General features: G+C 71.3%; 39 protein-coding genes. 20 read left to right on the top strand and 19 right to left on the bottom strand.

The window, feature by feature from the left end:
• The 6 genes from VFB40_RS16635 to VFB40_RS16610 all read left to right on the top strand — a co-directional run.
• Window positions 1–526: phospholipase domain-containing protein (locus VFB40_RS16635; protein WP_324851623.1), on the top strand; the 526-nt coding region annotated here is incomplete at its 5' end.
• Window positions 527–834: 308 nt separating this feature from the next.
• On the top strand, window positions 835–1,836 hold the full coding sequence (locus VFB40_RS16630; RefSeq protein ID WP_324851622.1) for a metal ABC transporter solute-binding protein, Zn/Mn family: 1,002 nt from the start codon (window positions 835–837) through the stop codon (window positions 1,834–1,836).
• A 109-nt stretch (window positions 1,837–1,945) separates the two neighbouring features.
• Window positions 1,946–2,854, top strand: a complete 909-nt coding sequence (locus VFB40_RS16625) for a metal ABC transporter ATP-binding protein (protein WP_324851621.1) — start codon at window positions 1,946–1,948, stop codon at window positions 2,852–2,854.
• On the top strand, window positions 2,844–3,770 hold the full coding sequence (locus VFB40_RS16620; RefSeq protein WP_324851620.1) for a metal ABC transporter permease: 927 nt from the start codon (window positions 2,844–2,846) through the stop codon (window positions 3,768–3,770). The genes VFB40_RS16625 and VFB40_RS16620 overlap by 11 nt, the downstream gene beginning before the upstream one ends.
• Window positions 3,767–4,615 carry a metal ABC transporter permease gene (locus VFB40_RS16615; RefSeq protein WP_324851619.1) on the top strand — a complete coding sequence of 283 codons (849 nt, stop codon included), beginning with the start codon at window positions 3,767–3,769 and terminating at the stop codon, window positions 4,613–4,615. The genes VFB40_RS16620 and VFB40_RS16615 overlap by 4 nt, the downstream gene beginning before the upstream one ends.
• A gap of 47 nt (window positions 4,616–4,662) precedes the next feature.
• Window positions 4,663–5,532, top strand: coding sequence for an esterase/lipase family protein (locus VFB40_RS16610; RefSeq protein ID WP_324851618.1), 870 nt, complete (start codon window positions 4,663–4,665; stop codon window positions 5,530–5,532).
• On the opposite strand, the gene VFB40_RS16605 is transcribed toward VFB40_RS16610, so the two are convergent.
• From VFB40_RS16605 to VFB40_RS16580, 6 genes are all read right to left on the bottom strand, one after another.
• The gene (locus VFB40_RS16605) at window positions 5,522–6,400 is read right to left on the bottom strand and encodes an ABC transporter permease (protein WP_324841662.1); all 879 of its coding nucleotides are present in this window, start codon (window positions 6,398–6,400) and stop codon (window positions 5,522–5,524) included. The two genes, VFB40_RS16610 and VFB40_RS16605, sit on opposite strands and share 11 nt — an antisense overlap.
• Window positions 6,397–7,344: an ABC transporter ATP-binding protein gene (locus tag VFB40_RS16600; protein WP_324851617.1), complete on the bottom strand. Its 948-nt coding sequence runs from the start codon at window positions 7,342–7,344 to the stop codon at window positions 6,397–6,399. Before VFB40_RS16600 ends, VFB40_RS16605 begins: the two co-directional genes overlap by 4 nt.
• Before the next feature lies 1 nt (window position 7,345).
• The gene (locus VFB40_RS16595; protein WP_324851616.1) at window positions 7,346–8,578 is read right to left on the bottom strand and encodes a hypothetical protein; all 1,233 of its coding nucleotides are present in this window, start codon (window positions 8,576–8,578) and stop codon (window positions 7,346–7,348) included.
• Between the two features lie 67 nt (window positions 8,579–8,645).
• Window positions 8,646–12,041, bottom strand: a complete 3,396-nt coding sequence (locus VFB40_RS16590) for a BTAD domain-containing putative transcriptional regulator (RefSeq protein ID WP_324851615.1) — start codon at window positions 12,039–12,041, stop codon at window positions 8,646–8,648.
• Between the two features lie 94 nt (window positions 12,042–12,135).
• Entirely contained in the window at window positions 12,136–12,993 is an 858-nt protein-coding gene (locus tag VFB40_RS16585) for a MurR/RpiR family transcriptional regulator (protein WP_324851614.1), read from the bottom strand.
• Window positions 12,994–13,003: 10 nt separating this feature from the next.
• Complete coding sequence (locus tag VFB40_RS16580) at window positions 13,004–14,401, bottom strand: glutamine synthetase family protein (protein ID WP_324851613.1); 1,398 nt, start codon at window positions 14,399–14,401, stop codon at window positions 13,004–13,006.
• Between the two features lie 203 nt (window positions 14,402–14,604).
• Here VFB40_RS16580 and VFB40_RS16575 point away from each other — a divergent pair, with 203 nt between their 5' ends.
• The 3 genes from VFB40_RS16575 to VFB40_RS16565 are packed head-to-tail and all read left to right on the top strand — an operon-like array spanning window position 14,605 to window position 17,737.
• Complete coding sequence (locus tag VFB40_RS16575; protein ID WP_324851612.1) at window positions 14,605–16,122, top strand: APC family permease; 1,518 nt, start codon at window positions 14,605–14,607, stop codon at window positions 16,120–16,122.
• Window positions 16,119–17,264 carry an amidohydrolase family protein gene (locus tag VFB40_RS16570; RefSeq protein WP_349261508.1) on the top strand — a complete coding sequence of 382 codons (1,146 nt, stop codon included), beginning with the start codon at window positions 16,119–16,121 and terminating at the stop codon, window positions 17,262–17,264. Before VFB40_RS16575 ends, VFB40_RS16570 begins: the two co-directional genes overlap by 4 nt.
• Window positions 17,261–17,737 (top strand): type II toxin-antitoxin system PemK/MazF family toxin, encoded by a 477-nt coding sequence (locus tag VFB40_RS16565; protein WP_324851610.1) that lies wholly within the window; start codon window positions 17,261–17,263, stop codon window positions 17,735–17,737. Before VFB40_RS16570 ends, VFB40_RS16565 begins: the two co-directional genes overlap by 4 nt.
• A gap of 5 nt (window positions 17,738–17,742) precedes the next feature.
• On the opposite strand, the gene VFB40_RS16560 is transcribed toward VFB40_RS16565, so the two are convergent.
• From VFB40_RS16560 to VFB40_RS16550, 3 genes are all read right to left on the bottom strand, one after another.
• The gene (locus VFB40_RS16560; RefSeq protein WP_324851609.1) at window positions 17,743–19,440 is read right to left on the bottom strand and encodes a protein kinase domain-containing protein; all 1,698 of its coding nucleotides are present in this window, start codon (window positions 19,438–19,440) and stop codon (window positions 17,743–17,745) included.
• 78 nt (window positions 19,441–19,518) lie between these two features.
• Window positions 19,519–20,442: a DUF8832 domain-containing protein gene (locus tag VFB40_RS16555; RefSeq protein WP_324851608.1), complete on the bottom strand. Its 924-nt coding sequence runs from the start codon at window positions 20,440–20,442 to the stop codon at window positions 19,519–19,521.
• A gap of 95 nt (window positions 20,443–20,537) precedes the next feature.
• On the bottom strand, window positions 20,538–21,539 hold the full coding sequence (locus VFB40_RS16550; RefSeq protein WP_324851607.1) for a lytic polysaccharide monooxygenase: 1,002 nt from the start codon (window positions 21,537–21,539) through the stop codon (window positions 20,538–20,540).
• 404 nt (window positions 21,540–21,943) lie between these two features.
• Here VFB40_RS16550 and VFB40_RS16545 point away from each other — a divergent pair, with 404 nt between their 5' ends.
• Both VFB40_RS16545 and VFB40_RS16540 read left to right on the top strand, forming a co-directional pair.
• Window positions 21,944–24,277 carry a terpene synthase family protein gene (locus VFB40_RS16545; RefSeq protein ID WP_324851606.1) on the top strand — a complete coding sequence of 778 codons (2,334 nt, stop codon included), beginning with the start codon at window positions 21,944–21,946 and terminating at the stop codon, window positions 24,275–24,277.
• Window positions 24,214–25,596: an AAA family ATPase gene (locus VFB40_RS16540; protein WP_324851605.1), complete on the top strand. Its 1,383-nt coding sequence runs from the start codon at window positions 24,214–24,216 to the stop codon at window positions 25,594–25,596. Before VFB40_RS16545 ends, VFB40_RS16540 begins: the two co-directional genes overlap by 64 nt.
• Before the next feature lie 31 nt (window positions 25,597–25,627).
• On the opposite strand, the gene VFB40_RS16535 is transcribed toward VFB40_RS16540, so the two are convergent.
• From VFB40_RS16535 to VFB40_RS16525, 3 genes are all read right to left on the bottom strand, one after another.
• Window positions 25,628–26,329: a hypothetical protein gene (locus VFB40_RS16535; protein WP_324851604.1), complete on the bottom strand. Its 702-nt coding sequence runs from the start codon at window positions 26,327–26,329 to the stop codon at window positions 25,628–25,630.
• Between the two features lie 378 nt (window positions 26,330–26,707).
• Window positions 26,708–27,886 (bottom strand): cytochrome P450, encoded by a 1,179-nt coding sequence (locus tag VFB40_RS16530; RefSeq protein ID WP_324851603.1) that lies wholly within the window; start codon window positions 27,884–27,886, stop codon window positions 26,708–26,710.
• Window positions 27,887–27,926: 40 nt separating this feature from the next.
• The gene (locus VFB40_RS16525; RefSeq protein WP_324851602.1) at window positions 27,927–29,198 is read right to left on the bottom strand and encodes a cellulose-binding domain-containing protein; all 1,272 of its coding nucleotides are present in this window, start codon (window positions 29,196–29,198) and stop codon (window positions 27,927–27,929) included.
• Window positions 29,199–29,496: 298 nt separating this feature from the next.
• Between VFB40_RS16525 and VFB40_RS16520 the strand changes: the two genes are divergently transcribed.
• On the top strand, window positions 29,497–30,108 hold the full coding sequence (locus VFB40_RS16520; protein WP_324851601.1) for a hypothetical protein: 612 nt from the start codon (window positions 29,497–29,499) through the stop codon (window positions 30,106–30,108).
• 108 nt (window positions 30,109–30,216) lie between these two features.
• Window positions 30,217–30,522 carry an adhesin gene (locus VFB40_RS16515; protein WP_324841681.1) on the top strand — a complete coding sequence of 102 codons (306 nt, stop codon included), beginning with the start codon at window positions 30,217–30,219 and terminating at the stop codon, window positions 30,520–30,522.
• A gap of 7 nt (window positions 30,523–30,529) precedes the next feature.
• On the opposite strand, the gene VFB40_RS16510 is transcribed toward VFB40_RS16515, so the two are convergent.
• Window positions 30,530–31,990: an SGNH/GDSL hydrolase family protein gene (locus VFB40_RS16510; protein WP_324851600.1), complete on the bottom strand. Its 1,461-nt coding sequence runs from the start codon at window positions 31,988–31,990 to the stop codon at window positions 30,530–30,532.
• 102 nt (window positions 31,991–32,092) lie between these two features.
• Here VFB40_RS16510 and coaA point away from each other — a divergent pair, with 102 nt between their 5' ends.
• Both coaA and VFB40_RS16500 read left to right on the top strand, forming a co-directional pair.
• Window positions 32,093–33,142 (top strand): type I pantothenate kinase, encoded by a 1,050-nt coding sequence (gene coaA / locus VFB40_RS16505; protein WP_324851599.1) that lies wholly within the window; start codon window positions 32,093–32,095, stop codon window positions 33,140–33,142.
• Window positions 33,143–33,219: 77 nt separating this feature from the next.
• Complete coding sequence (locus VFB40_RS16500; protein ID WP_324851598.1) at window positions 33,220–33,639, top strand: CBS domain-containing protein; 420 nt, start codon at window positions 33,220–33,222, stop codon at window positions 33,637–33,639.
• Window positions 33,640–33,710: 71 nt separating this feature from the next.
• On the opposite strand, the gene VFB40_RS16495 is transcribed toward VFB40_RS16500, so the two are convergent.
• Window positions 33,711–34,049, bottom strand: a complete 339-nt coding sequence (locus tag VFB40_RS16495) for an STAS domain-containing protein (protein WP_324851597.1) — start codon at window positions 34,047–34,049, stop codon at window positions 33,711–33,713.
• Between the two features lie 124 nt (window positions 34,050–34,173).
• Window positions 34,174–35,730: an MFS transporter gene (locus VFB40_RS16490; protein ID WP_324851596.1), complete on the bottom strand. Its 1,557-nt coding sequence runs from the start codon at window positions 35,728–35,730 to the stop codon at window positions 34,174–34,176.
• Between the two features lie 147 nt (window positions 35,731–35,877).
• Between VFB40_RS16490 and VFB40_RS16485 the strand changes: the two genes are divergently transcribed.
• The gene (locus VFB40_RS16485; RefSeq protein ID WP_324851595.1) at window positions 35,878–36,111 is read left to right on the top strand and encodes a hypothetical protein; all 234 of its coding nucleotides are present in this window, start codon (window positions 35,878–35,880) and stop codon (window positions 36,109–36,111) included.
• 117 nt (window positions 36,112–36,228) lie between these two features.
• Window positions 36,229–36,588: a hypothetical protein gene (locus VFB40_RS16480; protein ID WP_324851594.1), complete on the top strand. Its 360-nt coding sequence runs from the start codon at window positions 36,229–36,231 to the stop codon at window positions 36,586–36,588.
• A gap of 227 nt (window positions 36,589–36,815) precedes the next feature.
• Here VFB40_RS16480 and VFB40_RS16475 read toward each other — a convergent pair whose 3' ends face one another.
• The 3 genes from VFB40_RS16475 to VFB40_RS16465 all read right to left on the bottom strand — a co-directional run bounded on the left by VFB40_RS16475 (window position 36,816) and on the right by VFB40_RS16465 (window position 39,666).
• Window positions 36,816–38,477, bottom strand: a complete 1,662-nt coding sequence (locus VFB40_RS16475) for a serine/threonine-protein kinase (RefSeq protein ID WP_324851593.1) — start codon at window positions 38,475–38,477, stop codon at window positions 36,816–36,818.
• Between the two features lie 152 nt (window positions 38,478–38,629).
• Entirely contained in the window at window positions 38,630–38,824 is a 195-nt protein-coding gene (locus tag VFB40_RS16470; RefSeq protein WP_324851592.1) for a DUF397 domain-containing protein, read from the bottom strand.
• A complete protein-coding gene (locus tag VFB40_RS16465; protein ID WP_324851591.1) occupies window positions 38,824–39,666 on the bottom strand; it encodes a helix-turn-helix domain-containing protein in 843 nt (280 codons plus the stop codon). The genes VFB40_RS16470 and VFB40_RS16465 overlap by 1 nt, the downstream gene beginning before the upstream one ends.
• Window positions 39,667–39,908: 242 nt before the next feature.
• On the opposite strand from VFB40_RS16465, the gene VFB40_RS16460 reads away from it, so the two are divergent.
• The 3 genes from VFB40_RS16460 (at window position 39,909) to VFB40_RS16450 (ending at window position 41,801) form a co-directional block, all read left to right on the top strand.
• Window positions 39,909–40,340, top strand: coding sequence for an STAS domain-containing protein (locus tag VFB40_RS16460; RefSeq protein ID WP_324851590.1), 432 nt, complete (start codon window positions 39,909–39,911; stop codon window positions 40,338–40,340).
• Window positions 40,341–40,475: 135 nt separating this feature from the next.
• Window positions 40,476–41,093 (top strand): flavin reductase family protein, encoded by a 618-nt coding sequence (locus VFB40_RS16455; protein WP_324851589.1) that lies wholly within the window; start codon window positions 40,476–40,478, stop codon window positions 41,091–41,093.
• A gap of 225 nt (window positions 41,094–41,318) precedes the next feature.
• Entirely contained in the window at window positions 41,319–41,801 is a 483-nt protein-coding gene (locus VFB40_RS16450; protein WP_324851588.1) for a hypothetical protein, read from the top strand.
• Here VFB40_RS16450 and VFB40_RS16445 read toward each other — a convergent pair.
• On the bottom strand, window positions 41,768–43,619 hold a 1,852-nt coding region (locus VFB40_RS16445), incomplete at its 5' end, for a hypothetical protein (RefSeq protein ID WP_324851587.1). The two genes, VFB40_RS16450 and VFB40_RS16445, sit on opposite strands and share 34 nt — an antisense overlap.

Here is a 43,619-nt window from a genome sequence, read left to right as displayed (position 1 = left end):
CACGCGGCTGACGCTGGACCTCGCGAACGGCGGCGCGGGCTCGGTGCACCTGCAGGTCTACCAGGGAGAGGGATCGGGGGTCACGATGACCGGGTACGACGTGGCGCCGCGCGGCAGTGCGGGTCCGATCGATCTGGCTGTCGCGGGACCGTACGACGTGACGGTGCACGGCCCGAACGGCTTCCTGACCCGGTTCGCCGGCAATACGCTGACCAGCGGCGCGGGCGTCGAGGTGACCGCGGACGTGGCGCAGGACGGCGAGCTGCGGCTGACCGCGAGCAACGGGACCCGCACCGATGTCGAGCTGAGCGTGCGCGACCTGCTTCCGCGGGGCGCGGGGCACGGCGGCGCGGAGAAGTCCACGACGGTGTGGCTGGCCGCGGGCGAGCACGAGACGCTGCGCTTCGACCCGCTGCGGACGGCGCACGGCTGGTACGACCTGTCGGTGACCATCTCGGCCGACCCGGCGTACGTGCGGCGCTTCGCGGGGCACATCGAGAACGGCAAGGCGAGCGTCACCGGCTGACCTGCGGGCCGCGCTGGCAATCCCATCCGGAACCGAGCGAGCTGGCCTTAAGCCGGATGCGCCAGGCCGACGGCCGATGCGTCCGGACGGATTACCCCGAGCGGAGCCACCGGACGAGTCCTCGCCGCCTCCGTCTCACACTTTGAGCGTATCCCCTCGTAACAACCCGGCCTCGGACAGAACCAGAGGCCGGGTTGTTCCGTTAGTCCCTCATGCGTCAAGGGCCGGGCCACGGACCAGGGCCTCGTGATCACCCGCCTTGCCTAATCGGAATGGTTTTCATAAGCTAGGTTCAGCTATTGAAAACGATGTTCATCTTCATCGAGGGGGCTGTCATGGTCCGTGCCCACAGCGGGCGTTCGCACGGCGCCGCCGCCAAGTGCGCCGCGGTCGCGGCGACCGCGGCGGCGGCGCTGCTGCTGACGTCCGGCTGCGCGACCACGGCTCCGGGGGCATCCGCCGCCGACGTCTCCGGGGCGGGCTCGGGCCGCACGATCACGGTGGCGGCCGCCGAGAACTTCTGGGGGTCGATCGCGGCGCAGCTCGGCGGCTCACATGTGACCGAGACCTCGATCATCAGCAACCCCGCCACCGACCCGCACGACTACGAGGCCACCCCCGCCGACGCGCGCACGATCAGCGCCGCGCAGGTGTTCATCCAGAACGGCCTCGGCTACGACGCCTCGTGGGCGCCGAAGCTGGTCGCGGCCAACCCGAACGCGGACCGCACCGTGCTCACGGTCGGCGACATCGTGGGCCTCAAGGACGGCGACAACCCGCACCAGTGGTACGCGAAGTCCAGCGTGTACAAGGTGATCGACGCGATCACCGCCGCCTACCAGAAGGCCGACCCCGCGGACGCCGCCTACTTCGCCGCGCAGAAGAGCCGGTTCGAGCTGACCACGCTGGCCCCGTACAACCAGCTGATCAGCGACATCCGCAACCGGTACGCCGGCACGCCGATCGGCGCTTCGGAGTCGATCGTCTCAGGGCTCGCCGACACGCTCGGGCTCAAGATGCTGACGCCTGCCTCGTTCCTGCGCGACATAAGCGAGGGCAACGACCCGACCGCGGCCGACAAGAGCCTGATCGACCGGCAGATCAAGAGCAAGGCGATCAAGGTCTACGTGTACAACTCGCAGAATGCGACGCCTGACATCGCGGCGCAGGTCGCCGAGGCCAAGGCTGAGGGTATCCCGGTGACCACGGTGACCGAGACCCTCTTCCCCGCGGGCGACACCTTCCAGCAGTGGCAGGTGACCCAGCTTGAGGAGCTGGAGAGCGCGCTGGCCAGGGCGACCGGGCGGTGATGCGGCCTTGTTGACGAAGAGCGCAGTGACGAAGAGCGCAGTGACGAAGGGCGCGGCGATGAGGACCCTCATGACGAAGAGCCCGGCACCGGCTAAGGACGGGACTGCGATGAGTGTGGATCCGGTGGCAGTCGGCGCGGATGCGGACCCGGGCGCGGTGGTCGCACTGCGCGGAGCGGCGGCGACGGTCGGCGGGCGCACGCTGTGGAGCGGCGTGGACCTGACCGTGCGCAGCGGCGAGTTCGTGGCCGTACTCGGTCCGAACGGCGTCGGGAAGTCGACCCTTATCAAGGTGCTGCTGGGGACGCTGCCGTCCGCAGCCGGCACCGTCTCCGTCCTCGGCCGCCGGCCCGGCGCCGCGGGCGAGCGGATCGGATACCTGCCGCAGCGGCGCAACTTCGACGCCTCGCTGCGCATCCGCGGGATCGACATCGTGCGCCTCGGCCTGGACGGCGACCGCTGGGGCGTGCCGCTTCCCGGTGCCACGCGATTCAGCGCACAACGGCGTGCGGAACAGGCACGGGTGCGCGAGGTCATCGATCTGGTCGGCGCCTCCGCCTATGCGCATCGCCCGATCGGCGCGCTCTCCGGCGGTGAACAGCAGCGGCTGCTCATCGCGCAGGCCCTCGTGCGCCGCCCTGGGTTGCTGCTGCTGGACGAGCCGCTGGACTCGCTCGACCTGCCGAATCAGGCCTCTGTCGCGGCACTGATCCACCGCATCTGCCGCGAGGCGAACGTCGCGGTGGTCATGGTGGCGCACGACGTGAACCCGATCCTGCCCTACCTCGACCGGGTCGTATACATCGCGTCCGGCGGCGCGGCCTGCGGAACTCCGCAGGAGGTCATCACGACTGAGACACTGACCCGCCTGTACAGCACGCCGGTCGAGGTGCTGCGTACCTCCGACGGCCGCCTCGTCGTCGTCGGAGGGCCGGAGGCGCCCGCGCTGCACACCGACCGGCACGCGCACGCGGATCAGCGCCCTGAGAGGCAAGGAGCCGACCGCCATGCCGGGTAATCCCGCGTGGTCGCTCTCCTGGAACGTGGTGCGCGACATCCAGGAGATGTGGTCGCTGCCGTCGATGGTGAACGCGTACCGGGCCGGGACGATCATCGCGGTGACGGCCGGCGTGGTCGGCTGGTTCATGGTGCTGCGCCGCCAGAGCTTCGCCGGGCACACCATCTCCCTCGCCGGATTCCCGGGCGCGGCCGGGGCGGTGCTGCTCGGGGTCGCATCAGGGTACGGATACTTCGGGTTCTGCGTCGCGGCGGCGCTCGTCATCGCGTACGGCACGCGGCCGGGAAACCGTGAGCCCGCCAACGAATCCGCGCTGACCGGCGTCGTGCAGGCCTTCGCGCTCGCCTGCGGGATGCTGTTCGTCTCGCTCTACGGCGGATTCTTGAACCAGGTCGACAACCTGTTGTTCGGCACCATCCTCGGGATCACCGACGGCGACGTGATCGTGCTGGCGGCGGTGGCCGTGGCGGTTCTCGGTGCGATGGCGGCGATCGGGCGGCCGCTGCTGTTCGCCTCGGTGGACCCGGACGTCGCGCGGGCGCGCGGGGTGCCGGTGCGGCTGCTCGGCGCGCTCTTCCTGGTGCTGCTCGGCGCGGCGACGGCCGAGGTCTCGCAGATCACCGGCTCGCTGCTGGTCTTCGCGCTGCTGGTGATGCCCGCGGCCACCGCGCAGATCATCACCGCGCGCCCCGGTCTCAGCCTGCTGCTGACCGTGCTGATCGGCCTCGTGGTGACCTGGGTCGGGTTCGCGTTCGCGTACTTCACGATCTACCCGATCGGCTTCTACATCACGACCTTCGCGTTCGGGGCGTACGTCCTGGCGTATCTCGTGCGCGGCGCCGGGCCGGCGTTGGTGGCGCGGGTTTCGCGGCTGAGGTCGAGCCCTGACGCGGCAAGGGCGGTGGGCGCGGCATGAGCCTGTTCGATCACCCCTTCATGATCAGCGCCCTGCTGGCCGGGACCGGCATCGCGCTGGCCTGCGGCCTGGTCGGGTACTTCCTGGTGCTGCGGGCTCAGGTGTTCACCGGCGACGCGCTCTCGCACGTGGCCTTCACCGGCGCGCTGGCGGCTCTCGCCTTCGGCATCGAGCTGCGGCTCGGTCTGTTCGCGGCGACGATCCTCATCGCGCTGCTGCTGGGCGCCCTCGGCAAGCGCGGCCGCGCGGACGACGTGGTGATCGGCAGCGTGTTCGCGTGGGTGCTCGGCCTGGGCGTGTTCTTCCTGACCCTCTACACGACGAACCGTTCAGGCGGCGGCACCGGGAACGCGACGACGAGCGTGCTGTTCGGCTCGATCATCGGGATCTCCGACAGCCAGGCGCGCGTCGCGCTGTTGATCGGCCTGGGCGTGTTCGCCGCGATCGTGGCGATCGCCAGGCCGCTGCTGTTCGCCACCCTCGACGAGGCGGTCGCGGCCGCGCGCGGGGTGCCGGTGCGGCTGCTCGGTTTCGGCTTCCTGGCGCTGGTCGGGGTGACGACCGCGGAGGCGACGCAGGCGGTCGGCGCGCTGCTGCTGCTCGGGCTGCTGGCCGGTCCCGCGGGTGCGGCGCTCGCGCTGACGGATCGGCCGTATCACGGCATGGCGCTTTCGGTGGGGCTCGCGTTGGGCTCGGTGTGGGGCGGGCTGCTCGTGGCCTACTACGTGCCCAAGCTGCCGGCCAGCTTCGCGATCACTGCGGTGGTCACGGTGGTGTACGCGGCCGCCATCCTGTGCGGCCGAGTGCGTTCGGGCCGCGAGCGGGTAGCGGTAACCGCCGCGTAAGCACCGCCCGGCGCCGTAGCGGCCAACGGGCCCCTATCGTGAACACCGTGGCACGGATAAGACCGGCGCGCCGATTGACCAGCACCGCGCTGGGTCGGCGGCTCGGCGCGCTCAGCCCGCGGCGGCGCTGGTTCCTCGGGGTCTCGGTCGCGGCCGTCGTCGTCCTCGTCGGCGCGCTGGCCGGTCCGGCGGTGGTCTCCAGCCTCGACAGCCAGCCGACCGGGTATCCGGCGCAGGACCGGCCCGGGACCGTGCTGCTGGTGCCCGGCTACGGCGGCGGCACCGGCTCGCTCGACGTGCTGGCGGCGCGGATCCGCGCGGCCGGACGGCAGGCGGCGGTCGTGCAGTTGCCGGACGGCGGAGTCGGCGACCTGAACCAACAGGCCGCCGTCCTGGACGGCTATGTCGCGGACGCGCTCAAGAGCGGGCCCTCGGTGGACCTGATCGGGTACTCGGCCGGCGGCGTGGTGGTGCGGCTGTGGGTCGAGCAGCACGACGGCGCGGCGAAGGTACGGCGCGTCATCACGCTCGGCTCTCCCTTCCACGGCACGACGGTCGCCGCGGCCGGCGCCGCCGTGGGGGCGGGTACGGGCGCGTGCCCGTCCGCGTGCGAGCAGCTGATCCCCGGTAGCAGCCTGCTGACTCAGCTGGACGCGGGCGCTCCGGCCGCCGGGCATCCGCCGTGGCTTTCGGTGTGGACGCAACAGGACCAGACGGTCGTGCCGCCGACCTCGGCCGAGTTGCCGGACGCGGTGAACGTGTCGGTGCAATCCGTCTGCTCGGGCGAGCAGGTCTCGCACAGCCAGCTGCCGACCGACGCCGCCGTGGTCGGGATGGTGTTGCAAGCACTCGGCACGGCTCCGCTCGCCGCGCCCGATCCGTCGCAGTGCTCTGCGTTGCGGGCGCTCAGCCGGTGACGTCCTTGGTGGAGAAGTTGGCCCAGGCCAAGCCGAGGAAGACCACGGCGTATATGGCTTGTATGCCGAAACCGCGTACGACGTTGTGCCAGAGGATCGGGTCGCGGAACAGGTCGATCCAGGCGAGCCAGTAGTTCGTGGGCAGGTAGGGCTTGACCGAGCCGGCCGCGTCGAGGGTCGCCAGCACCTCGCTGGTGACCAGGACCGCGAGCGCGCCGAGGGCGGCGCCGAGCGCGGAGTCGGTGAGCGTGGACAGGAACAGTGCGATCGCCGCGACGCCGAGCATCGAGACCGAGATGTAGCCGATGCCGTAGGCGACGCGCAGGATCAGCTGCCCGGTGCCGAGCGGCGTGCCGGACAGCGAGGTGGAGACGGTGCCGATGGACACGCCGGTGGTCGCGGAGGAGACCGCTCCGGAGCTCGAGGAGGCGGAGACCGGCTTCAGGCCGTTGCTGCCGAACGCGAGCACTCCGGTGATGTACGAGGTGACGGCGACCAGGATCACGGCGGTCACCACGAAGGACATGGTGCCGACCAGCTTCGCGGTCAGCAGCCGGGTGCGCGCGACCGGCCGGGTGAGCAGATAGCGCAGCATGCCGGTGCCGGACTCGCCGGCCACCCCGTCGCCGGAGAGTACGGCCACCGAGACGGGCAGGAACACCGGCAGCACGATCGCGAGCCCGGCGGCGGGATAGAGCGAGCCGTCGGAGAGCACCGCGGAAAGGAACGCAGGACCCTGGCCTGGCGCGGGCACCAGATTGGTCACCGAGATGAAGATCGCGACGATGATCGGCAGCGCGCACAACAGGATCAGGTTCATCCAGGTGCGCGGGCGGCGAATCAGCCGCAGCAGCTCGACGTGGATCACCGCGCCTCCTCCTCAGCCGACGTCGTCTCGTCCGGGCGCGCTTGATCCACCCGATCCGAACCCGCGCTGGTCGCCTCGACGACCAGGTCCTCCAGTGACCGGCGCTCGCGTACGAGCTCTGCGACGCGTACGCCCGCGCCGACGAGCTGGGCGTTGAGCTGCGCCGGATCCGCGCCGCGCACGATCAGCCGGTCGCCGTCCCGGCCGAGCAGGGTGCCGTCGAGCAACGCGGTGGCGCGGTCGGCGTCGGGTGTGTGCAACAGGATGCGGTCGGTCGGGGCACGCAGCGCCGCCAGCTCGTCCTGGATCACCATGCGGCCGCGATCGAGCACGCCGATGCGGGTGCACAGCTGCTCGACCTCGCCGAGCAGGTGGCTGGAGAGCAGGATCGTGGTGCCGTTCTCGTTCAGCTCGATCAGCAGGTCCCTGATTTCGCGGATGCCGCGCGGGTCGAGCCCGTTGGTCGGCTCGTCGAGGATCAGCAGCGTGGGCTTGCGCAGCAGCGCGGCGGCCAGGCCGAGGCGCTGGCGCATGCCCAGGGAGTAGGCGCGGGCCGGGCGTCGGTCGACTCCGGCGAGACCGACGCGCTCGAGCGCCTCCTCGATCCTGGCCCGCCGGGTGCGCCGCTCGCCGCCGGGTCCCGCCGCGTCGATCAGGGCGAGGTTCGCGCGCCCGGACAGGTAGCTGTAGGACGCGGGGCCCTCGATCAGCGCCCCGATGCGCGGCAGCACCTGGGCGACGCGGCGCGGTACCGGGCAGCCGTCGATCTCGATCTGCCCGCTGGTCGCGAAGACCAGGCCGAGCAGCATCCGGATCAGCGTGGTCTTTCCGGAGCCGTTCGGGCCGAGCAGGCCGTAGCGGTCGCCTTCGCGCACGTCCAGGTCGACCCGGTCCACCGCGAGGACCGCGCCGTAGCGCTTGGTGAGCTGCCGGGTCTCGATCACGTCAGGGGTTTCCTCCGGGGGCGGGGACCGGGCGGCAGGCCGCGGGGATCTGGCTCGGCGGGAGCTGCCCGGGCGGGCGCCCTTGCAACAGCGCGCGGCACCGGTCGAACTGCGTGTCCACGTCGGTGAGCAGGTCGGTCGCCGCCTTGGTCAGCAGATCGGGGCCGGTGAGGCCGACCAGCAGGAAGATCCGGTCGAACCGGTCCGAGCGCACCAGCAACACGGACAGCAGCGGCGTGCGGATCAATCGCCCGGTGCCGTTCGGGAAAGTCACCGGGGCCGCGCCGGCCTGGGTGGCCGCGGACAGCGCGCTGTCGCCGATCCGGTCGCCGAGGAAGAGCACCGCGAAGGTGGCGAAGCCGGAGCCGTAGCCGGAGACGTCCGTGCCGTACCCGTCCAGCACCGGCTTGGCGGCCCGGCCGGCGAGCTCGGCGGGCAGCGGGAACCGGGCGCGGGTGTCGAGCAGCGAGTTGATGTCCGAGGAGTTGGCGGTCGCGATGGCGACGCCGTCGGGGACGGCGAACTGCGCGGCCGAGTCGGCGGGGCGGGCGGCGGAGAAGTCGAGGAAGCGGCTGGAGATCACCGGGGCGGAGGAGCCGCCGCCGTACACCTCCACGTCTACCGGTACGCCGGTGGCCGGGTCGGCCCACAGGTCGACGCGGGTGATGGTGGTGTCCGGGGAGACCGGCCGGATCTCCAGGCCGGGCGCGGAGATCCCGGCCACGTCGCGCGCGGGCAGCGGGACGAGCTTGTCGCCGGCCGCCGCGGTGTGCAGCAGGCGCAGGGCGAGATTGGGCGGGGTGAGGTCGTCGGCGCGCGGCAGTCGGACCGCGGGGTCGCCGAGGATCTGGGTGATCTGCCCGGTCTCGAAGTTCCAGGAGAGGGTGCCCACTTGGGTGCCGTAGGTGTCCTGCTCCCCGGTGTCGGTCAGGACGTCGGTGCGCCACTCGTCGGGGGCCGCGAACCAGGTGCGGATCTTGGTGGATCCGCTCAGCAGCGAGCTGATCGTGCCGAGCTGCGGCAGTTCGGGCAGGTTGAGCCGGCCGTCGGTCTCGACATAGCCCTGATATGGATGGTCGGCGGAGGCGAGCATGCGCGCTCGCAGCGCGTCGGGTGCGATGGCGGCGGTGTGCACCGGGAGCGCGGAGACGACGCTCGGCAGCGAGCACAGCACGGCGATCGCCACTCCGACGACGGCCCAGCGGCGGTACGTGTCGCGGCGGACAACGCTCACCCGGCCCACGATACGTCCGCAGTCTGAAGATGCGGCCGGTAACGTCATTACGGGGTGAGGACGGCGATCAAGCACCTGATCGGTGCCGCGCGGGAGCGGGCGCCGATGCGGAGACGGGGGCGGGGAGGGGGACCGACGGCACGAGATCGGGCCGGGCCTCGTGCACCAGATCCTGCACGCGGCGCGCTTGGCGTTCGAGGAGCCGTGATCCGCTTCGGTGCGCAAGGGCGAGCACGTCGTGCAGGTGCAGCAGCGCGTCGTCGGGCTGCCCTAGCCGCGCGTGGCTTTCCGCGAGGTCGAGCAGGATCTGGGTGCGCAACCGATCGTCGTCGAGTTCGGCCGCTGTGCGCAGGGCTTCCGCGTGATCATCGAACGCTGCTTGGGCGTCGCCGAGGCGGGTGTGCACGGTGGCGCGGGTGTTGCGCGCGGCGGCCGCGAACCGCAGGTCTCCGGCGCGGTCGGCGATCGCGAGGGCTTGTTCGCTCAGTTCGAGGGCGAGCGCGTGGTCGCCCAGGTCGCGGTGCGCCTCGGCCAGGATCCGCACCGTGTCGCCCTCGTTGCGCCGGTCGTCGGCGGCCTGATGCAGTTCCAGGGCCTCGTGCAGGAGCCGCAGCGGTTCGGCGCGCGCGTCCAGCCGCGCGGCTTCGGGGGCGCCGCTTCCGCTCTCCCGCGCGCGGTCGTGCTCGCGGTGCCGGGCGCGTTCCAGGTGTGCGACGGCCAGGTTCGCGATCGTGACCGCTTCGCCCACCTTGCGGCCGCTGCGCCGGTGCAGGGCGAGCGCGCGGGTGAGGCAGTCGACGGTCTCGTCGAGCCGGGCGGCGAGCCAGGAGGAGCGGGCGAGGTTGTTGAGCGCCACCGCTTCGCCGTCGATCCAGCCGGCCTGGCGGGCCAGTTCGGCGGCGCGGGCGTGGTGCGCCGCGGCGGCCGCTTGCGGAGTGCGCATGTTGTGCACCATGCCGAGGTTCAGCTCGGTCATCGCACTGGCCATCAAGTCGCCGGCGGCGGAGGCGGCGCGGCGTGCCGCCTCGGCGACGGCCTGCCAGTCGAGCGTGGCGCGGCCCATGACGAAGTAGCCGTTGAGCAGGGCGGCCAGCGTCCAGGTGTCGGCGTGATTCCCTTGCTGCTCAAGGTGGGTGATCAACGCGACGAGGTTGGCGCGTTCGTCGTCGAGCCATGAGAGCGCCGCGGTGCCGTCCCGGAACGGTTGCACGTGCTCGGTTTCGGGTGCGCCTGCGCGGTCCGGCACGCGCAGCAAGTGCGGGTACAGCAGGTCCGCCGCGGCGTTCAGGTGCGCCCGGTAGTGCGCTGATACGCGTGACAGCGCGGCCGAGCGCGTGGCCTCGTCCTCTTCCTCCTCGGCGAGTTCGACGGCCAGCAAGCGCAGCAGGTCGTGCAGCGTGAAGCGGCCGGGCCGGTGCTCGTCGAGCAGATGATGATTCGCCAGCCGGTCGAGCAGCAGCCGGGTCTGCACGAGGGGCAGGCCGGTGAGCGCGGCGGCGATCGATGCGGTGAAGTCGTTGCCGGGCAGCAGCCCGGCGAGCCGGAACAGCCTGCGCTCGGCGGCGGGCAGCGCGTCGCAGGAGAGCGCGAAGTTGGCTCGCACGGCCGTGGCCGCGTCGCCGTCGACGGCGAGCGCGCCGAGCCGGTCGCCCTCGGACAGCGCGAAGACCTGGTCCGCGATGCGCCGGTTCGGCCGGCCGGCGATGTTCGCGGCGGCGATGCGCAAGGCGAGCGGGAGGTGCGCGCACAGGCGGGCGAGTTCGACCGCCGCCTCAGGCTCGGCGGCGACGCGCCGGGAGCCGAGCATCCGCTCGAGCAGGGCGCCGGCCTCCTCGGGTTCGAGCACGTCGAGCGGAAGCAGGTGGGCGCCCTCGCGCGCCACCAGCCCCGCCATCCGCTCGCGGGCGGTGATCACGGCGAGCGAGCCGGCGCCGGTCGGCAGCAGCGGACGCACTTGGTCGGCGTCCGCGGCGTTGTCGAGCACCACGAGCAGTCGTTTGTTAGAGGTCTGACTGCGGTACAGGGCCGCGGCCTGCGCCTCGTCCTGCGGTATCCGATCGGCTGGGGTGCCGAAGGCGAGCAGGAACCCGGACAGGGCGTCGATCGGGCGCAGCGGTCCTTCAACGCCGTGCCCGCGCAGGTTCACGAAAAGCTGTCCGTCGGGGAAGCGATCACGCACCCGGTGCGCCCAGTGCACCGCGAGCGCGGTCTTGCCGACGCCGCCCATTCCGACCACTGCGGCGATCGTGACCGGCTGCTTCGATCCGGGGTCTGACTCGGCTTGCCCGGTCGTGCGCAGCAGGTGCTCCAGCTGCCGAAGGCATTCGGACCGTCCGGCGAATCCGGCCACGTCGACCGGAAGCTGCGCGGGGACCGGCGCCGGCGAAGCGCCGCCCTGCACGCTTCCGCTTGGCGTACCGTTCGAAGCGCCGGGAAGCTCTCCGCGCAGCACCCTGAGTTGCGCGGTCCTCAGTTCGGGGCCGGGGCTCACGCCGAGCTGTTCATCCAGCAGGCTTTTGACGTACTCGAACAGCGCGAGCGCCGCGGCCTGTTGTCCCGCGCCGGCCAGCACCAGCACCAGCCGCGCGGCCAAGCCCTCGTGTAAGGGCTCTTCCGCGTGCAGAACCCGCAGCGGACCGAGGACTTCGTCGTATCGCGCGACGCTCAACGCCGCGTCAGCCCACTGCTGGGCGGCGGCGATCCGCTGTTGGGCGGCCCGGATCGCCGCGGGGTGCTCGCGCAGTCGTGAGTCGCAGCCGGCCAAGACCGGGCCGCGCCAACGCGACCACGCCTCGCGATGCAGCTGCAGGGCTGACTCGGTCGCGCCGGCCTCCCACGCGTCGCCGGCCTGCCGCGCGAGCCCGGTGAACTGCACGAGGTCGCTCTGCTCGGGCAGCAGGTCGAGCCGATAGCCGCCGGCGACGCGTCGCAGCACGCTGGCTGACTCTCCCGCTCCGCGCGCGGGGTCGAGCAGGCGGCGCACCTGCGCGATATAGGTGTGCACGAGTTGAAGGCAGGTGCGGGGCGGATCGTCGGGCCAGAGCAGATCGACGATCTCGTCCGCGCCGACGGGCTGCCGTGGCTGAACCGCGAGCAGGCCGATCAAGCTGCGCTGCATCGCGGAGGTGACCTCCACCGTGCCCGCTCCTCGCCGCACAGTCAGCGGACCGAGCACGTCGACCCGCAGCGGGAGCCCGGTGCCGGGTTCGTCAGGAGCCGTATTCGGCGCGCTCCCCAGCAATCCGTCCAGCTCAACGCCGGACAGGCCGAGCGCGACCGCCAACCGGTGGATCGACGCGGCCTGCGGTCGGCTGAACGTACCGTTTTCGATGTTGCGCAGTGTCCGCACGCTGATTCCGGCGCGCGCGGCGAGCTCGCCCTGGCCGAGCCCGGCGCGAAGGCGCAGGCGGCGCAGCGACCCGCCGGCGGTGGCGGCGTCATGAGGGGTCCTCGACTCGCCCACCACCCCGCCCCTCCCACACTGATCCGAGCCGTGCTGTGATTCTCGCACCGTGCTCGGGCTCTGACACGCCCGGTCCGCAGTTCGTAACCTCCGGTCAGCCGTGCAGCGCCGCCGAGCCGAGCCGCTCGTATCCGGCCAGCCTCGCGCGCGCCGCCTTGCCGCCGCGCTCGGCCGCGCCGGCCACCAGGGTCTCGACGAGGGCGAAGGGCGCGGCGAGGCTGATGAAGGGCGCGAGGCCGTCGAGCGAGGTGGTCAGCAGCACGGTGGCCGCTGCAGCCGCCGGACTCAAGTACGGGTCCGTGCACACCACCAGGCGGGCGCCGCGGGCCGCCGCGTCCCGGCCGAACTCGACGGTGTCGCGCTGGTAGCGGCGATAGTCGAACAGGACCACGGTGGAGCGCGGCCCGATGTCGAGCAGGCCGCGATTGCGCTCGCCGGGCTCGGGCGGCAGATGGTGCACCCCGGGGCGCAGCAGCGCGAGGAAGCTGGAGAGGTGGGCGGCGAGCGTCCAGGAGAACCTGCCGCCGGTCACCACCACCTCGCGGCCCTGGTCGGTGAGCAGGTCCACCGCGTGGTCCAGCTCCACCGGGTCGAGCGCGTGCAGGCTCTCCTGCACCGCCCGGCCGATCGAGCGCTCGGCCCGGGCCGGGAGCGGATCGGCGTGCCGCGCGGCTTTCGCGCCGTCCGGGTAGGCGTGCAGCGGGCCGGCCGCGCGCGCGGACAGCTCGCCGCGCAGCGCGTCCTGCAGGTGCGGGTAGCCGGTGAATCCGAGCTTTGCGACGAGCCGGACCACGGTGGGCGGGCTGACCCCGGCCTCCTGCGCGAGCCGGGCCACTGATTGCAGCCCGGCGGCCGGATAGTCGCCGAGCAGGATCTGCACCACGCGCCGCTCGGCGGGGGTGAGCTCGGCCCGCCGGGCGCGCAGCAGGTCCGCCACGCTTCCCGCCTGCACGGCCGCGGCCTCAGTGTCGCCAGCGGGTCAGAGCCACGATCTGTTCCGGGTCGGCGCCCTCGAACAGCTTGATCTCGGCGCGGCGCACGGTGGCGATCGTGTCGACGAACTCGGGCCCGAACGCCTCGGCGAACACCTCGTCCGCCTCGAACGCCGCGACCGCGCCCGCCAGCTCGGACGGCAGCGGCCTGACGTCGCGCCGCTCGGCCTCGTCCGCCGGGAGCGTCGCCGGGTCGACCTCGACCGGCTCGGGCAGCTTCGCGCCGCAGGCCAAGCCGGCCCGGCCCGCCGCGAGCAGCCCGGCGATGAGCAGGTAGGGGTTGGCGGCCGCGTCGAAGCTCTTGATCTCCAGGTTCGCCGCGCCCGCGCCGTCGCCGGTCGAACCGGTCACGAAGCGCAGCGCGGCCTCCCGGTTCTCCAGCCCCCAGCAGGCGTACGCGCCGGCCCAGTGCGATGGGATCAGCCGCAGGTAGCTGGCCACGGCCGGGGTGCCGAGCGCGAGCAGCGCGGGCAGGCGGGCGAGCAGGCCCCCGGCGAAGGCCTCGCCCGGTTCGGTCAGCCCGTAGCGGCCGCCGCCGCCGGACATCAGGTTCTCGCCGTCGCCGTTCCACAGGCTCAGGTGCACGTGCCCGCCGTTGCCCACTCCCCCGGCCAGCACCTTCGGCGAGAAGGTCGCGCGCAGCCCGGCCCGGGCGCTGATCGCCCGGATCGTCTCGCGCACCAGGACCAGCGTGTCGGCGGCGCCGACCGGGTCCTCGGCCGCGACGGAGACCTCGTACTGGCCGGCCGCGTACTCGGGGTGGATCTGGTCGACGGTCAGGCCCTGCGCCGTCAGGGCGTTCATCACGTCCCTGACGTAGTCGGACTGCTCGGTGAGCCTGGCGAAGCCGTATGCGGGCCCGGCGCACGCGGGCACGAACTCGTCGCCGGGGCCGACCGAGACGCACCACTCGACCTCGAAGGCCGCGCGCACCGAGTACCCCTGCGCGGCGAGCCGCTCCACTTCGCGCTTGGCGAGGCTGCGCTGGTCGAGCGGATGCACGGTGCCGTCCTGCCGGAACCGGTCCGCGGGCGCCCAGGCCCAGCCCGGCTGGGCGACCAGCGGGGTGAGCCGGTCGAGGTCGAGCATCAGGCGCAGGTCGCCGACCGCGCCCCCGGCGTATTTGGCCACCGCCGCGGAGTCGTCGAGCAGGAACGTGTCAAAGCACGGCGATACGCCGATCCCCCAGGCGGCCGCGCGCTCAAGCTTCGACAGCGGCACGGCCTTGACCCGCGTGATGCCGCTGTTGTCGACCCAGGTGACGGCCACGCCGCTGACCCCGCGCTCGGCCAGGTCGGCGGCGATCCCGCGCGCCTCGGCCGCGCGCTCGTCGCGTTCCGCCTGCTCCACGATCCCCCACCGGCTCATCGCTCATCCCTTCGCCGAACGGTCATGCGGACGCCTAGTCTGCCCGATCGCGCGGCGACGGACAGGCCGCGAGAGCTGACGGAGTGATTACAGCCGCGCCTTCGCAAGAATTGTTTGTTACAGATGCCATTCCCTACTTACCAGTCGTTACATCACGCGTCACACTGACCGCAAGTGCACCCGACTGGAGTGAGGAGTCGCATATGCCGACCCAGATCCAGCAGCCCGCGCCCGCCGGCCTGCGCCGCACGCTCAACGTGTGGCAGGCGGTCGGGCTGTCGGTAGCGCTGATGGCGCCGAGCATGGCTTCTAATATCAACCCCCAGGCAAGCGTCCCGTCGGTCGGCCGGGCCGTGCCGCTGGCGTTCCTACTCGCCGCGGTCGGCGTACTGCTGGTCGCTTACGTGTTCGTACGGCTGTGCCAGTACTTCAACCATTCCGGATCGGTGTACGCCTTCGTCGGCGCGACCCTCGGCCCGCGCGCCGGAGTGGTGGCCGGCTGGGGCCTGATGGGCACCTACATCTTCTACGGCGTGACCACCTCGTCGGTGGTCGGCATCTTCGGCACGGACTTCCTGCAGAGCATCCACGTGTGGGACAACCCGCCGGTGCTCGCGCCCTACATCCTCACCGCCGTCGCGCTGGTGCTGTGCTGGCTGCTCACCGTCGTGCCGGTGCGGCGCGGCACGAACATCCTGCTCACCGTCGAGGGCGCGACGGTCGCGCTGATCCTGGTCGTCTCGGCGGTGGTGCTGGTCAAGCTGCTGTCGCACAAGACGCCGGCCGGGCAGCACTTCACCATGAGCGTGTTCACGGTCCCGCCGGGCACCGGGATCTCCGCGGTCTTCCTCGGCATCGTCTTCGGGTTCCTCTCCTTCGCCGGCTTCGAGGCGGCCGCGACGCTCGGCGAGGAGGCCGCGCACCCGCACCGGGACATCCCGCGGGCGATCCTCGGCACGGCGATCTTCGGCGGGATCTTCTTCACCGTGGTGACCGCGATCGAGTCGATGGGCTTCGGCACCGACGCCAAGGGCGTTTCCGCCTTCGGCACCTCCTCCTCGCTGATCGGCGACCTCGGCAAGACCTACGTCGGCTCCTGGGTCGGCAACACGATCACGCTCGGCGCCATGATCAGCGCCTTCGGCTGCTGCCTGGCCTGCACGGTCGGCGGCGCGCGGCTGCTGTTCGCACTCAACCGGGACGGCTTCGGCGACCGCGGCCTCGGCCGGGTCTCCCGCGTCGGCACGCCGGCGCGGGCGGGCAGCGTGGTGGCGGGCATCATGGCCCTGATCATCGGCGGCTCGATCGTGTTCTTCTCCGCGAACCCGGAGGACACCTTCGTCTGGGGCGGCACGATCGGCACGCTGATCCTCCTGGTGGCCTACATCCTGACCACGATCGGCGCAATCTATCTGTTCTTCGTACAGCGCAAGATGGCGGTACCGACCTGGCAGATCGTCATCCCGATTGCGGCGATCGTGCTGCTCGGCTACACGCTGTACCGCAACGTGAGCCCGTATCCGTCCGGGGCGGCCGGCTGGCTGCCCGTGGTCTCCGGTGCTTGGCTGGTGATCGGCATCATCGCGGTCATCGCGGCCCCGGGGACGGCGCGGCGGATGGGTTTCCTGCTCACCGAGATGGAGGGCATCGCCGCCGCCAAGGCCTCCGAGCCCGCGCGCGCACCGGCCGATAGTGTCGTGCTGGAAGGTGGTGCGGGCTGAACGAAACCGAGCCGTCCGGGCTGATCGACCATCACTGCCACGGCGTCATCCGCCGCGACCTCGACCGAACCGGCTTCGAGCTGCTGCTCACCGAGGCCGGTTCCGTCGGGGCGCTCGGCGGCAGCGCCCTCGACTCGCAGATCGGCTTCGCGGTGCGGCGCTGGTGCGCTCCCCTGCTGGACCTGCCGCCGCACGCGGAGGCCGAGGTCTACCTTGAGCGGCGCGCCGAGCTCGGCCACGCGGAGGTCACCGCGCGCTTCCTTCAGGCCGCCGGGCTCGACGCGCTGTGCGTGGACACCGGATTCGAGCCGGAGCCGCTGCTATCACCGCAACAGCTCGGCGAGGTGGCGGGCGCATCGTCATACGAAATCGTCCGCTTGGAGCAGGTCGCCGAGCAGACGGCGCCCACCACGACGGCCGCCGGATTCGCCGATGCGGTGCGGGACCGGCTGGCGCAGCGGGCACAAACGGCGGTCGGCTTCAAGTCGATCGCGGCGTATCGGCACGGGTTGCGGCTCGCGGGCGAACGGCCGAGCGACGCCGAGGTCAGGATCGCCGCGGACGACTGGCTGGCGAGCGCGAACGGCGACGCGCGAACGCCGCTGCGCCTGACGCACGAGACGCTGCACCGCTTCCTGGTCTGGTGCGCGGTGGAGCTCGGCCTTCCGGTCCAGTTCCACGTCGGCTACGGCGACGCCGACGTCAACCTCGACCGCTGCGACCCGCTGCTGCTCACCGACCTGCTGCGCGCGATCGAGCCGACCGGGGTTCCGGTGCTGCTGCTGCACAACTACCCCTTCCACCGGCAGGCCGGATTCCTGGCGCAGGTCTTCGCCAACGTCTTCCTGGACGTCGGCCTCGCCACGCACAACCTCGGCCGCGGCTCTCGCGCGCTGATCGCCGAGGCTCTCGAACTCGCCCCGTTCGGCAAGTTCCTGTACTCCTCCGACGCGTTCGGCCTGCCCGAGCTCTACTACCTCGGCGCGGTGCTGTTCCGGCGCGGGCTGGCCGAGTTCTTGGACGCGGGCGTCGCAGCGGACGAATGGACCGCCGCCGACGCCGCCCGGGTGGCGCGGCTGATCGGCTCGGAAAACGCGAAGCGCGTCTATCGGCTGACACCCGCCGCTAGAGTGACCGCGTGACTGAACTGAGAACCGCTTACGGGCACGATCCGGCCGATCCGTTCGCCGACTCCCCCGGCCGCTTCGGCGCCACGGCGACCGTCGAGATCGAGCCCACGCGCGTCGGCAAGGTGCACACCACGTACGCTCCGAACCACGACGGCGACCCGGACCCTGGCGAGATCGTGTGGACCTGGGTTCCGTTCGAGGAGCACGACGGGCGCGGCAAGGACCGGCCGGTGCTGATCGTCGCGCGGGAGCACACCGGCAGCCTGCTCGCGGTGCAGCTGACCAGCAAGCGGCACGACGGCACGACGGACTTCGTCGACGTCGGCACGGGCCCGTGGGACCGCGAGGGGCGCGAGTCCTGGGTCAACTTGGAGCGCGTGGTGCGGGTCTACGAGGAGGGCATGCGGCGCGAGTCCTGCGCGATGCACCGCCACTACTTCGACATGGTGGTCGAGCGGCTGCACGCCCGCTACGGCTGGAGCTGAGCGCACTACTGCACGGTGCGGATGATGTTGCCCTTGAAATCGGTGAACATGTACCCGCCCTTGTTGTAGTCGTTCGAGATGTACACGCCGATGCCCGGGCCCTCACCGAAGAAGTTGCCTTCGATGATCAGGTACTCGCTCGTGGGGTTGGCGACCTTCAACCGCTGCTTGGCTTCGGTCAGCAGCGTCGGCAGGACGTTCCAGTCGATCGCCCCGGGATCGAACGGCTTCTCGTCGGAGATCGTTCCTCCCGGGGAGTGATCGAACTGCCCGTCGCGGTAGGTGTACTCGTCGTATTCGGTCGGATCGGCCGCGGTGAGCACCTGCGCGATGGCGTAGCCGGGGTACACGTCGAGCTGGACTATCTTGCGGCTGCCGACCTGGTTCTTCAGGGCGCTGACGGCGGCGCGGGCGCCGGGCGGAGTCAGCAGGTTGGCTTGAGTGCCCTGATCCCCGGAGCCGGTTCCCTGGTCCGTCGGCGACGGGGAGGCCGTCGCCGAGCTCGCGGCTGCGTTGCCACCAACCGACGGCGTGCCCGTGGCGTGCGAGCCCCCGCCGCCGGTAGACGCCGACGCGGACGAGTCGCGCAGCGTCCAGACCAAGGCCGCCGACAGGCCGATCACGGCCACACCGGTCACCGACGCGGCGAAGGTGCGATTGCGGCGTCGGCGCTGACCTTGAACCTGTCCTTGTGGCTGCCAGTGCTGCGCTGGGGCGTCGTTCGGCGACCACGACGGCTGAGCCGACAGGATCGAACCCGACGGGTATGAACGCGGCGGGTAGGAAGGCGGCGGGTAGGAAAGTGGCGGGAACTGTCGGCCGTATCGCGGATCGGCGCCACTTGAGTTTCCGTTGCCCGCGTCTCGCTGCACCGCGGCGAGAAGCTGGTCGAGCCGCGCGGCGTCGATCCGGGCGGCGGGATCGCGCACGAGCAGCGCCGCGAGGGCGGCCGTGAGCGGACCGGCGCACTGGGGTTCCGGCAACGGAGCGTCGAGCACCGCGGCGATGGTCGCGAGCGTGGTCTCCCGACGCAGCGGGTTGCCGCCCTCGACCGCGACATACATGAGCATGCCGAGCGACCACAGGTCGGAGGCCGGGTCGCCCTCCTGGCCGCGGATGCGCTCGGGGGCGATGTACTCGGGCGAGCCGATCAGCGTGCCGGTCGTGGTCAGCGCCGTGGCCTCGCGCAGGGCGGCGATGCCGAAGTCGGTCAGCACCGGCGTTCCGTCCGCGCGCAGCAGGACGTTGGCCGGCTTCACGTCGCGGTGCTGGATGCCCGCCTCGTGCGCCGCGCGCAGCGCCGCCAGGACGCCGCGGCCGATGCGCGCGGTCTCGGCGGGCGACAGCGGTGCGCGCTCGATCCGGCTGTCCAGCGAGCCGCCGGACACCAGCTCCATCACGAGCCACGGGTACTGATGCTCCACCGAATCGACGATGTGATAGATCGTCACCACATTCGGGTGGTGCAGCCGCGCGAGCGCCCGGGCCTCGCGCAGCACGCGCTCCCGTTGGACGTGTGCGGCGACCGGATCGTCGTCGAACCCGGCGGCGCCGGCGGGCCGCACCTCTTTGAGCGCGACCTCGCGCTCGAGCGCCAAGTCCCGGGCGCGCCACACCAGCCCCATACCGCCGCCGCCGAGCCGTTCCATCAGCTCGAAGCGGCCGTCGAGGAGGCCGCGGGCCGCCGACCCCCCAGCAGTCATGGCGGCACTATACGGGACCGGACGCCACGTGGCCCTTCGATCGAGCCGTTTGCCGGTGGTCAGGGCAGGTCACGATGATCAGGGCACGTCGACGGTGAACGCGGCCTGGTGCAACGCGCCGCCAGTCTCGAATTGGACGAAAAGCCGCCAGGTCCCGCTCTCCGGGAACAGCGCGCGCGTCGTCAGCGGACCCACGCCGCCCGCCCCGCTGGCCCGGCCGGTGGCCAGCAGGTGCGCGAACGCGCCGTCGCCCACGTGGAATCCGGTCAGGTGCGCGTATCCGTCGAGGTAGCGGTCGAAGTACTCGACCGGCTTGCCGGCCTTCGTCACGTCCAGTGCCAACTGGCCCGTCGCTCCCGCCTTCGGGACGCCGGAGAGCTTGAGCGTGTACCCGTCGACGGTGGCCGTCGAGGCCGGCGCGGGCAGCGCCGCCGCGGGCTTCGCGCCCGGTCCGGCGACGGTCAGCGGCGCCGAGAGGGAGTAGACCATCGGGGTGCCCTCGCTGGAATCGGGCGCGGCGAAGGAGACGTAGCTGCGGTACGAACCCGGCGGCAGCGCGGGCAGGCCGACGGTCCAGGTGCCGTCCTGCCGCATCGTCGGCTCGAGCTGCTGGAATCCGGACAGGTCCGAGCGGATCAGGTAGAACGTCACCAGCTGGCTCTCGTACGCCTGGTACCGGGTCACGGCGTGGTCGTTCGGGCCGGTGATGTGGAAGTTGAACTGCGCCGCGCTGTTCGCGGGCACTGACGCCGCACCCGGCAGATATATGTAGCCTGAGTCGCTCGCGGCCAGGCCGTTGCTCGCCGGCGCGGCCTCCGCGATCGCGGGAGTGGTCGGCAGTCCGGCCATGTCGCCCATGTCCATGCCGGACATGTTCTGCGCCGAGCCGGTGCCGGAGGCGATCTTGGTGCCCTTCGACGAACTGCACGCCGCCGCCGGCAGGATCACCACGGCCAGCAGGAACGCGGCCGTGATCCGGCGCGCGGCGAGTCGGTGAGGCAAGGTGCGGGCTCCCTTTGCTCGCGATTCGGAGGCTCACGGCCCCGCCGGTGCGGGCGAGGCCGTGAATCCGGGTCAGACGACCGCTGCCGCGGTCGTCACGGGCTGGTGCAGGAGACGGTCGGCACCGGTGGCGTGCCGGAGCCGGAGTAGTTCGCCGTGAAGCCGAACGACGTGCTCGCGCTCGGCGCCAGCTGACTGTTCCAGCTCGCGGATTTCACCGTGGCCAGCGTGCCCGCCTGGGACAGGGTCCCGTTCCAGGCGCTGCTGATGGTCTCGGCGTTCGCCAGATCCCAGCTGGCGGTCCAGCTGTTGATCGTGGTGGTGTTGGGGTTGGTGATGGTGACCTGGGCCTGGAAGCCGCCGCTCCAGCTGCTGGTCACCGAATACGCCGCGGTGCACGGCACCGAGGGCGGCGGCGGGCCGGAGCCCGGGCCGAGGCCGGTGACCTGGCCGGTGCCGCCGTCGAAGACCACGTCGGAGCAGCCGTAGAAGGTCTCGGTGCTGTCCGAGCGCGCCCAGATCGAGTAGATGATGTGACGGCCGGTCAGCCCCGAGGGCAGCGTCGCGTTCCAGTAGTAGTAGCTGCTGGCGCTGCCCGCGCTGCCGACCGAGGGCGGCAGGGTCGCCGTCGAGAACGGAGTCGACTGAAGCTCCGACCAGGTCAGCGGCTTGGTCGGATCCCAGCCGGTCTTGGTGACGTAGAGCGAGAACGTCCCCGGGTGCGCGGCCCACTTGTTGTACTGGATCTGGATGTTCGCGCCGGCCGTCAGGTGGGTCACCGGCCAGTAGCTGCTGGCCTGGTCGAATCCGGAGAAGTCGTAGTAGTTGCTGTTCCCGCTGCACAGCTTGCCGTCCGGGATCAGCGCGCTGGTCTCGCCGCTGGTGGTGCCGCTGCGGTTGCCGACCGCGAACCAGTTGTACAGCGGCGTGACGCCGCTGCTGGCCACGGCCGCCTGACAGGCTGGGTTCTGCGGGATGATCTGGCCCGTGGAGGTCAGACCGTCCTCGTAGCAGAGGTAGGTGCGGCTACCGGGCATCAGCATCGCGCCGTGCGCGGAGGCGGGCGTCGCGCTCACGACGCTCGCCGTGATCGCCACCCCGACGGCACCCCATAGCGCCCATCTCGTTCTCTTCCTCACATTACCCACCCTTCTTGGGTCCGGCGAGGTGGGGCATGCCGCCCCGGTCGTGGCGGAGAGTACCTGCGGCGCAAGTGCGGGTGAACGGCGCGGCGATCATGCTCCGTTATCGAAAACCTTTGCCACCCGCCATGGGCATGATCCGCGCACGTCAGGCTGAGCAGGAGGCTGACTCAGTCGGCCGTAATCCGGACGAAGCGGATGAAACTTTCCGCGCCGAACGTGAAGGTTTCCTGGCGAACGGCGCACCCGGCGGCGGCAATACCCTGATGGTCACTGGTACGGGTGACGTTGCTTGCCTGGCCGCACGGGCGTCTTCTTCAATCCAAGAGAGGGCCACCCGACGAGGAGAGGCGGGCCGCGTGACCCAGCCGTTCGAGCTGCCGGATTTCTACCTCCCGTACCCCGCCAGGCTCAACCCGCACCTGGAGGGCGCGCGGCTGCATTCGAAGCAGTGGGCGCGCCGGATGGGCATGCTGGAGGGCTCGGGCGTGTGGACCGAGGCGGACCTCGACGCCCACGACTACGGCCTGCTGTGCGCGTATACGCACCCTGATGCCTCGGCGGCGGAACTCGACCTGGTCACCGACTGGTACGTGTGGGTGTTCTTCTTCGACGACCACTTCCTGGAGACGTTCAAGCGCAGCCAGGACCGGGCCGGCGGCAAGGCGTATCTGGACCGGCTGCCCGCGTTCATGCCGATGGACCTGGCCGTCGGCATGCCGGAGCCGGCCAATCCCGTCGAGGCGGGTCTGGCCGACCTGTGGGCGCGCACCGTGCCGAGCATGTCCATGGACTGGCGCGCCCGGTTCGCCGAGAGCACCGAGAACCTGCTGAACGAATCGCTGTGGGAGCTTTCGAACATCAACGAGGGCCGCATCCCCAATCCGGTCGAGTACATCGAGATGCGGCGCAAGGTCGGCGGCGCGCCCTGGTCCGCGGGCCTGGTCGAGCACGCGGCCGGGGCCGAGGTGCCGGCCGTGATCGCGGGCAGCCGGCCGATGAGGGTGCTGAGAGACGCCTTCTCCGACGGGGTCCACCTGCGCAACGACCTGTTCTCCTACGAGCGCGAGACCGGCACCGAGGGCGAGCTCAGCAACGGCGTGCTGGTGCTGGAGACCTTCCTCGGCTACGACACGCAGCGCGCCGCCGACGCCGTCAACGACCTGCTCACCTCGCGGCTGCAGCAGTTCGAGAACACCGCGCTGACCGAGCTGCCGCCGCTGTTCGCCGAGCACGGGCTCGATCCGGCCTCGTGCGCGAAGGTGCTCGGGTATGTCAAGGGCCTGCAAGACTGGCAGGCGGGCGGCCACGAGTGGCACATGCGCTCAAGCCGGTACATGAACGGCGGCGGCCGGCCCGCCCCGGCGCGCCTCCCGTTCGGCCTGACCGAGCTGCCGCTGGCCGATCTCGGACTGTCCGCCCTGGCTGCGAGGCCGCCGGTCACCGCGGCCAGCGAGACGCTACGAGCACGCAGCTTCGCCTTCGCGCCGTACCGGAAGGTCGGGCCGACGCCGCTGCCCGAGTTCGAGCTGCCCTTCGCGCTCCGGCTCAACCCGCACCTGGACGAGGCGCGGCGCAGCACCCTGACCTGGGCGCGGCGGATGGGCCTGCTGTCCGCGCAGCCCGGCGAGCCGATGTCAGAGATCTGGGACGGGGAGAAGCTCTCCGGCTTCGACTTCCCGCTGTGCATGGCCGGGCTCAATCCGGACGGCTCGCCGGGCGAACTGGAACTCGGCTCGCACTGGCTGACCTGGGGCACCTACTGGGACGACCTGCTGCCGGCGGTGTACGGCTCGCGCCGGGACTACGCCACCGCCAAGGCGGCCACCGACCGGCTCTCCCTGTTCATGCCGGTGGAGCCGGCCGACGCCGCCCTCGGCGCGGCCACCCCGCTGACCGCGCTGGAGCGCGCGCTGGCCGACCTGTGGGAGCGCACCGCCGCGCCGATGGACCCGAGCGCACGCGCGGACTTCCGCGCCGCGATCGAGGACATGCTCGGCGCCGGGCTGTGGGAACTGGCCAACCACATCCAGAACCGCGTCCCCGACCCGGTCGACTACCTGGAGATGCGGCGCAAGACCTTCGGCTCCGAGCTGACCGCGAGCCTGGCCAGGCTGCGCCGGGCCCGCCGGGTGCCGCCGGAGGTGTTCCGCGCCGGAACCATGCGGTCGCTGGACAATGCGGCGATGGACTACGCCTGCCTGCTCAACGACCTGTTCTCCTACCAGAAGGAGATCGAGTTCGAGGGTGACCGGCACAACTGCGTGCTGGTGGTGCAGCACTTCCTGGGCTGCGACCGGGACCAGGCCGTCGCGATCGTCAGCGACCTGATGAACTCGAGGCTGAGCCAGTTCCAGCACGTCGTCGCGGCCGAGCTGCCAGTGCTCTGCGACGACTTCGCGCTCGACGACGAAGCGCGGGAGGCGGTCGACGGGTACGTGCGGCACATGCAGAACTGGCTGGCCGGCATCCTCAACTGGCACCGCGGCTGCGACCGCTACGACGAAGCCGCGCTGCGCAAGCGGTATGGCGCGACCGGCATCGCGCAGACCGCGCCGGGCCGCCTTCCACTCGGCCCGCGTGCCATCCTGGCGGAATGGAACCACGGGGCTTCACGCGCGGACACGCCGTGGCCGTATCCGCAGGCTCTGCTTCCGGTGCCGGGCCACAGCACACCATCAGCAGCACCCTGATCGAGCATCTCGGCCACGACGCCGGCTCGCTGCCGGTCACCTCCGGCACCTGGCCCTCCTACGAGCACGTCAACGTGCAGGGCGGCCTTGACCACTGGCTGGAAGGCTGGCCCGGCGAGCACCGGCTGCTCGGGCTCGCCGGCTTCCGGCACCGGATGTTCGGCTTGGCAGACCTCTGCCAGCCCGGCATGGAGACCGGCCTCGCGCTGGCCGGGGTGCCGGTCAGCGAGCAGCCCGTCAGCCCGGACGGGGAGATGCGCAGCTGCGTGCAGTGCGGGCTGTACCTGCTCTCCGACGGAGAGCTTCGCATGGCCCTGCTGCTGCGCGGCTCGGACGAGCGCGGCCCGCAGCCCGACGTCAGCATGGAGATCACGGCCACCGACCCGGCCGCCGCGCGGCGGGCGCTCGCCGAGATCCGGGAGCTCGGGCTGCGCCGCAGCGTCTACCGCCGCCAGGTGGTCTCCTTCGAGCCCGACATGTTCGGACCGCGCCGCGGCGGGCTGCTGGCCTTCCATCCGCGCCCGCGGATGACCCGCGACCAGCTGGTCCTGCCGGACGGCGTGCTCGACGGGATCGAGCGGCAGATCCTCGGCGTCGCACGCCATCGGGAGCTGCTGCTCGCGCACGGCCAGCACCTCAAGCGCGGCGTACTGCTTTACGGCGCGCCCGGCGTCGGCAAGACGCACACGGTGCGCTACCTGATGAGCAGGCTGCCCGAGGTGTCCGTGCTGATCCTCTCCGCGGCCGCGCTGCGATTCGTGCAGGAGGCGTGCACGATCGCCCGCGACCTGCAGCCCTCCATGCTCATCATCGAGGACGTGGACCTGATCGCCGAGGACCGCGGCTCCCGCCCGATCGGCCAGAACCCGCTGCTCTTCCAGCTGCTCAACGAGATGGACGGCCTGCGCGACGACGTCGACGTGACGTTCGTGCTGACCACCAACCGGGTCGACGTGCTGGAGCCCGCGCTGGCCAGCCGACCGGGACGCATCGACCACGCGGTGGAGATCCCGCTGCCGGATGCCGAGGGGCGCCGCGCGCTGATCGAGGTGTACCGCGGCGGCCTGGAACTGGACCTCGCCTACCCGGACGAGGTGATCCGGCGCACCGAGGGCGTGACGGCCTCCTTCATCAAGGAACTGCTTCGCCGGTCGGCGCTGATCGCGGCGGAGGGCGCTGAAGGTTCGGACGGCGCCGGTTCAGCGCCGCTGCGACTCACCGACCGGCACCTGCACGCCGCGCTCGACGTCCTGCTCGGCGACGGAAACGCGCTCACCAGAAGGCTGCTCGGCGCAGGAGGCAACAACCCCGGCGCATGACCCGGTTCGGCCGTCCGCGGCGTCCGGCGGCTCAGGTGCGCGCCTTGGTGACCGCCTTGCTCATCGTGTTCTCGATGAAGGTCTTGTCCAGCGGGGTGAGCCCGACGACGTAGACCACGACGACCGAGTTTCCGTTGCGCGCGGCCACGATGTAGCCCTTGCCGGTGATGCCGGTGGAGATCTCGATCGAGAGCGTGAACGAGTACGAACTGTCCCCGTAGGCGGGCAGCGAGGTGCGCACGATCGAGAAGGTGCTCGACCCGTTGGCGCCGCCGTGCGTGTAGGTCGTGCACTTGGGCAGCCCGTTGACGAGCGTGTCCCAGGACTTGTTCACCTGGGACTGGTCTCCGGCGGCGATCTGCTCGACGAGGAACGGACCGGTCATTCCGCCGTTCAGATCCGTCTCCGCATGGCTGGTGAGCGGGGTGTTCCAGTTCGCGGTGTTGAGCAGCGGGCAGCTGGTCTGCATCGCCGGGTTCGTCGCCGACGCGTCGATCCCCCAGCCGGCCGGCAGGTCCGCCGGCGCCAGCAGCTTGGCCGCCAGCCCCGTGGCGGGGGCCGCGGTCAGCGGCGCGGTCCCGATGCCGGACGGCGCGGTCACCGAGGGCTGCGCGGAGCCCGTGCCGCCGGGCGAGGTCGCCGCCGCGGACGACGAGCAGCCGCTCGCGGCCAGGCCGACGAGCGCGGCCGAACCGAAAGCGACCATGCAGGAGTTGACACTCAAGACGCGCATGCAATCCCCTCGGGATCAGGTGGCGGACGGCACGCAGGTTAGCGGTCACCGAGCGCTCACTACGAGTGCGCGGACCGAACCGTTACAGAGTGAACGAACGCGCGCGGCGCGGATCGCGGCCCGCCGGATCCCGGCGCGGAGGCGGTGATACGCCGTCACGGAAGTCCCAGGGATCACATTGGCGAATTGATGCCACACTGATCGGTCCGGCACACAGCTCACGTCGCATCAGGTGAGAGACTGAAAGGCAGATCAGGCATCCCCCCAGTCTGATCTCGCGCCCGAGGAACGCGATTACGCGGCTCGGACGCACCCCCCGGCGTCGCCTTCCCCCAGAGACGCCGGGGGACCTCTCTCCTGACCCGACCATGCACTGATTTAGGCGTCCCAGCGCACGTATAAGGACTCGGGCTTGCGGAACACCAGTCCGCGCGGGGCTGCGGGCGCACGCTCCGGATCCAGCCTCAGCCCGGGCAGCTCGCGCAGCAGGGTGCTGACGGCGACGCGGGTCTCCAGCCGGGCGGCGTGCGCGCCGAGGCAGAAGTGCGGACCCTGGGCGAACCCGAGATGCAGCCTGGCGTTCGGGCGGCGCAGGTCGAAGCGGTCCGGCTCGGCGAAGACCTGCGGATCGCGGTTCGCGCCCGCGATCGAGACGGTCACGAGGTCTCCGGCGCCGATCGGGGCGCCGGCCAGCTCGATATCGCGGGTCGCGTACCGGTCGACGACCGCCGCCGCGGGCTCCAGCCGCACCGACTCCTCGACCGCGTCCGCGACCAACTGCGGATCGGCGCGCACCAGGGCGAGCTGGTCGGGGTGGGCGAGCAGGTGCAGCGCGGCGTTGGCGATCATCGCCTCGGTGGTCTCGATCCCGCCGAACATCATCACCGCCGCGTTCGAGACCACCTCGGGAAGTTCGAGCCCTGATCCGGCGGCGACCAGCAGCGCTTCGGGGTCGCCGGCCCGCACGGTGGCGTGCACGCTCGCGCTCAGCCGCGCGACCGCCTCGGCGCCGCCCGGCCGCGGTTCGAGCCCGGCGGAGATGTCGTCGACCGCGCCGACGATGGCGTCGTACCAGCCGAGGACCGTCGCTGGATCGGTGCCGAGCAGGCCGAGCGACTCGGCGACCACCGCGACCGCGAGCGGACCGGCCACGCCGCGCCGCAGCTCGCCTGCCTCGGCCGGGCGCAGCGCGTCGACCAGGCGCCCCGCCTCCTGCTCGATGAACGCGGCGAGCCTGGCTTCCACGTCACGCGGCCGGAACCGCTCGGCGAAGGGCGCGCGGTGCCGGGTATGTACCGGCCCGTCCAGCGAGAGCATGCTCGGGCCGACGACGCGGGCGGTCGAGAAGCGCGGGTCGTCGACGGTGAACGTCTCGGCGTCGCGCATGACGGCCACGGCCAGATCGCGCCGGGTGACCAGCCAGCCTCCGAGGGCCGGGAGCCAGGAGACCGGCTCGTGCGCGCGCAGCCGGGCCAGCAGCGGATGCGGGTCCTGCTCCAGTTCGGCGAGCGTCGCCGCGGCGCCGACCGGAAACCGGTCGGCGCGCGGCGAGGTCATGCAGACAGGTTAACGCCCCAGCCGCGGCCCGGCGCCGGCGTCAGCAGCCGATCCGCGAGGTGCTGAGCACCACGTCGTCGAACCACAGCGTGTCGTTGCCGTTGCTGTAGTTCTCCCAGCCCAGCTTGAGGTCGGTCAGGTTCGGCCGCCAGCTCGCCCCGGAGCCGCCGAGCCACTGCGCGTCGATGTCCTGCGTCGGCACGCCGTCCTCGGTCAGGCCCGGCACGAGGGTGCCGTTGTACCAGGTGTAGATCTGCCCGGTGGTCTTGCTCACCGAGAACTCCAGGCACTCCCACGCCCCGGTCGGCACGACCACGCTCTGCGCGACCCCGGCCGGGCTCTGCGCGGGCAGGGTGGCGTCGTCGGACTGCCGGTTCCACATCAGCGCGCCGTTCTGCGCGCCGAGCCGCAGGTCGGTGTTGTTGTCCGCGGAGTCGTTCATGGCCAGGAAGGTGGTGTGGTTGGTCGGCAGCGGCGCGGTGTGCTTGAACCAGAACCGCACGTACCAGGTCGGCGAGGCGAGCGGCATGTCGGTGGTGTCGTCGGCGAAGACGTGGTTGCAGTACGTCCCGACGCCGTCGATCTCCAGCGACTTCACGCCGCCGTGCGCCTGCGCGCCGGTGATCGTCGCGGTGCTGCTGCCGGAGCAGTTCGGCGTGCTGATGCTCCACCGGCCGGAGGGCGCGGCGCCGACCGTCTGGCTCTCCCAGCCCTCACAGAACACCGCCGCGCTCGGGCAGGAACCGCCGCCCGAGCTGCCGCTGGGGCTCGCGGACGGACTGGCCGACCGGCTCGCCGAAGGGCTGCTCGACGGACTCGTGCTCGGGCTGGCGCTGGGAGTGGCGCTGGCACTCGCACTCGCGCTCGCGCTCGGCGACGAAGAGGAGCCGCCCGCGCAGGACACGCCGTTCAGCGCGAAGTCGGTGGGCGTCGCGTTGGTGCCGGAGAAGGTGCCCTGGAAGCCGAAGGTGGCGGTGCCGCCGGTGGCGATCGATCCGTTGTAGGACTCGTTGACCGCCTTGACCGACGTGCCGGTCTGGGTGATCTGCGCGTTCCAGCCGGAGGTGATCTGCTGGTTGCCGGTGAAGGTCCAGCTCAACGTCCAGCTGGTGACCGGCGAGCCGGTGTCCGTCAGCGTGACGTTGGCGGTGAACCCGCCTGACCACTGGTTGACTTGGTAGGCGACGCTGCATGGGCCGGCGGCGGCGCTCACGCTCGGCGCGACGGCGACGGCGCCGGCCGCGACGGCGGCGGTCGCTACGGCCAGGGCGGCATCGCGCAGGCGGCGCGGCCGGCGCAGGAGGTTGACCATACGGACTCCAGTCGCTGGTGCGGTTGGCCGCAGTATTCGGGCGGCCGCCGAAGCGGAGCAACCGGCCGGTGCGGGCGGCGACAGGAGATCGGCGGTGTCCTGCGCGGAGAGGCGCAATCGCCGTGATCGACAAGGAAAGTTACATATCAGACGACTGAAGAAGCCCCGGTGCTGCGGACGCGCGGGCGCCGGCCGCGGCCGAATCCGTCGGCGCCGCAGCTTAGGCTGGTGCCCGGCGTCTCGCGACGGATAATCCGTTCAGTGCGGCGCGCACTGGTAAGGCTCGGAAGGAAAACAGGTGTCACAGGCGCACGACGGCCCAGTGAGCTGGGACCGTGAGGACCGGCTGGCCGAGGCGGTGACGGAGCTCTCGCAGACCTGCGACGAACTCGTCGGCCTCTCCACCGCGCTGTCCGCGATCGACCGGCAGGACCGGCTCGGGGATTCCGGCAGGTCCGTGGGGCGGCACGTGCTCGACGTGCTGACCAAGACCCGCCGCGAGCTGTCCAAGCTGCGGTGCGTCGTGGAGGCCAGGGCGCTGGAGAACCTGGTCGTGCTCGCCCGGCTCGAGGTGCGCCGCCTGCACGAGATCACCCGCGGCGCGCGGCTGGAGTACAGCGACTTCAAGACCCTCAGCGCCCAGGGCGCGACGCGGGAGGCGATCGAGGACCTGATCCACCGGCCGGAGGCGATCACGCACGCGCAGAGCTACGTCGACTACGGGCACCGGGTGATCGAGCCGATGCTGCAACGGCTGCTGGACGAGACCAGCGCCAAGTACGACGACCTGGCGGTCGCCACGGCCGAGGGCGACGCCATGCCGGACCCGTCGCTGCTCTTCGAGCTGCGGGAGTACATCGTCGGGCTGCGCGACGCCCAGGAGCCGGATCACCTGACCAACCTGCTGTGACCCGGGCCGGGCCGCGGGGGCGCGAGTTTTCCGCGTATCCGACCGTTTGGACCGGGCTCAGGGGGTACTGCGGGGCGGACCCTGGAGACGGACGGTGAGGAGAAACCCGTGCTCGCTTTGACTCAGACGGCGGTGGGCGTCATCCACGACCTGACCACCCAGCCGGGACTGCCCGACGGGACCGGGCTGCGGATCGCCCCGCAGGCCGCCGACAACGGCGAGGGCCCCGCGTTCGCGCTCTCGCTCACGCAGGCCCCGCAGGCCGCCGACGAGGTCATCGAGACCCCGGACGCCCGGATCTACCTGGAGCCCGCGGTATCGCAGCTGCTCGACGACAAGGTGCTCGACGCGCGCATCGACGAGCAGGGTGAGATCGCCTTCATGATCTCGCAGCAGCCGCCGCGGAACGTGTAGCCGCCCGCTACTTGGCGCCGGCGGCTGAGATCGACAGCGCGTTCTTGGTCAGCGCCTGCTGGTCCGCCAGCGCGATCGTCAGCTCGCCGGCCGCCGTCGGGTGGAACGGCGCCGCGTCCTTGAGCCCTTGCACGTACGACTGGCTGCTGCACAGCTCGTGGCCAGCGAAGCTCGGTCGCACCGTGATGAACCCGAAGGTCTGCGCCCCGTCCGCGAGCACCGTGTTCAGCGTCGCGAGGCGGGAGGAGAGCACCTTCGTCTTGGCCGGAGTGAAACCGACGCCGCTCAGGCAGCTCAGGCTCGGCCCGAACGGGTCGAAGTAGGTGTTGATCAGCACCTGCGGGTGCTGCGGCAGCGCGGCCAGGTCGTGCAGCATCTCGTAGTAGCCGCGCGTGAAGTCGTGCAGGTTGCTCTGGAAGTAGGCGGTGGACGCCTGGTCGTCGCAGGCGGCGGCCAGCACGCACAGCGCCTCGGTGGCGACCCACTTGAGGTCGTTGGCGCCGATGCTCACCACGACCACCGAAGCCCGGTCCGCCTGTTCCAGCACGCTCATCTGCGGCGGCACGGTCAACCCACCGGCGATCTGCGGACCGAGCACGCCCTCGCTCACGGTCGCGCCGCTGCAGGCGAGGTTCAGCACCTTCCAGTTGTTGGCCTGGGCGAGGTCGGCCGCGTACGAGTCGGCGCTGCGGCCGCAGGCCTTGTCCTGCTCGGAGGGGTGCGCGACCGGCGGATTGCCGATCGCCGCCGCGGTCGAGTCGCCGATGACCACGGCCTGCACGCCCGGAAGGCTCGCGCCGGTCCTGGCCGGGGCCGCGGAACCGAGCGCGCTGTCGCCGACCAGGTCGCTGAGCGACTTGACCTGGCGCAGGGTGCTCGGCGCCCCGGTGGCGAAAACGGCGACCGCGCCGACGTTTGCCGCGACCGCGACCAGCGTCCCGATCGCGACGACCTTGAGCATCCTGCGGTGCGTGTAGTGGCGCAGGCCCGAGAAGGCCAGCAGCAGCAGGATCGCGAACCCGGCCGTCACCGCGCTCTGCCAGAGGAAGTAGTGCTCCCAGCCGCTGACCAGGCTCGCGGCCAGCCGGCTTTGCGCGCTGGCGCCGCCGTGGTCCGCGGAGGTCTGCACGAACTGGGTGAGCTGGCTGTCGATGGTGATGCGGGTCAATTCGAGCTTGGGCCGGATCAGACCGTTGAACTGCAGGGTCGTCGGCACGGACTGGCCGAACAGGTCTAGTTCGCCGGGGCCGGCCAGGGAGAGGTCCGGCGAGGTCGCGCCGACCCTGAGGGTCTGCCCGGCGGCGGAGACCGACTGCGCGGGCGTGACCAGCAGCGCCAGCCACGCGGCCACGGCGGCGACGAGCAGCAGGGCGAAGGAGATCGCGGCGGCACGGCGGGCGCGGCCCACTATTGGTCGTTCGAGGATGCGCCGCGAGAGGTTGCTGTGGCTCAAGATGCTCCGGTTCACACACGAATCAGCACAGGATGCTCATCCTCTCATAGGACGATCCAAAAGCGGACTATTCCCTGCGATCGGCGGCCGGCCCGGCTCCTCGGCCACAATGGTGCAATGTCGATCTCCGCCGGAGCCTCCGCAGCCGGGCACGTGGCCGCCGCACGCTCGTCTTCCGCGCCTGCCGGCACCGTGCGCCGCGGCGAGGGCTCGCCTTACGTCGATCTCGATCGGGCGGCCTGGAGCGCGTTGCGTGAACGCACGCCCCTCCCGCTTACCGCAGCCGAGGTCGAACAGCTACGCGGCCTGGGCGACATGATCGACCTCAACGAGGTGCGGGAGATGTACCTCCCGATCTCCCGACTGCTCAACCTCTACGTGGCCGCGGTACACGGTCTGCGCGGTGCGTTGGACACGTTCCTGGGCGCGGGAGCGGACGAGAAGGACGGCGACGGGGACGACGCCGGCCGCACGCCGTTCGTCATCGGGATCGCGGGCAGCGTCGCGGTCGGCAAGTCGACCACCGCGCGCCTGTTGCAGGCCCTGCTGGCGCGCTGGCCGGAGCACCCGCGCGTGGAGCTGGTGACCACCGACGGCTTCCTGCTGCCCAACGCGGAGCTGGAGCGCCGCGGCCTGATGGCCCGCAAGGGCTTCCCCGAGTCGTACGACCGCCGGGCGCTGACCCGCTTCGTGGCTGACGTGAAGTCAGGCAGGCCGGAGGTCAGCGCCCCGGTGTACTCGCACCTCGTGTACGACATCGTGCCCGACGAGCGGCTGACCGTGCGCCGCCCCGACATCCTGATCGTCGAAGGACTCAACGTGCTGCAACCCGCCGCCCCCGGCAGCGACGGGCGCGTCCGCATGGGCCTGGCCGACTACTTCGACTTCAGCATCTACGTGGACGCCCGCACCGACGACATCGAACGCTGGTATCTCGACCGGTTCAAGCAGCTGCGCGCCACCGCGTTCACCGATCCGGACTCCTACTTCCGCCGCTTCGCCGCGCTCTCGGAGCAAGAGGCGCTGGAGCAGGCACGCACCTTCTGGCAGCGGATCAACCTGCCGAACCTGGTGGAGAACGTGCTGCCGACGCGCCGGCGCGCGACGCTGGTGCTGCGCAAGGGGCCGGATCACAGCATCGAGCGGGTGTGGCTGCGCAAGCTGTGAGCCCTCCGTTTTGAATCACGGTCGCGGGTAGGCGGGGCTAAACCAAGCAAAGGACCGCGACTGTGGAGGAAAGGAACATGCAGACGAAGATCGCCGACGTGATGAGCCCCGTCCCGGTCACCCTGCCGCTGACCGCCCCGATGCGCTCCGCCGCCTCGCTCATGCGGGACACGAACATCGGCGCCGTGCTCGTGATGGACGGGGACGAGCTGCTCGGCATCGTCACCGACCGCGACCTGGTGGTGCGCGGGATGGCCGAGGGTGCGGACCCGGACATCGCCTCGATCGCCGAGGTGACCACCGCCTCCCCGATCACCCTCGCCCCGGACGACGACCCGGCCGAGGCGGCCGCCCTGATGCGCAAGCACGGCATCCGGCGCGTCCCGGTCGTGGACCGGGGCACCGCCGTCGGCATCGTGTCGCTCGGCGACCTGGCCAAGGACCGCGACGACAGCTCGGTGCTGGCCGCGATCAGCGCACAGCCGCCCACCCTCTGACGGCGGCACGAACGACGACGCGGCGGCGTGACACCTGGTGCGTCACGCCGCCGCGTCGTCTGTTCTGCCGCTCAGCCCGCGAGCGCACTCGGCACGTCGTCGCGCATCTGCAGATAGCCGGCGGCGCCGGCCAAATCCAGCACGCGCTGCACCGCTTGCTGCGGAGCCACGATCCGGAAGACCGCCCCCTCGCTCTCCGCGCGCTTGTGCGCCTGGAGCAGGACCCGCAGGCCGCTGGAGTCGAGGAAGGTCATATCCATACCGTCCAGCACCACCAGCGTGCCTGGTAGCAGCAGCGGTTCGATCGTCTCCCACAGCTGATCGGCGGCCGCCAGATCCAGCTCGCCGCGCACGGTCACCACCCGGTCGCCCTCTTCGGCGGGCCCGACGCCGACCTCGAAACGCTCCATGGAAGCTCCATTATATTGCTGTAAGAGTCCTGTTGCCCCTTCAGGCACACCTTATCGCCGATTCGGACGCATGCGAAGGGAGCCCGGACTATGCCCGGACTCCCGAATCGCAAACGCCGCCCGCCTAGCCGGACTGCGCGGTCCCGGTCGGCCGCATGCTCGGCGTGCGCGGGACGATGGCGCTGGACGCCGCGGCCGTCGCCTGCCGCACCAGCGAGAGCGGCCTGGCGATGCTCTCCAGCGACTGGCGTTCCGCGGCGATGCCGAGGGCCAGCTCGACAAGGCCGCCGACCACCATCACCCCCGCGCCGATCAGATAGCCGACGAACAGCAGGTTCCGGTTCGTGCCGTCGCCGATCAGGTGGCCGTAGAGCACCGGGCCCAGCGCGCCGAAGCACTGCGCGATGGCGAAGAAGACCGCGATGGCCTGCGCCCGCACCTCCAGCGGGAAGATCTCGCTGACCGTGAGGTACGCGGCGCTCGCCCCGCTGGAGGCGAAGAAGAAGATCACACACCAGGCGATCGTCTGCGTCGCGGCGGTGAGCACGCCGTCGCGGAACAGCTCCGCGGTGATCGCCAGCATGATCCCGGACAGCAGGTAGGTCCCGGCGATCATCTGCTTGCGCCCGATCGTGTCGAACAGCCGCCCGAGGGTCAGCGGACCGGCCAGGTTCCCGACCGCGAAGGCGATCAGGAACCACGGGGCCTTGTTCGACGCGACGCCGTAGAACTTGGTCAGCACCAGGGTGTAGGTGAAGAAGATCGCGTTGTACAGGAAGGACTGACTGATCATCAGGCTCGCGCCGAGCACCGCACGCTTCGGGTACTGCGAGAACAGGACCTTGACGAGCGCGAGGTATCCGGTGCGCTCGGTAGGCTGGATCTCCAGGGCCTGGTCCCGAGCGACGGGTTCGAGGCTCCCGCCGGTGCGCTCGACCTCCTCCTCGATCTCCCGGATCGAGGCCTCGGCCTCCGCCTCGCGGCCGTGCATGACCAGCCAGCGCGGGCTCTCCGGCAGGTTGCGGCGCACGAAGATCACGACGCCCGCGAGCACCGGGCCGAGCAGGAAGCCGAGCCGCCAGCCGATGCTCTCGGGCAGCACGTTCAGCAGCAGCAGCGAGCCGAGGGTGCCGAGGATCGCGCCGCCCCAGTAGGTCCCGTTGACCGCGATGTCCACCCGGCCGCGGTGCCTGGCCGGGATCATCTCGTCGATCGCGGAGTTGATCGCGGCGTACTCGCCGCCGATGCCGGTGCCGGCGATGAAGCGGGTGAGGTACAGGAACCCGACCCACGCCCAGCCCGAGCCCAGCGTCAGGGCGGTCAGCCCGCTGCCGACGAGGTACACGCCGAGCGTGACCATGAACAGCAGGCGCCGGCCCAGCTTGTCGGACAGGCGGCCGAAGCCGAGCGCGCCGACGACCTCGCCGGCCAAGTACACGGTGGCTATCGCGCCGACCGCGGTCGACGACATGCCGAGGGTCTGCTTCGTGTTGAGCACTCCCGCGACGGCGCTGGCCACGGTGATCTCCAGGCCGTCCAGGACCCAGGCCACGCCCAGCGCGATCACGAGCCGGGTGTGGAAGCGGGACCAGGGCAGCCGGTCGATCCGGGCCGGGATCAGGGTTCGGATCCGTGACGGCGACGAGGACGAGAGCGAGCCGTCAGCTTCGGTGGCCGACATGTGTACCTCCGTTCAATTCCCCGGTGCCGGGTAACCGGGAAGCCGTCCGGCAAACGGCGAGGCCGCTGCGTAGGAACCGGTCAACGGGGTACTCGGCGGCAGGTTCGGTTGCGCGAGACGGACCTCGGATACGGACTAGGGAGAGCCATGTCGATCGGGGCGAGCATCACGGTGGTCGCGGTGGGCGCGATCCTGGCCTTCGCCACGCACGTGCACAGCTCGGGCTTCAGCGTGATCGCGATGGGCGGGGTGCTGATGGTGGTCGGCCTCGTCGCGCTGGGCCTTCAGATCGCCGCGCTGCACCGGCAGCGCCAGATGACCGCGGCGGAGGTCCAGCCGCCGGAGCGCACCGTCGTGGTGCGGCCGCCGTCGGAGTACTGAGTCGTCGGAGCACTGAGTCGTCCTGAGTCGCAGGCCTGACCGCAGCGCATTTTCCACCGCCGACGGGGTAGACAAGAGCGACAAACGCGCGCGTTGCAGTCAGTGCGGAGGCGGGCAATGGATGGACGACGGCTCTCGCTACGGGAGCAGCGCATTCTCGAAGAGATCGAGACGGTACTGCGCCGGGACCGCAGGCTCGACGAGCGTCTGCGCAACCTCCGTGCGCCCCTCAGACTCAGACTGCTGTCAGTCCAGCGCAGACTGCGCGGCGCCGAATTGAGCCTCCTGATACCTACGACGCTGCTTCTGGCCCTCGCCGCCGGCCGCACCGGGACACTCGACGTGGTGATAGCGACCTGCTGCGTCGGCGCGGTGACCGCGTTGCTGCTCTTCGGCGCCGTGCGCAGCCGGGTCCGGCGGCGGCGCAGGGAGCGGTGGGGCGCCGGAACCTCCCGGCTGAGCTTCCCCGAGACGTAGCCTCAAGCGCGCACGATCCATGTGCGCCCCCGTATTCGTAGTCTCCGGCAACTTTCAGCCGTTTTCGCGCGGGCACCGCGGCAATATCGTTTGCTAGCTGCGGTGACTCAGCGTATTCAATCGGGAACGCACACCGACCGCCGCTGTGGGATACCGTCCGCCCATGGAAGCGGGGATCCCAAGCGCGGGTGCGACCGACGGGTCGGCGGGACGGTCGCACCCGCCCGTCAGTCCGTGACGGTGCCCGACAGGTGCTGGACCTCCGCAGTCAGCTGATTCGCCGCCGCCGCCGAGATGCGCTCCTTGCCCACCAGCTTGTCGAGCCTGCCGTTGAACAGCGCGATCTTGTTGCGGATCTCCTGCAGGTGCGCGGCGCCGCCGTTGCGCTGCGCCGAGACCACCGAGTTCTCGATGTCGATGATCGAGTTCTGCAGGTCGCCGCCGGTCGTCGGGTCGAGCGTGGCCGGGCCGTCCGCGACGAAGACGCGGATCTGGGCGCGCACCGCCTCCAGGTACCGGATGGGATCGGCGGCCGACGCGGTGATCGAGGGCGCCGTCCCGCCGCCCATCCGCGGCATCGGCGCGGTCGTCGGCCCGCCGGTCGGCCGCGACGGATTCGGCAGCTGCGCCGTCTCGCGCGGCCCTGCCGAGAAGGTGCCGGTGGCCGCGTGGCTGGTGGTGAGCACCAGCGCGACCACTCCGATGGCCACCAGCACGACCAGCGCCGCCATGCCGAGGAGCATCGGGCGCGGACCCCGCCTGCCGTCCTGGCCGCTCCGATCGCGCCGTTTTCCGGTCTCGGGGGTGCCCCGCGGCCGCAGTCTGCCGTCGAAGGCCGCTGTTCCGTATCCGCCGGCCTCGCCGAGGTCTTCCTCGTCGTCGAAGGCCTCGGACAGCATCGTGTTCTCCCCCGGCACCTGGACCGGGATCGGGGCCGGGGCCGGCGGCGGAGGCGGAGGCGGCGCGCTGATGCGTGGGTCCTGGACGCTCTGCGGCTGCTGCACGGCCTCGAACGCGGAGATGGAGCGGCGGCCGATGTACTCGTCGCCCAGCGGGACTCCGGCCGCCGCGGCGAGACCGGACAACGTGGTCAGCGCCTGGGCGGCGTTCGGCCGGAAGGCCGGGTTCTTCGACAGGCAGGAGTGGCAGAACTCGACCACGCGCGCGGGCAGGCCGGGCACCTCGATCGGCGGCGGAGGGTCGTAGAGCTGCGACTCGAAGATCTCGGTGATGTCGTTGCTCTGATAGGGCGGGCGGCCGGTCAGCGACCAGAACAGCACGCAGCCGAGCGCGTAGATGTCCGAGGCCGGCTTGGCCCGCTGCCCGCGCACCTGCTCCGGGGCCATACACAGCGGCGTGCCGACGGTCAGGTTGCCGGTCAGGTCCCCGTCCCCCGCTCCGCGCGCGATGCCGAAGTCGAGCAGCTTGGCGCCGTCCGCGACCAGCATCACGTTCGCGGGCTTCACATCCCGGTGCACGACTCCGGCGTGGTGCGCGGCGAGCAGCGCGTCGGCGATCTGGGCGCACACGGAGACCGCCTCGGCCCACGGCAGCGGCCCCTCCTTCAGCCGCCGGGCCAGGCTGGTGCCGGTGAGCAGCTCGGTGACCAGGACCGGCACCGTGCTGCCGTCCGGGCGCGGGCTCTCCAGATAGTCCCGGATGGCGCAGATGCGCGGGTGGGCGAGCCGGGCCAGCACCCTGGCCTCGCGGCGCAGCCGCTCGCGCTCGGTGGGGTCGTTCACGGCGGCGCCGCGCAGCAGCTTGACGGCGACCGGCCGGTCGTAGGAGGTGTCCACAGCCTCCCAGACGGTCGCGCTGCCGCCACTGCCGAGCGGCCGGACCAACAGATAGCGGCCGGCGAGCAGCGTGCCGGGTATCGCGGGCTCCATGAAGCGGATTATTGCGCCGCTCGCGTGACCCGGGTCGAAACCATGACAGAACTGATGCCCAATTAAGCGGTTCGTAAGATCCCGGCAGACGCGACGGCCGGGTGGTGACGAGTCGTCACCACCCGGCCGTGGGCCTCTCGCGCGGCCGCGGTCTACAGGTCGAATTCGCCCTTCTTGACCCCGTCCACGAAAGCATTCCACTCGGCGTGCGTGTACACGTGCACCGGACCGGCGCCCGCGTCCTTGGTGTCCCGCACCTTCACGGCGTCATGGGTGACCATGACCTCGACGCACTGGCCGCCGTTCCCGCCGCTCGCGCTCGCCTTGCGCCACACATTGCGTTCCATCAGTGGGTTTCTCTGATCCTCTGCTCGATTATCCGGACAGTCTCCTCCGGCGAGAGCGCCGCGCTGCGGACCCGCTCCAGCGCTCTGCGCGCCTGGCGGACCTCCAGCGGACCGTCGTGCACGACGGTCGAGAAGATCGATTCCGAGCTCGCCACGGCCGGGCCGTCGCCGCCGCCGAACTCGTAGATGTCCAGCGGCATCCGGGTGACCGGGCTGGTCGCCGGGATGCTGCGGAGCACCACGTTGGGCAGCTCTGCCAGCTCCCGCAGGTGCTTGAGCTGCTCGTTGAGCACTTTGACCCCGCCGAAGGGGGTGCCCAGCACGCTGTCCTGGAGGATCACGTCGACGACCAACGGTTCGGGTTCGAACAGGCGGCGCTGGCGCAACAGGCGGACCTCGATGTGTATGTCCACATGATCCGGGTCGCGGATCAGGGCGCTGGTCTCGAACAGGCCCCGCATGTAGCCCTCGGTCTGCAGGAGGCCGTGGACCACGGAGTTGTGCAGCGCCAGCAGGCGCGTCGCGTCGTTCTCGTAGCCGAGGAGGGTGTAGTACGGCTCGTTGATCCAGGGCTTGAAGCGTTCCCACCAGCTGTCCGTGCGGCTCTCCCGGGCCATGGTGCACAGCCGCTCTGAGTCCGCGTCAGAAAGCTTGTAGTACTTGGCCAGCCGGATGACGTCCATCGGGTCGATCTTGTTCTCGGCCCGCTCGATCCGGCCCACCTTGGTGTGCGCCCAGCCGAGCGCCTCGCCGACCTCACGGGTCGTGTGCCCCCGGCTCTCGCGCAGCTCCAGCAGCTCCCGGCCCAGCTGCCGTTGCAGCCAGCTCGCTTGGAACGCCATCGGGGACCCCAACCAGCCAAGTAAAGAGTTGGTAAAGCCACACGTCGTTGCTTGCACCGGAGCACGCTCCGGTGCATCGTCAAGTTAGTAACTTAGCGTAAAGGCATCCTCACCGTCTGACGAGATGTTAGCGCCCCGCATCCGCACACGGCGTATGCACAACGCATCGGATCTGCACATGGTAGGCGCCGGGTTGTCGCCACGTCGGTAACTTGCGCCTCATCTCTATCTCAGGATTCGGCATGACGCTCCCCCGCGACGCGTGCGACACCAAGACCTTCGCGGATCTGACGCTAACCGTCCGTGACAGCGGACCGGCGACGGTGGTCGAGTTGTCCGGGGAGTTCGACGCGTACACGGCGTTCGAACTACGCCGCTATCTCGCGCTGTATCCGGCGCACCGGTTCGTGCACGTGGTGATGGATCTGCGGCAGCTCGGCTTCATCGACTCGGCCGGGATCGCGGTGATCGTGGCGCTGAGCAAACAGGCCACGGCGCGCGCCGGCACCCTGCGCCTGGTGATCCCGGAGAGCCATCTGCTGGTCAAGCTGCGGCGGATGGGACTGATCAAGCTCTGGCCGATTCACCCGGACGTGCAAGCGGCGGTCGAGGCCGCCGAGCGCGCCGAGACCGAGTCGGAGCGCGCGCTGATCCGGCGGCCAGTGAGGTCTTAGCCACATCCAGACCGCGGCGTGCATTCCTTTTCCCAGCCAGGGGTACCTCAAGCAGCCTGGGCCCGTTGAGGGACCCGGCACGCCCGCCCTACTATCTAGTAAGGTGAGGCTTACCTACAGGGGCTGGGAGGCTCGATGAACGGACGGCGGCGCGCGGTGCCAGGCTTCGAGCGCGCGGACGTCCGGGACGCCGCGCCCCTCCCCTTCCGGCCGCATCACCGCGGCGAGCCCGCGCCCGAGCCGCAGGAGGTCGGGTCCGGCGAGTTCCGCGAGGTGCTGGGCAACTTCGCCACCGGGGTCACGGTGATCACCGCGCTGGACGGCCCGACGCCGATCGGCTTCACCTGCCAGGCCTTCACCTCGCTCTCGCTCGATCCGCCGATGGTGTCCTTCTCGGTCTCGCGGGCTTCGAGCAGCCGGCCGCGGATCCTCGCGGCGGGCCGGTTCTGCGTGAACGTGCTCGCCTTCGACCAGCACGCGCTCTGCGCGCGGTTCGCCACCCGCGGCGTGGACCGGTTCCTCGGCATCGACTGGTGGCGCTCCCCCGGCGGCTGCCCGGTGCTGGACGGCTCGCTGGCCTGGATCGACTGCACGGTCGAGGCGGAGTATCCCGCCGGGGATCACACGATCGTGGTCGGCAACGTGCACGCGCTCGCGGTCCAGCGCGAGGCGGCCCCGCTGGTCTACCACCGCGGCGCGTTCGCCAACTGCTTCCCGGTCGCCGGCAACGGCGCGCTGCCGCGCGTCTGCTGACCTACCCAGCCTGACGATCCAGCCCGAAGACAGCGCCGCCCGCGCCGAGATGACCATCTCCAGCGCGGGCGGGCGGTTCTGCTTTGTTGCCTCGGTGACCGGGTAGCGACCCCGGACACAACCATCCGACCGTTAGAGACGCGGACAGCCGCCGATCGGATGCAGCTTTGAACCCTTACGCCGACGGTCACGTGATGAACAGTGACTGTGACGGACGGTGAGGCAATGATCAAATTCGGATCCGCGGAGTCCCGTACCGGCTCGGGAACGCAGGCTCTCCTACGGGTACTGACCGCCGCCGCGTTGGCTGTGGACGCCTATGTGCACGCCGATCTCGCCTCGGCCTACGACCCGGTGCGCAACAGCATCAGCCAGGGCGACCTGTTCCGCATCGAGGCCGGCGCGGCCGCGCTGGCCGCGCTGCTCGTCCTGCTGTCCGCGCACCGCCTCGTGTGGACGTTCGCGTTCCTCGTCGCGGCCAGCGGGATCGGGGCCGTCCTGCTGTACCGCTACGTCAACGTGGGCACGCTCGGACCGCTGCCGAACATGTACGAGCCCTTGTGGTTCCCGAAGAAGACCGCCACGACGATCGCGGAGGGCGTCGCGACGCTGACCGCGCTGGCCGGTCTCGCGCAGGGCCTGCGGTGGCATGCGGCCGGGCGGTCGGCGCCGGTTCAGAACTCCCCGCGCCGCTCAGTCAGGTGGTAGGCCTGCGCGTGCCGTCCGGCCTCGTGGAAGGCCGCGCGCAGCTCCATGAAGTCGTCGCGGCGCGCGGCCCGGGTCAGGATCAGGTCCGCCTCCGCGTCGCAGCCGCGGGTGGCCAGGTTCGAAGCGAGCACCACCAGGTCGGCCGGCGGCATGCTGGCGCCGAGGTGTTCGAGGTAGCGGTCCGTCTGGTCGGAGGCGCGCACCTGCCGCAGCGTGGCCAGGATGCGGCCGGGGTCGGTCCGGGTGGCCAGCGCGGTGATCAGCAGCTCCCCGGCGGCCTGGGCGCCCTGCCTGGTCTCCGCGAGCAGCGCCATCGCCTCGACCGCTTCGATCGCGGGCGCCTGCGCGGCGAAGCTGTCCAGCAGGCTGGCGGCGTCCTGGTGCCGGCCCGCCTGAGTGAGCGCGAGCACCGCGGCGCACATCTGGTGCGGAGCGCCGCGGCCGAGCGCGGCGAACAGCAGGTCGGCCTCCTCGTCCCGCTTGGCGGTGCGCAGCACGCTGACGGCGTCGATGAACTCCTGCGGCGAGCGCACCCGCAGCTGCGGATCCAGCAGCGCGGCCGTCGAGCCGGAGGCGGCCAGGGCGACCAGCGCCCCGGCGATGTCGACCAGAGGCCGGCCGGCGACGCCGTCGAGCACCCGCGCCGCGTCCTGCTCGTTGCCGTTCTCCCACAGCTCGCGGGCCACCGCTCCGGCCAGGTCGGCCGGGCCCTCGGCGGCCAGCGCCAGGACGTGCTCCGTGTCCTCGGTGCGCTCCGCCGCGCGCAGCGCATCGAGCAGGCCGACGACGTGGCCGGGCCGGCCCCCGAGCACCCCGAGGATCAGCTTGTCGGCGTTGGCGGCCTCGCGGTGCCTTCGCAGCACGTCGATGTAGCCGACGGTCGCGGACGGCGGGCGGCTGAGCGCGGCGGTGGCGTAGGCGTGCACGGCCAGGTCCCGCTGCCGGCCGGCCTCCAGGTATGAGGAGAGGGCGACCAATTCGACGTCCGAGTACGCCGGGACCACGTGGCTGAGCAGCTTGTAGGCGAGGCCGGGGACCTTCGCCGCGGCCAGATCCGTGGCCAGGTACGCGGTCAGGGACGGGAACGGGCCGACCGCCTTCTCGGCCGCGCCGAGCAGGGTGTCGATCTCGTCCTGCGCGCCGGCGTCGGACATGCGGTGCAGCAGCGCGGCGAAGCGGTCCGGCGGCCAGTTGCCCGCGGCCAGTTGCGCGGCACGGGCGTACAGCGCGTAGGAGCAGCGTTCCGCTCCCCCGGCCTCGAGCTCCTCCGCGAGCGTCAGCACCCTGCCTTCCTGCCAGTGCGTGGTCGCCTCGGCCAGCGCCGGGCCGACCTCCTTCGGCGTGCCGAGCTCGGGCAGCAGGTCGGCGAACGGCTCGATCGCGGCGCCGGCCGGGGCGTGCGCGGTGGCCTCGGCGAACAGCAGCGCGGCCTGCGGCCTGCCGCCGCGCGCCATCAGCGCCCGGACCAGCCGTTTGATGTGGTCGGCGGGTTTCCGGGCGGCCTGGGCCAGCAGGCGGCCGCACTCCTCCCGGTAGCCGGACTGCACGAGCGCGACGGCGATCTCGGCGGTCTGGTCCGGCGGGCGCAGCAGGGCCACCGCCCCGGCCTGGTCGGCCTCGGCCTCGCGCCCGGCCATCCGCAGCACCACCAGCAGCAGCGCGACGTTCGGCGGCACGCTGCGGGCGGCCACGCCGGCGAGCACGTCGTCGGCCACCTGCCCCCAGCCGGAGGTGCGCAGCTGCGCGGTCCAGTCGGCCAGCGCGGAGGGCGCCATGGTCAGCGCGGCCTCCTGACCGTCCGGCACCTTCGGCAGGTTG

The organism is Actinocrinis sp. (assembly GCF_035650855.1).
Taxonomy (GTDB): domain Bacteria; phylum Actinomycetota; class Actinomycetes; order Streptomycetales; family Catenulisporaceae; genus Actinocrinis.
This window is presented reverse-complemented; position numbering and strand designations above follow the sequence as displayed.

Excerpts from the sequence above, each read along its gene's own strand:
- VFB40_RS16525 (WP_324851602.1), bottom strand. The coding sequence starts at position 29,198 with ATGGTCAACCTCCTGCGCCGGCCGCGCCGCCTGCGCGATGCCGCCCTG.
- VFB40_RS16450 (WP_324851588.1), top strand. The coding sequence starts at position 41,319 with ATGATCAAATTCGGATCCGCGGAGTCCCGTACCGGCTCGGGAACGCAG.
- VFB40_RS16630 (WP_324851622.1), top strand. The coding sequence starts at position 835 with ATGTTCATCTTCATCGAGGGGGCTGTCATGGTCCGTGCCCACAGCGGG.
- VFB40_RS16535 (WP_324851604.1), bottom strand. The coding sequence starts at position 26,329 with ATGCGCGTCTTGAGTGTCAACTCCTGCATGGTCGCTTTCGGTTCGGCC.
- VFB40_RS16480 (WP_324851594.1), top strand. The coding sequence starts at position 36,229 with ATGGATGGACGACGGCTCTCGCTACGGGAGCAGCGCATTCTCGAAGAG.
- VFB40_RS16470 (WP_324851592.1), bottom strand. The coding sequence starts at position 38,824 with ATGGAACGCAATGTGTGGCGCAAGGCGAGCGCGAGCGGCGGGAACGGC.
- VFB40_RS16530 (WP_324851603.1), bottom strand. The coding sequence starts at position 27,886 with ATGACCTCGCCGCGCGCCGACCGGTTTCCGGTCGGCGCCGCGGCGACG.
- VFB40_RS16495 (WP_324851597.1), bottom strand. The coding sequence starts at position 34,049 with ATGGAGCGTTTCGAGGTCGGCGTCGGGCCCGCCGAAGAGGGCGACCGG.
- VFB40_RS16490 (WP_324851596.1), bottom strand. The coding sequence starts at position 35,730 with ATGTCGGCCACCGAAGCTGACGGCTCGCTCTCGTCCTCGTCGCCGTCA.
- VFB40_RS16615 (WP_324851619.1), top strand. The coding sequence starts at position 3,767 with ATGAGCCTGTTCGATCACCCCTTCATGATCAGCGCCCTGCTGGCCGGG.
- VFB40_RS16620 (WP_324851620.1), top strand. The coding sequence starts at position 2,844 with ATGCCGGGTAATCCCGCGTGGTCGCTCTCCTGGAACGTGGTGCGCGAC.
- VFB40_RS16460 (WP_324851590.1), top strand. The coding sequence starts at position 39,909 with ATGACGCTCCCCCGCGACGCGTGCGACACCAAGACCTTCGCGGATCTG.
- VFB40_RS16475 (WP_324851593.1), bottom strand. The coding sequence starts at position 38,477 with ATGGAGCCCGCGATACCCGGCACGCTGCTCGCCGGCCGCTATCTGTTG.
- VFB40_RS16560 (WP_324851609.1), bottom strand. The coding sequence starts at position 19,440 with ATGACTGCTGGGGGGTCGGCGGCCCGCGGCCTCCTCGACGGCCGCTTC.
- VFB40_RS16455 (WP_324851589.1), top strand. The coding sequence starts at position 40,476 with ATGAACGGACGGCGGCGCGCGGTGCCAGGCTTCGAGCGCGCGGACGTC.
- coaA (WP_324851599.1), top strand. The coding sequence starts at position 32,093 with ATGTCGATCTCCGCCGGAGCCTCCGCAGCCGGGCACGTGGCCGCCGCA.
- VFB40_RS16575 (WP_324851612.1), top strand. The coding sequence starts at position 14,605 with ATGCCGACCCAGATCCAGCAGCCCGCGCCCGCCGGCCTGCGCCGCACG.
- VFB40_RS16580 (WP_324851613.1), bottom strand. The coding sequence starts at position 14,401 with ATGAGCCGGTGGGGGATCGTGGAGCAGGCGGAACGCGACGAGCGCGCG.
- VFB40_RS16625 (WP_324851621.1), top strand. The coding sequence starts at position 1,946 with ATGAGTGTGGATCCGGTGGCAGTCGGCGCGGATGCGGACCCGGGCGCG.
- VFB40_RS16500 (WP_324851598.1), top strand. The coding sequence starts at position 33,220 with ATGCAGACGAAGATCGCCGACGTGATGAGCCCCGTCCCGGTCACCCTG.
- VFB40_RS16485 (WP_324851595.1), top strand. The coding sequence starts at position 35,878 with ATGTCGATCGGGGCGAGCATCACGGTGGTCGCGGTGGGCGCGATCCTG.
- VFB40_RS16465 (WP_324851591.1), bottom strand. The coding sequence starts at position 39,666 with ATGGCGTTCCAAGCGAGCTGGCTGCAACGGCAGCTGGGCCGGGAGCTG.